Source organism: Streptomyces sp. enrichment culture (assembly GCF_964272855.1).
Classification (GTDB): Bacteria; Actinomycetota; Actinomycetes; order Streptomycetales; family Streptomycetaceae; genus Streptomyces.
Genome location: NZ_OZ186847.1, coordinates 6,769,354 through 6,824,662, shown reverse-complemented (window position 1 = coordinate 6,824,662; position 55,309 = coordinate 6,769,354). Strand labels below are relative to the sequence as shown.

At 72.2% G+C, this 55,309-nt stretch carries 53 protein-coding genes and 1 tRNA gene (2 of these 54 running past the window's edge); 28 read left to right on the top strand and 26 right to left on the bottom strand.

The features are described from left to right. The 3 genes from ACSU6L_RS30225 to metH form a co-directional block, all read right to left on the bottom strand. On the bottom strand, window positions 1-530 hold the start of the coding sequence (locus ACSU6L_RS30225) for an ABC transporter substrate-binding protein (protein WP_437061883.1). 1,075 nt of this gene lie to the left of the window's left edge; only the first 530 of its 1,605 coding nucleotides appear in the window; the start codon lies at window positions 528-530; its stop codon lies off the left edge, out of view. Between the two features lie 423 nt (window positions 531-953). Further along, window positions 954-1,655 carry an HAD family hydrolase gene (locus ACSU6L_RS30220; RefSeq protein ID WP_437061881.1) on the bottom strand — a complete coding sequence of 234 codons (702 nt, stop codon included), beginning with the start codon at window positions 1,653-1,655 and terminating at the stop codon, window positions 954-956. Between the two features lie 198 nt (window positions 1,656-1,853). After that, a complete protein-coding gene (gene metH / locus ACSU6L_RS30215) occupies window positions 1,854-5,366 on the bottom strand; it encodes a methionine synthase (protein WP_437061879.1) in 3,513 nt (1,170 codons plus the stop codon). A gap of 326 nt (window positions 5,367-5,692) precedes the next feature. Here metH and ACSU6L_RS30210 point away from each other — a divergent pair, with 326 nt between their 5' ends. From ACSU6L_RS30210 to ACSU6L_RS30190, 5 genes are all read left to right on the top strand, one after another. After that, on the top strand, window positions 5,693-6,457 hold the full coding sequence (locus tag ACSU6L_RS30210; RefSeq protein WP_073942419.1) for an IclR family transcriptional regulator: 765 nt from the start codon (window positions 5,693-5,695) through the stop codon (window positions 6,455-6,457). A gap of 367 nt (window positions 6,458-6,824) precedes the next feature. Further along, window positions 6,825-7,613 carry an MIP/aquaporin family protein gene (locus tag ACSU6L_RS30205; RefSeq protein WP_437061877.1) on the top strand — a complete coding sequence of 263 codons (789 nt, stop codon included), beginning with the start codon at window positions 6,825-6,827 and terminating at the stop codon, window positions 7,611-7,613. Between the two features lie 61 nt (window positions 7,614-7,674). Beyond that, window positions 7,675-9,216: a glycerol kinase GlpK gene (gene glpK / locus ACSU6L_RS30200; RefSeq protein ID WP_437061875.1), complete on the top strand. Its 1,542-nt coding sequence runs from the start codon at window positions 7,675-7,677 to the stop codon at window positions 9,214-9,216. Window positions 9,217-9,295: 79 nt separating this feature from the next. Beyond that, entirely contained in the window at window positions 9,296-10,912 is a 1,617-nt protein-coding gene (locus ACSU6L_RS30195) for an FAD-dependent oxidoreductase (protein WP_437061873.1), read from the top strand. A 321-nt stretch (window positions 10,913-11,233) separates the two neighbouring features. Then, window positions 11,234-12,157 (top strand): PAC2 family protein, encoded by a 924-nt coding sequence (locus ACSU6L_RS30190; protein ID WP_073942078.1) that lies wholly within the window; start codon window positions 11,234-11,236, stop codon window positions 12,155-12,157. A 55-nt stretch (window positions 12,158-12,212) separates the two neighbouring features. Here ACSU6L_RS30190 and ACSU6L_RS30185 read toward each other — a convergent pair whose 3' ends face one another. From ACSU6L_RS30185 to ACSU6L_RS30165, 5 genes are all read right to left on the bottom strand, one after another. Beyond that, on the bottom strand, window positions 12,213-13,172 hold the full coding sequence (locus tag ACSU6L_RS30185) for an SMP-30/gluconolactonase/LRE family protein (protein ID WP_437061871.1): 960 nt from the start codon (window positions 13,170-13,172) through the stop codon (window positions 12,213-12,215). Between the two features lie 185 nt (window positions 13,173-13,357). After that, a complete protein-coding gene (gene mshC / locus ACSU6L_RS30180) occupies window positions 13,358-14,587 on the bottom strand; it encodes a cysteine--1-D-myo-inosityl 2-amino-2-deoxy-alpha-D-glucopyranoside ligase (protein WP_437061869.1) in 1,230 nt (409 codons plus the stop codon). 121 nt (window positions 14,588-14,708) lie between these two features. Next, the gene (locus ACSU6L_RS30175) at window positions 14,709-15,494 is read right to left on the bottom strand and encodes an SCO1664 family protein (RefSeq protein ID WP_437061867.1); all 786 of its coding nucleotides are present in this window, start codon (window positions 15,492-15,494) and stop codon (window positions 14,709-14,711) included. Next, window positions 15,491-16,081, bottom strand: coding sequence for a DUF3090 domain-containing protein (locus tag ACSU6L_RS30170; protein WP_437061865.1), 591 nt, complete (start codon window positions 16,079-16,081; stop codon window positions 15,491-15,493). Before ACSU6L_RS30170 ends, ACSU6L_RS30175 begins: the two co-directional genes overlap by 4 nt. Window positions 16,082-16,166: 85 nt before the next feature. After that, window positions 16,167-16,853 carry a histidine phosphatase family protein gene (locus ACSU6L_RS30165; RefSeq protein ID WP_073942083.1) on the bottom strand — a complete coding sequence of 229 codons (687 nt, stop codon included), beginning with the start codon at window positions 16,851-16,853 and terminating at the stop codon, window positions 16,167-16,169. Between the two features lie 62 nt (window positions 16,854-16,915). Between ACSU6L_RS30165 and corA the strand changes: the two genes are divergently transcribed. After that, window positions 16,916-17,911: a magnesium/cobalt transporter CorA gene (gene corA / locus ACSU6L_RS30160; RefSeq protein ID WP_437065119.1), complete on the top strand. Its 996-nt coding sequence runs from the start codon at window positions 16,916-16,918 to the stop codon at window positions 17,909-17,911. A gap of 10 nt (window positions 17,912-17,921) precedes the next feature. Here corA and ACSU6L_RS30155 read toward each other — a convergent pair whose 3' ends face one another. Both ACSU6L_RS30155 and ACSU6L_RS30150 read right to left on the bottom strand, forming a co-directional pair. Continuing rightward, the gene (locus ACSU6L_RS30155; protein WP_437061863.1) at window positions 17,922-18,710 is read right to left on the bottom strand and encodes a ferritin-like domain-containing protein; all 789 of its coding nucleotides are present in this window, start codon (window positions 18,708-18,710) and stop codon (window positions 17,922-17,924) included. Between the two features lie 241 nt (window positions 18,711-18,951). Further along, entirely contained in the window at window positions 18,952-20,007 is a 1,056-nt protein-coding gene (locus ACSU6L_RS30150; protein ID WP_437061861.1) for an LLM class F420-dependent oxidoreductase, read from the bottom strand. A 173-nt stretch (window positions 20,008-20,180) separates the two neighbouring features. Here ACSU6L_RS30150 and ACSU6L_RS30145 point away from each other — a divergent pair, with 173 nt between their 5' ends. After that, the gene (locus ACSU6L_RS30145) at window positions 20,181-21,164 is read left to right on the top strand and encodes an aldo/keto reductase (protein WP_437061859.1); all 984 of its coding nucleotides are present in this window, start codon (window positions 20,181-20,183) and stop codon (window positions 21,162-21,164) included. Next, complete coding sequence (locus ACSU6L_RS30140) at window positions 21,161-23,614, top strand: helix-hairpin-helix domain-containing protein (RefSeq protein ID WP_437061857.1); 2,454 nt, start codon at window positions 21,161-21,163, stop codon at window positions 23,612-23,614. Before ACSU6L_RS30145 ends, ACSU6L_RS30140 begins: the two co-directional genes overlap by 4 nt. A 106-nt stretch (window positions 23,615-23,720) precedes the next feature. Here ACSU6L_RS30140 and ACSU6L_RS30135 read toward each other — a convergent pair whose 3' ends face one another. After that, on the bottom strand, window positions 23,721-24,488 hold the full coding sequence (locus ACSU6L_RS30135) for a hypothetical protein (protein ID WP_437061855.1): 768 nt from the start codon (window positions 24,486-24,488) through the stop codon (window positions 23,721-23,723). 47 nt (window positions 24,489-24,535) lie between these two features. Between ACSU6L_RS30135 and ACSU6L_RS30130 the strand changes: the two genes are divergently transcribed. Continuing rightward, complete coding sequence (locus ACSU6L_RS30130; RefSeq protein WP_073942088.1) at window positions 24,536-24,724, top strand: DUF5703 family protein; 189 nt, start codon at window positions 24,536-24,538, stop codon at window positions 24,722-24,724. Window positions 24,725-24,790: 66 nt separating this feature from the next. On the opposite strand, the gene ACSU6L_RS30125 is transcribed toward ACSU6L_RS30130, so the two are convergent. From ACSU6L_RS30125 to ACSU6L_RS30115, 3 genes are all read right to left on the bottom strand, one after another. Continuing rightward, window positions 24,791-25,630 (bottom strand): chaplin, encoded by an 840-nt coding sequence (locus ACSU6L_RS30125; RefSeq protein ID WP_437061853.1) that lies wholly within the window; start codon window positions 25,628-25,630, stop codon window positions 24,791-24,793. 144 nt (window positions 25,631-25,774) lie between these two features. Continuing rightward, window positions 25,775-26,008 carry a chaplin ChpH gene (gene chpH / locus ACSU6L_RS30120; RefSeq protein WP_073942090.1) on the bottom strand — a complete coding sequence of 78 codons (234 nt, stop codon included), beginning with the start codon at window positions 26,006-26,008 and terminating at the stop codon, window positions 25,775-25,777. Window positions 26,009-26,164: 156 nt separating this feature from the next. After that, on the bottom strand, window positions 26,165-27,490 hold the full coding sequence (locus ACSU6L_RS30115) for a M20/M25/M40 family metallo-hydrolase (RefSeq protein ID WP_365516663.1): 1,326 nt from the start codon (window positions 27,488-27,490) through the stop codon (window positions 26,165-26,167). Between the two features lie 188 nt (window positions 27,491-27,678). On the opposite strand from ACSU6L_RS30115, the gene ACSU6L_RS30110 reads away from it, so the two are divergent. Together ACSU6L_RS30110 and ACSU6L_RS30105 are read left to right on the top strand one after the other, a co-directional pair. Beyond that, window positions 27,679-27,766, top strand: a tRNA-Leu gene (locus ACSU6L_RS30110). 161 nt (window positions 27,767-27,927) lie between these two features. After that, window positions 27,928-28,353: a YchJ family protein gene (locus ACSU6L_RS30105; RefSeq protein ID WP_437061850.1), complete on the top strand. Its 426-nt coding sequence runs from the start codon at window positions 27,928-27,930 to the stop codon at window positions 28,351-28,353. Window positions 28,354-28,356: 3 nt separating this feature from the next. Here ACSU6L_RS30105 and ACSU6L_RS30100 read toward each other — a convergent pair whose 3' ends face one another. Next, entirely contained in the window at window positions 28,357-29,058 is a 702-nt protein-coding gene (locus ACSU6L_RS30100; protein ID WP_437061848.1) for a FadR/GntR family transcriptional regulator, read from the bottom strand. A 130-nt stretch (window positions 29,059-29,188) separates the two neighbouring features. Here ACSU6L_RS30100 and ACSU6L_RS30095 point away from each other — a divergent pair, with 130 nt between their 5' ends. The 3 genes from ACSU6L_RS30095 (at window position 29,189) to ACSU6L_RS30085 (ending at window position 31,791) form a co-directional block, all read left to right on the top strand. Further along, entirely contained in the window at window positions 29,189-29,707 is a 519-nt protein-coding gene (locus ACSU6L_RS30095) for a gluconokinase (protein ID WP_437061846.1), read from the top strand. 144 nt (window positions 29,708-29,851) lie between these two features. After that, window positions 29,852-31,249, top strand: a complete 1,398-nt coding sequence (locus tag ACSU6L_RS30090) for a gluconate:H+ symporter (protein WP_437061844.1) — start codon at window positions 29,852-29,854, stop codon at window positions 31,247-31,249. A 116-nt stretch (window positions 31,250-31,365) separates the two neighbouring features. Then, window positions 31,366-31,791 (top strand): hypothetical protein, encoded by a 426-nt coding sequence (locus ACSU6L_RS30085; RefSeq protein WP_437061842.1) that lies wholly within the window; start codon window positions 31,366-31,368, stop codon window positions 31,789-31,791. A gap of 12 nt (window positions 31,792-31,803) precedes the next feature. Here the strand turns inward: ACSU6L_RS30085 and ACSU6L_RS30080 are convergent, their stop codons facing one another. The 3 genes from ACSU6L_RS30080 to ACSU6L_RS30070 all read right to left on the bottom strand — a co-directional run bounded on the left by ACSU6L_RS30080 (window position 31,804) and on the right by ACSU6L_RS30070 (window position 34,180). Then, complete coding sequence (locus ACSU6L_RS30080) at window positions 31,804-32,427, bottom strand: cytochrome b/b6 domain-containing protein (protein WP_437061840.1); 624 nt, start codon at window positions 32,425-32,427, stop codon at window positions 31,804-31,806. Further along, window positions 32,411-33,136: a molybdopterin-dependent oxidoreductase gene (locus tag ACSU6L_RS30075; RefSeq protein WP_437061838.1), complete on the bottom strand. Its 726-nt coding sequence runs from the start codon at window positions 33,134-33,136 to the stop codon at window positions 32,411-32,413. The genes ACSU6L_RS30080 and ACSU6L_RS30075 overlap by 17 nt, the downstream gene beginning before the upstream one ends. Window positions 33,137-33,241: 105 nt before the next feature. Continuing rightward, window positions 33,242-34,180, bottom strand: a complete 939-nt coding sequence (locus ACSU6L_RS30070; RefSeq protein WP_437061836.1) for a hypothetical protein — start codon at window positions 34,178-34,180, stop codon at window positions 33,242-33,244. Window positions 34,181-34,468: 288 nt separating this feature from the next. On the opposite strand from ACSU6L_RS30070, the gene ACSU6L_RS30065 reads away from it, so the two are divergent. From ACSU6L_RS30065 to ACSU6L_RS30035, 7 genes are all read left to right on the top strand, one after another. Next, the gene (locus tag ACSU6L_RS30065; protein WP_437061834.1) at window positions 34,469-35,362 is read left to right on the top strand and encodes a DMT family transporter; all 894 of its coding nucleotides are present in this window, start codon (window positions 34,469-34,471) and stop codon (window positions 35,360-35,362) included. Window positions 35,363-35,445: 83 nt separating this feature from the next. Further along, on the top strand, window positions 35,446-35,961 hold the full coding sequence (locus ACSU6L_RS30060; protein ID WP_437061832.1) for an NUDIX hydrolase: 516 nt from the start codon (window positions 35,446-35,448) through the stop codon (window positions 35,959-35,961). A 37-nt stretch (window positions 35,962-35,998) separates the two neighbouring features. Continuing rightward, window positions 35,999-36,391, top strand: coding sequence for a YidH family protein (locus tag ACSU6L_RS30055; RefSeq protein WP_073942102.1), 393 nt, complete (start codon window positions 35,999-36,001; stop codon window positions 36,389-36,391). Continuing rightward, a complete protein-coding gene (locus tag ACSU6L_RS30050) occupies window positions 36,388-36,708 on the top strand; it encodes a DUF202 domain-containing protein (RefSeq protein WP_073942103.1) in 321 nt (106 codons plus the stop codon). Before ACSU6L_RS30055 ends, ACSU6L_RS30050 begins: the two co-directional genes overlap by 4 nt. A 337-nt stretch (window positions 36,709-37,045) precedes the next feature. Further along, complete coding sequence (locus ACSU6L_RS30045) at window positions 37,046-37,342, top strand: hypothetical protein (protein ID WP_437061830.1); 297 nt, start codon at window positions 37,046-37,048, stop codon at window positions 37,340-37,342. A 154-nt stretch (window positions 37,343-37,496) separates the two neighbouring features. Beyond that, entirely contained in the window at window positions 37,497-38,519 is a 1,023-nt protein-coding gene (locus ACSU6L_RS30040; protein ID WP_437061828.1) for a phosphotransferase family protein, read from the top strand. 4 nt (window positions 38,520-38,523) lie between these two features. Then, window positions 38,524-39,738, top strand: coding sequence for an acyl-CoA dehydrogenase family protein (locus ACSU6L_RS30035; protein WP_437061826.1), 1,215 nt, complete (start codon window positions 38,524-38,526; stop codon window positions 39,736-39,738). 70 nt (window positions 39,739-39,808) lie between these two features. Here the strand turns inward: ACSU6L_RS30035 and ACSU6L_RS30030 are convergent, their stop codons facing one another. From ACSU6L_RS30030 to ACSU6L_RS30020, 3 genes are read right to left on the bottom strand one after another with little or no spacing between them, the layout of a single operon-like run. After that, window positions 39,809-40,402: a TetR/AcrR family transcriptional regulator gene (locus ACSU6L_RS30030; protein WP_073942107.1), complete on the bottom strand. Its 594-nt coding sequence runs from the start codon at window positions 40,400-40,402 to the stop codon at window positions 39,809-39,811. Window positions 40,403-40,428: 26 nt separating this feature from the next. After that, window positions 40,429-42,120, bottom strand: coding sequence for a class I adenylate-forming enzyme family protein (locus ACSU6L_RS30025; RefSeq protein ID WP_437061824.1), 1,692 nt, complete (start codon window positions 42,118-42,120; stop codon window positions 40,429-40,431). Further along, window positions 42,117-42,881: an SDR family oxidoreductase gene (locus tag ACSU6L_RS30020; RefSeq protein WP_073942108.1), complete on the bottom strand. Its 765-nt coding sequence runs from the start codon at window positions 42,879-42,881 to the stop codon at window positions 42,117-42,119. The genes ACSU6L_RS30025 and ACSU6L_RS30020 overlap by 4 nt, the downstream gene beginning before the upstream one ends. A gap of 190 nt (window positions 42,882-43,071) precedes the next feature. Between ACSU6L_RS30020 and ACSU6L_RS30015 the strand changes: the two genes are divergently transcribed. Together ACSU6L_RS30015 and ACSU6L_RS30010 are read left to right on the top strand one after the other, a co-directional pair. Further along, on the top strand, window positions 43,072-44,304 hold the full coding sequence (locus ACSU6L_RS30015; protein ID WP_437061821.1) for an exo-beta-N-acetylmuramidase NamZ family protein: 1,233 nt from the start codon (window positions 43,072-43,074) through the stop codon (window positions 44,302-44,304). An 83-nt stretch (window positions 44,305-44,387) separates the two neighbouring features. Beyond that, the gene (locus ACSU6L_RS30010) at window positions 44,388-45,695 is read left to right on the top strand and encodes a serine-threonine protein kinase (protein WP_437061819.1); all 1,308 of its coding nucleotides are present in this window, start codon (window positions 44,388-44,390) and stop codon (window positions 45,693-45,695) included. Between the two features lie 58 nt (window positions 45,696-45,753). Here ACSU6L_RS30010 and ACSU6L_RS30005 read toward each other — a convergent pair whose 3' ends face one another. Then, window positions 45,754-48,552, bottom strand: a complete 2,799-nt coding sequence (locus tag ACSU6L_RS30005) for a penicillin acylase family protein (protein ID WP_437061817.1) — start codon at window positions 48,550-48,552, stop codon at window positions 45,754-45,756. Window positions 48,553-48,783: 231 nt separating this feature from the next. Between ACSU6L_RS30005 and ACSU6L_RS30000 the strand changes: the two genes are divergently transcribed. Further along, a complete protein-coding gene (locus ACSU6L_RS30000; protein ID WP_437061815.1) occupies window positions 48,784-49,386 on the top strand; it encodes a hypothetical protein in 603 nt (200 codons plus the stop codon). A 114-nt stretch (window positions 49,387-49,500) separates the two neighbouring features. Here ACSU6L_RS30000 and soxR read toward each other — a convergent pair whose 3' ends face one another. Then, window positions 49,501-49,992: a redox-sensitive transcriptional activator SoxR gene (soxR, locus tag ACSU6L_RS29995; RefSeq protein WP_437061813.1), complete on the bottom strand. Its 492-nt coding sequence runs from the start codon at window positions 49,990-49,992 to the stop codon at window positions 49,501-49,503. Window positions 49,993-50,121: 129 nt separating this feature from the next. Here soxR and ACSU6L_RS29990 point away from each other — a divergent pair, with 129 nt between their 5' ends. Further along, on the top strand, window positions 50,122-50,583 hold the full coding sequence (locus ACSU6L_RS29990) for a MaoC family dehydratase (RefSeq protein WP_437061811.1): 462 nt from the start codon (window positions 50,122-50,124) through the stop codon (window positions 50,581-50,583). A gap of 54 nt (window positions 50,584-50,637) precedes the next feature. Here the strand turns inward: ACSU6L_RS29990 and ACSU6L_RS29985 are convergent, their stop codons facing one another. Further along, entirely contained in the window at window positions 50,638-51,261 is a 624-nt protein-coding gene (locus tag ACSU6L_RS29985) for a TetR/AcrR family transcriptional regulator (protein ID WP_437061809.1), read from the bottom strand. Between the two features lie 159 nt (window positions 51,262-51,420). Beyond that, window positions 51,421-52,572 carry an acyl-CoA dehydrogenase family protein gene (locus ACSU6L_RS29980; protein WP_437061807.1) on the bottom strand — a complete coding sequence of 384 codons (1,152 nt, stop codon included), beginning with the start codon at window positions 52,570-52,572 and terminating at the stop codon, window positions 51,421-51,423. 91 nt (window positions 52,573-52,663) lie between these two features. On the opposite strand from ACSU6L_RS29980, the gene ACSU6L_RS29975 reads away from it, so the two are divergent. From ACSU6L_RS29975 to ACSU6L_RS29965, 3 genes are read left to right on the top strand one after another with little or no spacing between them, the layout of a single operon-like run. Beyond that, window positions 52,664-53,305 (top strand): TetR/AcrR family transcriptional regulator, encoded by a 642-nt coding sequence (locus ACSU6L_RS29975; RefSeq protein ID WP_437061805.1) that lies wholly within the window; start codon window positions 52,664-52,666, stop codon window positions 53,303-53,305. 45 nt (window positions 53,306-53,350) lie between these two features. Then, window positions 53,351-54,061: an ArsR/SmtB family transcription factor gene (locus tag ACSU6L_RS29970; protein WP_437061803.1), complete on the top strand. Its 711-nt coding sequence runs from the start codon at window positions 53,351-53,353 to the stop codon at window positions 54,059-54,061. Between the two features lie 56 nt (window positions 54,062-54,117). Continuing rightward, window positions 54,118-55,074, top strand: coding sequence for a DMT family transporter (locus tag ACSU6L_RS29965; RefSeq protein ID WP_437061801.1), 957 nt, complete (start codon window positions 54,118-54,120; stop codon window positions 55,072-55,074). Here ACSU6L_RS29965 and ACSU6L_RS29960 read toward each other — a convergent pair. Beyond that, on the bottom strand, window positions 55,066-55,309 hold the 3' end of the coding sequence (locus ACSU6L_RS29960) for an MFS transporter (protein WP_437061799.1). 1,013 nt of this gene lie beyond the right edge of the window; only the last 244 of its 1,257 coding nucleotides appear in the window; its start codon lies beyond the right edge, outside the window; its stop codon occupies window positions 55,066-55,068. The two genes, ACSU6L_RS29965 and ACSU6L_RS29960, sit on opposite strands and share 9 nt — an antisense overlap.

The following is a 55,309-nucleotide window of genomic DNA, read 5'->3' as shown; positions in this document are numbered from 1 at the left end:
GCGACCGGGGTGGACAGCTTGAACGGGAAGGTCGCGTCGGCGGTCTTGAGGTGGAAGACGACCTCGCGGTCGCCCTGCGTCTCGACGGTGTCGATCGTGGACAGCAGGGCGAAGACGCCGCTGTCGGCCTTGATGGAGCGGGCGCGGTCGATGGAGTACTTCACGTCGGCCGCGGTGATGGGATCACCGTTCGCGAAGGTCAGGTCGTCGCGGAGCCGGCAGACGTAGCGTTCGTTGCCCGTGTCGGTGAAACCGCAGCTCTCGGCGGCCTCGGGGATCGGTTCGCCCTCGCCGCGGGGCTGGATCATCAGGGTCTGCACGGTCTGGCGCAGGACGTTCCAGGTGCCGACGTCGTAGGCGTAGGCGGGGTCGAGGGGTGCGGGGGCGTCCTTCGAGGCTATGAACCGGTCGGTGGTGCCGACGACGATGGCGTCCCCGCCGTCGCTCCCGCTGTCGGATCCGCCGCAGGCGGCCAGCGCGGGTGCGAGCAGACCGACCACGGCCGGCAGCACCAAAGTCTTGCGGTTCATGCTCGAGTTTCTCCAGAGCTGTCGAGTCCGTGTATCCGGCATGCGGGGGTGTCGCAGCGGATCACGGGAGCAGGGGGGTGATGTTCTCGCGACGAGATTAGTGCGCGCCCGCACGGGGGTTGACAGCCACTGGAGTTGAACGTCCATCACGGAGCGAAACCGGGCGTGGACGCACCGAAAACCCGACAGGGGAAGGATTCGTGCAGCGTCTCACCAATCGGGACACAAGGGCACGGCGGAATCCGCAGGAAGGGGGCAAGGAGCAGCCCTTGGGCAGGCTGTCGAGACCCACCGGCGTGACGAACGTCACACCCCCGACGGGGAGGGGACGCACTGGAATTCGGCCACGGGGAGTGATTCGAATTCCCTTGTGGGTGCGTCGGTGAATTCGAGGGCTATCGCCGCTGCACGGTGGGTGAAGACCTAGGGCATTTCCGTCATCAGGCCGCGCAGAAAAGCGAGGTCGACCTCTTCGAGAGAGGTCACCACGGTGCGCCGGGCGGCGGGGGCGATGGGCGCGACGGACGGCACCGCGACCACCCGGCAGCCGGCGGCCTCGGCCGCGGCCACACCGGTCGCCGTGTCCTCGACGACCGCGCACCTGGACGGTTCGGCGCCGAGTCCGGCGGCGGCCAGCAGATACGGGTCGGGGTGCGGCTTGGTGCGCGGCACCTCGTCACCGGCGACGGTCAGGGTGAAGTGCTGGGGGCCGAGGGTGGTGAGCACCCGGTCGATGATGCGCCGGTGGGAGGCGGAGACCAGGGCCGTGGGGATCTCGTGCGCGGCCAGTTCGGTGAGCAGCCGGGTGGCTCCCGGCATCAGCGGCAGCGCCCGGTCGATGCGGTCCTCGAACCCCTGATTGAGCAGGACGGTCAGTTCGGCGAGGGTGATGTCCGCGCCGGTCGCCTCGATGAGGAACCCCGCGCTGCGGCTCATGGGGCCACCGACGACGACATGGCGCCAGGAGTCGTCGAGGGCGTGCCCGAGGCCGGCGAAGACCTCGACCTCGACGTCCCACCAGAAGCCCTCGGTGTCCACCAGGGTGCCGTCCATGTCGAGGAGCACGGCCTGCAGGGCGGAGCCTTCGGCCGTACGGGTGCCGAGCGCGGGGACGGTGGTCGTCATCCGGCGTACCTCCTTGAGGGACGACCAGGCCGGTTCCCGCGCGGGGAACCGGCCTGCAGTGGACCGACCAGTGTACGACTCCGGCAGGGGAATCGCCTCGTTTGAACGTCGGACGGCGGGGCACTCCGCGAGGACCGCCGGGGGTCGGTGTCCCGTGCGGTCCTCGCGGGGTGTGCCGGGTGAGGCCCGGCGCCGTGCTCAGCGGGCGTTGAAGTACTTGGCCTCGGGGTGGTGGATGACGATCGCGTCCGTGGACTGCTCGGGGTGGAGCTGGAACTCCTCGGACAGCTGGACGCCGATGCGCTCCGGCTGGAGCAGGTCCGCGATCTTGCCGCGGTCCTCCAGGTTCGGGCAGGCGCCGTAGCCGAGGGAGAAGCGGGCGCCGCGGTACTTCAGGGCGAACATGTCCTCGATGGCGGCCGGGTCCTCACCGGCGAAGCCCAGCTCGGAGCGGACCCGGGCGTGCCAGTACTCGGCGAGCGCCTCGGCCAACTGGACGGACAGGCCGTGCAGTTCGAGGTAGTCGCGGTAGGAGTCGGACGCGAAGAGCTTCGCGGTCTCCTCGCCGATGCGGGAGCCGACGGTGACGACCTGGAGGCCGACGACGTCCGTCTCGCCGGACTCCTCCGGGCGGAAGAAGTCGGCGAGGCACAGCCGGCGGCCGCGGCGCTGGCGCGGGAAGGTGAACCGGGTGCGCTCGTTGCCGGCCTCGTCCAGGATGATCAGGTCGTCGTCCTTGGAGACGCACGGGAAGTAGCCGTAGACGACGGCCGCCTCCAGCAGGTTCTCCGTCTGGAGCCTGTCCAGCAGGCCGCGCAGCCGCGGCCGGCCGTCGGTCTCGACCAGTTCCTCGTACGTCGGTCCCTCGCCGGTGCGGGCCTGCTTCAGGCCCCACTGGCCCTTGAACAGCGCGCCCTCGTCCAGCCAGGAGGCGTACTCCTTGAGCTGGATGCCCTTGACGACGCGGGTGCCCCAGAACGGCGGCGTCGGCACCGGGTTGTCGGTGGCGACGTCGGAGCGGACGTGCCCCTCCTCCGGGCGCTCCTCGACCTCGACGGCGGCGGCCCGCACCCGGCGCTGGCGCAGCTCGGGCAGCTTCGCGCCGGGCACGCCCCGCTTGACGCCGATGAGGGCGTCCATCAGGCGCAGGCCCTCGAACGCGTCGCGGGCGTAGCGGACTTCGCCCTCGTAGATCTCGTGCAGGTCCTGCTCGACGTAGGCGCGGGTGAGGGCGGCGCCGCCGAGGATGACGGGGTAGGAGGCGGCGAGGCCCCTGGAGTTCAGTTCCTCCAGGTTCTCCTTCATGATCACGGTGGACTTGACCAGGAGGCCGGACATGCCGATGACGTCGGCCCGGTGCTCCTCGGCGGCGTCCAGGATCGCGGAAACCGGCTGCTTGATGCCGAGGTTGACGACGTTGTAGCCGTTGTTGGACAGGATGATGTCGACGAGGTTCTTGCCGATGTCGTGGACGTCGCCGCGCACGGTGGCGAGGACGATGGTGCCCTTGCCCGCCTCGTCGGTCTTCTCCATGTGCGGCTCCAGGTGGGCCACGGCGGTCTTCATGACCTCCGCGGACTGGAGCACGAACGGCAGCTGCATCTGGCCGGAGCCGAACAGCTCGCCGACCACCTTCATGCCGTCCAGCAGGGTCTCGTTGACGATGTCGAGGGCGGGGCGTTCCTTCAGCGCCTCGTCGAGGTCGGCTTCGAGGCCGTTGCGCTCGCCGTCGATGATGCGGCGCTTGAGGCGCTCGTCCAGCGGCAGCGCGGCCAGTTCCTCGGCCTTGCCGGCCTTCAGCGACTTGGCGGTGGCGCCCTCGAAGAGCTGCATCAGCTTCTGCAGCGGGTCGTAGCCCTCGCCGCGGCGGTCGTAGATGAGGTCGAGGGCGGTGTTCACCTGCTCCTCGTCGAAGCGGGCGATCGGCAGGATCTTCGACGCGTGGACGATCGCGGAGTCCAGGCCGGCCTTGACGCACTCGTCGAGGAAGACGGAGTTCAGCAGGATGCGGGCGGCCGGGTTCAGGCCGAAGGAGATGTTCGACAGGCCCAGGGTGGTCTGCACCTTGGGGTGGCGGCGCTTGAGTTCGCGGATCGCCTCGATGGTGGCGAGGCCGTCCTTGCGGGACTCCTCCTGGCCGGTACAGATGGTGAAGGTCAGGGTGTCGATGAGGATGTCCTCCTCACGGATGCCCCAGTTGCCGGTCAGGTCGTCGATGAGCCGTTCGGCGATCTCGACCTTCTTCTCCGGCGTGCGGGCCTGGCCTTCCTCGTCGATCGTGAGCGCGATCAGGGCGGCGCCGTGCTCGCGGGCGAGCTGGGTGACGCGCGCGAAACGGGACTCGGGGCCGTCGCCGTCCTCGTAGTTCACGGAGTTGATCACCGCGCGGCCGCCGAGCTTCTCCAGGCCGGCCTGGATGACGTCGACCTCGGTGGAGTCCAGCACGATGGGCAGCGTGGAGGCGGTGGCGAAGCGGCCGGCCAGCTCCTCCATGTCGGCGACGCCGTCCCGGCCGACGTAGTCCACGCACAGGTCGAGCATGTGCGCGCCCTCGCGGATCTGCTCCCGGGCCATCTCCACGCAGTCGTCCCAGCGGGCCTCCAGCATGGCCTCGCGGAACTTCTTGGAGCCGTTGGCGTTGGTGCGCTCGCCGATGGCCAGGTAGGAGGTGTCCTGACGGAACGGCACCGACTGGTAGAGGGAGGCGGCACCCGGCTCGGGGCGGGGGTCGCGCTCGGCCGGGGTGAGGTCCCGGACCCGCTCGACCACCTGGCGCAGGTGTTCCGGGGTCGTGCCGCAGCAGCCGCCGACGAGGGACAGGCCGTAGTCGCGGACGAAGTTCTCCTGGGCGTCGGCCAGCTCGGGCGCGCTCAGCGGGTAGTAGGCCCCGTCCTTGGTCAGCTCCGGCAGGCCCGCGTTGGGCATGGCGGACAGCGGGACGCGGGCGTGCCGGGACAGATGGCGCAGGTGCTCGCTCATCTCGGCGGGACCGGTCGCGCAGTTCAGGCCGATCATGTCGATGCCGAGCGGCTCCAGCGCGGTCAGCGCGGCGCCGATCTCCGAGCCGAGCAGCATGGTGCCGGTGGTCTCGACGGTCACCGAGACGATCAGCGGTACGTCGTACCCGGCGGTCTCCATCGCGCGGCGGGCGGCGATGACCGACGCCTTGGTCTGGAGGAGGTCCTGGGTGGTCTCGACGATCAGGGCGTCGGCGCCGCCGGCGAGCAGGCCCTCGGCGTTCTGCTGGTAGGCGTCGCGGATCGCGCGGAAGGTGGTGTGGCCGAGGGTGGGCAGCTTGGTACCGGGGCCCATGGAGCCGAGCACCCAGCGCTGGCGGCCGTCGCGGGCGGTGTGCTCGTCGGCGGCCTCGCGGGCGATCCGGGCACCCGCCTCGGACAGTTCCAGCACGCGTTCGGGGATGTCGTACTCCGCCATCGCGGTGAGGTTGGCGCCGAAGGTGTTGGTCTCGACGCAGTCGACGCCGGCCGCGAAGTAGGCGTCGTGGACGTGGCGGACGATGTCGGGCCGGGTGACGTTCAGGACCTCGTTGCAGCCCTCGAGGTCCTGGAAGTCCTCGAGGGTGGGTTCCTGGGCCTGGAGCATCGTGCCCATCGCTCCGTCGGCGACCACCACACGTGTGGCGAGCGCCTGTCGGAGCGCGGACGCACGGGTCCGGCTGTCGGCGGAAGGGGTCGGCGGCAACGAGGCCATGTAAGGGCTCCCTGAGATGCGACGGCTGTCGGCTTTGCGTCACCTCGGGCACGGTCGGGGACCGTCCCGGGGCGGGCGCACGTCGTCAGGGTAACCGGCGTCCGGGGCCTAGGGTCAGGGGCGTCCACGAGGCGGACGAAGATGTCGTGCCGGGAAGCCGGCGGGAGCTTTCGCCGATGACTTTCGGCCACCCCCGGTGGACGTGGGACGAACAACTGCCGACCGACCATTAGCGAGAGGTCGGCATCGACCGGTAGTGTTCGACAATGCCGAACGGCGGCAGCGACGTCGGCTGGACGGTCGAGGGAGACGGAGGCAGGACGGCGATGGCACGGAACATCCAGTCGCTCGAGCGGGCGGCCGCGATGCTGCGCCTGCTCGCGGGCGGGGAACGACGGCTCGGCCTGTCGGACATCGCCTCGTCCCTGGGCCTCGCCAAGGGCACCGCGCACGGCATCCTGCGCACCCTCCAGCAGGAGGGCTTCGTCGAGCAGGACGACGCCTCCGGGCGCTATCAGCTGGGCGCGGAGCTGCTGCGGCTGGGCACCACCTATCTGGACGTGCACGAGCTGCGGGCCAGGGCCCTGGTGTGGACCGACGACCTGGCCCGTGCCAGCGGCGAGAGCGTCCATCTGGGTGTGCTGCACCAGCAGGGCGTGCTGATCGTCCACCATGTCTTCCGCCCCGACGACAGCCGGCAGGTGCTGGAGATCGGCGCCATGCAGCCGCTGCACTGCACGGCGCTCGGCAAGGTGCTGTCCGCCTACGACCCGGTCGCCCACAGCGAGGCCGTCGAGGCCGACCGCAAGGCCTTCACCGACCGCACCGTCTGCGATCTGGAGCCCTTCGAGCAGATCCTCGACTTCACGCGGGCGCGCGGCTACGCGGCCGACGTGGAGGAGACGTGGGAGGGCGTGGCCTCCATCGCCGCCCCGATCCACGACCGGCGGCGGATGCCGGTCGGCGCGGTCGGCATCACCGGGGCCGTGGAACGGGTCTGCCGGGACGGCGAGCTGCGTCCCGAGCTGATCGCCGCGGTACGGGACTGCGCCCGCGCGGTGTCGCGGGACCTGGGCGCGGGGCGCTTCTGAGGCGCGCGGCGGCCTGAGGGCCGTACCGACTCGACGTGTGATCACCGGGACGCCGGAGCGGCGTTCCGGTGATCACCGTACCCTGAGACCGGACATTTCCGACAAAACATGCCCAGTGCGGCCCTGAAGATCGATAGCCCATCGCGATCAATAACGATCGTGTTTTCGATAACGGAACCCTTGACGCATGCGTGACGCCGGAGAAAGACTCCCGTCCATCGGTCGGCATTGTCGAACACCTACCGGCAATACGCGCTAGAGTGTGACAACGCCAAGGGCCGGCCATCGCTCTCACCCCCGAGGGCGCGGAACCTCCGTTGGGACACGGGGTTCGGCTTCCCCTGGACGAAGGACAAAGGAGTCGCGGGTGTCCAGCTCCGACATCTTCATCGGCGAGACCATCGGTACCGCCATACTCATCCTGCTCGGCGCCGGCGTTGTGGCCGCCGTCGTGCTCAAGGCCTCCAAGGCCCAGAACGCCGGTTGGCTCGCCATCACCTTCGGGTGGGGCTTCGCCGTCCTCACGGCCGTCTACACCACGGCGCCCCTGTCCGGCGCCCACCTGAACCCGGCCGTGACGCTCGCCATCGCGATCAAGGACGGCGACTGGAGCAACGTTCCGACCTACTGGGCGGGACAGCTGCTGGGCGCCATGATCGGTGCCACGCTCGCCTGGGTCGCTTACTACGGCCAGTTCCGGGCCCACCTCACGGACCCCGAGATCGTCGGGGACCCGGGCACCGAGTCCAGCAAGGCCATCGAGGCGAGAGAGGCCCAGGCGGGCCCCGTCCTCGGCGTCTTCTCCACCGGACCGGAGATCCGGAACGTGGCGCAGAACCTGGCCACCGAGATCATCGGAACGTTCGTGCTCGTCATCGCGGTCCTCACCCAGGGCCTCAACGACAACGGCAACGGCCTCGGCATCCTCGGCGCGCTGATCACCGCGCTCGTCGTGGTCGGCATCGGTCTCTCGCTCGGCGGTCCGACCGGATACGCCATCAACCCGGCGCGTGACCTCGGCCCGCGCATCGTGCACGCGCTGCTTCCCCTGCCCAACAAGGGCGGCTCCGACTGGGGCTACGCCTGGATCCCGGTCGTCGGACCGCTGATCGGCGGCGCACTCGCGGCAGGCCTGTACAAGCTGGCTTTCGCCTAGACCTTCCGCTGACGCAGCAGCACACCTCGAGTCCGTTTCCGTGAAACCTCAGGAGCACACCGTGACCGACGCGCACACCGCCGGCCCGTTCATCGCCGCCATCGACCAAGGCACCACCTCCAGCCGCTGCATCGTCTTCGACCGGGACGGCCGGATCGTCTCCGTCGACCAGAAGGAGCACGAGCAGATCTTCCCCAAGCCGGGCTGGGTCGAGCACGACGCCACCGAGATCTGGACCAACGTCCAGGAAGTCGTCGCCGGGGCCATCGAGAAGGCCGGCATCACCCGCGACGACATCAAGGCCATCGGCATCACCAACCAGCGCGAGACCACCGTGCTGTGGGACAAGAACACCGGTGAGCCCGTCCACAACGCCCTCGTCTGGCAGGACACCCGCACCGACGCGCTCTGCAAGGAGCTCGGCCGCAACGTCGGCCAGGACCGTTTCCGCCGTGAGACGGGCCTGCCGCTCGCGTCCTACTTCTCCGGCCCGAAGGCCCGCTGGCTGCTCGACAACGTCGAGGGGCTGCGGGAGCGCGCCGAGGCCGGCGACATCCTCTTCGGCACCATGGACACCTGGGTCATCTGGAACCTGACCGGCGGTGTCAACGGCGGCAAGCACGTCACCGACGTGACCAACGCGTCCCGCACCATGCTGATGAACCTCCACACCATGGAGTGGGACGAGAAGATCGCCGAGTCCATCGGCGTCCCGCTGGCGATCCTGCCGGAGATCCGCTCCTCCGCCGAGGTCTACGGCGAGGTCACCGGCGGCAGGCTGGGCGACGTGCTCGGCGGCATCCCGGTCGCCTCCGCGCTCGGTGACCAGCAGGCGGCCCTGTTCGGCCAGACCTGCTTCTCCGAGGGCGAGACCAAGTCCACCTACGGCACCGGCACCTTCATGGTGATGAACACCGGTGACAAGATCATCAACTCCTACGCGGGCCTGCTGACCACGGTCGGCTACAAGATCGGCGACCAGCCGACGGTGTACGCGCTGGAGGGCTCGATCGCCGTCACCGGCTCCCTGGTGCAGTGGATGCGCGACCAGATGGGCCTCATCTCCACCGCGGCCGAGATCGAGACGCTCGCGCTCTCGGTCGAGGACAACGGCGGCGCCTACTTCGTACCGGCCTTCTCCGGCCTGTTCGCCCCGCACTGGCGTTCCGACGCCCGCGGTGTGATCGCCGGTCTGACCCGGTACGTCACCAAGGCGCACCTGGCGCGCGCCGTCCTGGAGGCGACCGCCTGGCAGACCCGGGAGATCGCCGACGCCATGGTGAAGGACTCCGGCGACGAGCTGGTGGCCCTGAAGGTCGACGGCGGCATGACCTCCAACAACCTCCTGATGCAGACGCTCTCGGACGTCCTGGACGCACCGGTGGTGCGCCCGATGGTCGCCGAGACCACCTGCCTCGGCGCCGCCTACGCCGCCGGCCTCGCCGTCGGCTTCTGGTCCAGCACCGACGAACTGCGCGCCAACTGGCGCCGGGCCGCCGAATGGACCCCCCACATGGACGCGGAGACCCGTGACCGTGAGTACAAGAACTGGCTCAAGGCCGTCGACCGGACCATGGGCTGGATCGACGACGACGAAAGCTGACCGAAGCCTGCGGGGAGCTCAGCGGCGAGCTCCCCGGCGAGCTCGGCCACATCGTCCCGATGAGGAGTAAGAACCCCAAATGACCAGTCAGACCACCCTGCAGTCCGTGCCTGCCCTCGGGACGCGCCCGGCCTCCGGCTCGAACCCGAGCCGCGCCGAGACCCGGGAGCAGCTCTCCAAGGCGTCGTACGACCTTCTCGTGATCGGCGGCGGCATCCTGGGCATCTCCACCGCCTGGCACGCCGCGCAGGCCGGGCTCAGGGTGGCTCTGGTCGACGCCGGCGACTGGGCCGGCGCCACCTCCTCCGCCTCCTCCAAGCTGCTCCACGGCGGTCTGCGCTACCTGCAGACCGGCGCGGTGAAGCTGGTGGCGGAGAACCACTTCGAGCGCCGTGCGGTGTCCCGTCAGGTGGCCCCCCACCTGGCGAACCCGCTCACGTTCTACCTCCCCGTGTACAAGGGCGGGCCGCACGGCGCGGCGAAGCTCGGCGCGGGAGTGTTCGCGTACTCGATGCTGTCGGCCTTCGGCGACGGTGTCGGTCACCTGCTCTCCCCCGCCAAGGCGCAGGCGGACGTTCCCGAGCTGCGCACCGAGAACCTGAAGGCCGTGGCCGTGTACGGCGACGACCAGATGAACGACGCCCGCATGGCGCTGATGGCGGTCCGCGCGGCCACCGAGGCGGGTGCGGTCGTCCTCAACCACGCCGAGGTCACCGGCCTGCGCTTCACCAAGGGCCGGGTGACCGGTGCCGAGCTGCGCGACCGGCTCTCCGGCGACGAGTTCGGCGTCAGCGCCCGGCTCGTGCTGAACGCGACCGGCCCGTGGGTCGACCACCTGCGCCGTATGGAGGACCCGAATGCCGCGCCGTCGATCCGTCTGTCAAAGGGCGCGCATCTGGTCCTGAAGCGCACCTCCCCGTGGAAGGCGGCGCTGGCCACCCCGATCGACAAGTACCGCATCACCTTCGCCCTCCCCTGGGAGGACATGCTGCTGCTGGGCACCACGGACGAGGAGTTCGAGGGCGATCCGGCGGATGTCGCGGTCAACGACAAGGACATAGCGCAGATCCTCGACGAGGCCGCGTTCTCCATCCGCGACCAGCAGCTGGACCGGAGCCTCATCACCTACGCGTTCGCCGGTCTGCGGGTGCTGCCGGGCGGCCCCGGCGACACCGCGAAGGCCAAGCGCGAGACGGTGGTCACCGAGGGCAAGGGCGGCATGCTGTCCGTCGCGGGCGGCAAGTGGACGACCTTCCGCCACATCGGCCGTACGGTGATGCAGAAGCTGGAGTCGCTGCCGGGCCACCCGCTGGGCGAGGACTTCGAGCCGATCTCGTCGCTGCCGAAGAAGCTGCCGCTGCCGGGTGTCGCCAACCCGCGCGCGGTCGCCCACCGGCTGCTGACCGACGGCCCGGCGCCGGGCCCGCGGATGGCGGCGGACACCGCCAAGCACCTGGCCACCCACTACGGTTCGCTGGCCTTCGACATCGCCCGCATCGCCAACGAGAGCCCCGAGCTGGCCGAGCGTGTCCACCCCGACGCCCCGGAGATCTGGGCGCAGGTGGTGTGGGCCCGTGACCACGAGTGGGCCGAGACGGCGGACGACGTGCTGCGCCGCCGCACCACGCTGACGATCCGCGGCCTGGCCACGGACGAGGTCCGGACGAAGGTCCAGGACCTGCTCGACGAGAAGTAGGCGTCGAGGAAGCAGATCTCGCGCGCCGGCACTTCCCTGACCGCCCGCCGGCAGCCGCGGAACGGCCCCCTCCGCACAAGGGGGCCGGGCACAGGAAGGGGGTGGCTCCCCGCCGACGGAGCCGCCCCCTTCGCCATGCCCGCACCGTCGCCGTGCCTTCGTCGTCCGGGTCGCGCGGCGCGGCGGGGATCGCGGGGTGTTCCATGTCGGCGAACGGGGCAGTGATCCGTTCACTCCCCCGTGCAAGGGGGCTGCGGGCGCCCCCGCCGAACGCCGTAAGGTTGGGACGTCAAGCGAGGGCACGTCGGAAGGAGGCACTGGGTGATCGAGCTCGAGGGGGTTCCCGAGCTGATCGACCCGGTCATGGTGGCCGCGTTCGAGGGCTGGAACGATGCCGGCGACGCCGCCTCCACCGCGGTCGCGCATCTCGAGAGGGAATGGAAGGGCGAGGTCTTCGCGGCGCTGGACGCCGAGGACTACTACGACTTCCAGGTCAACCGCCCCACGGTCTTCATGGACGGCGGCGTGCGGAAGATCACATGGCCGACGACCCGGTTGTCGGTGGTGCGGGTCGGCGGCGACAAGCCGCGTGACCTGGTGCTGGTCCGGGGCATCGAACCGTCCATGCGCTGGCGCTCGTTCTGCAACGAACTGCTGGGCTTCGCGCACGAACTGGGTGTGGAACTGGTGGTCATCCTGGGCGCTCTGCTCGGCGACACCCCGCACACCCGTCCGGTGCCGATCAGCGGGACCACGTCCGACCCGGACCTGGCCCGCCGGATGGACCTGGAGGAGACCAAGTACGAGGGCCCGACGGGCATCGTCGGTGTCCTCCAGGAGGCGTGCACGCACGCGGGCGTACCGGCGGTGTCGCTGTGGGCCGCCGTACCGCACTACGTGTCGCAGCCGCCGAACCCGAAGGCGACGCTGGCGCTGCTGAACCGGCTGGAGGACCTGATCGACGTGCGCATCCCGCTGGGCGAGCTGCCCGAGGACGCGCGCGCCTGGCAGGTCGGCGTGGACCAGCTGGCCGCCGAGGACAGCGAGGTCGCGGAGTACGTGCAGACGCTGGAGGAGGCCCGGGACACCGCCGAGCTGCCGGAGGCGTCGGGTGAGGCGATCGCCCGCGAGTTCGAGCGGTATCTGCGGCGCCGGGACGGCGGCCGGGACAATCCGGGGGACCGGACGCGCCCGCCGATGCCGCCGAAGCCGGGCACGGACGACGGGGAGTCGTCGGAGGACTGAGCCCTGTGCGGTGGGGCGGTGCGAGGCGTGGTCGTGCGCCCCGCACCGCCCTTCCTCACACTCGGGGCACGGCCACCGTGTCGTAGTCGGTGTCGGGGGCCGGCGGGTCGATGTCGAACCGCGCGTTGGGCAGGTAGATCCGGTCGCCCCAGGCGGCGGCCGTCGTCGGGATGCGGAACCGGTCCGGGTCCGTGACGCGGGTGATCAGGGAGCCGCGGGTGCCGGACGAGTTCAGCCGGAAGACGTCGATGGCGTTCTGCCACTGCTGGACGACGTAGAGGGTGCGGCCGAGCAGCAGCAGGCCGTCGCCGTTCGGCAGGAGCGCGCCGCCGAGGTCGACGGCGCTCGCGCTGCCGGTGCGCGGGTCGACCCGCATGAGGCCGCCGCCGCCCGCGAAGGCGTTCACCACGAGCAGGGCGCTGCCGTCGGGGGTGCGTTCGATGCCGTTGGCGGTGAAGTCGGGGCCCTGCTCCCAGTCGCCGCTCAGCGGCACGGTCTCCACGCCCTGCGGAGCGCCGTCACGGCCGAGGTCGAGCCGGTAGAGCCGGGGCAGGAAGGAGTCGGTGAACCAGGCGGCGCGCGGGGTGAGGACGACGTCGTTGACGAAGGCGCCGCCGACCTCGTGCACCTGCTCGATCTCACCGGTGCGGGCGTCGACGGTGCGCAGATCGCCGCCGGCGCCGCCGGAGAGGAAGAGCCGGCCGTGCCGGTCGGTCTTCAGGCCCACGACGGGACGGTCCGGGCCGAGTCCGCGGTGGACGACGCGGCCGCGGCCGGTGGCGAGGCTCGCCCGGTAGACGTCGCCGTTGGCGAGCGAGCCGAACCAGGCGTACGGCTCCGAGCCGATGGCGATGCCCTCCGGCTGGAAGCCGTCGGGCAGCGGGAAGCGGGTGGGCCAGGTCGCCTGCCGGGCGTCGGCCGCGTGTGCGGTGCCGCCGAGCAGTGCCGCCCCGGTGAGGGCGGCGGTCGTGGTGAGCAGTCTGCGCCGTGCTAAGGAACGCTCCGTGGATGTCACTGCGTATGTCCTTCTGCGAGGGCCGACGCGAACGGCCGGCCGGACGGTGTTGGTTCCAGACGTGTCGCGTGTCGTTCCAGACGCGCCGCGTGCTGTCTCCGGACGTGTGGCGTGCTGTTTTCCGGACGTGTCGGTCCGGGGCACCGCCTCCGGGTGGAGGGGGCGCCCCGGACCGTACGCGGCTGCTACAGGGCCACGCCGAGCAGGGCGTCGACCGCGCGGGTGACGACGCCGGGGGCGCCGGTGTCCTCGCCGCCCTGCTCGTGCTGGAGGGTGGCCCAGCGGTCGACGGCGGCCAGCGCGGCCGGGGCGTCGAGATCGTTGGCCAGGGCCTCGCGGATCTCCTCGACGAGGGCGTCGGCGCCCGGCCCGTCGGGCCGGGAGACGGCGGACCGCCAGAGCTCCAGCCGGGCCTCGGCGTCCCGCAGGACCTGGTCGGTCCACTCCCAGTCGGCGCGGTAGTGGTGGGCGAGCAGGGCGAGCCGGATGGCGGCCGGGTCGACGCCGTCGCGGCGCAGCCGGGAGACGAAGACCAGGTTGCCCTTGGACTTGGACATCTTCTCGCCGTGCAGGGCGACCATGCCGGCGTGGACGTACGCCTTGGCCATGGGGAACTCGCCGGTCAGCACCTGTGCGTGGGAGGCGCCCATCTCGTGGTGCGGGAAGGCGAGGTCGGAGCCGCCGCCCTGGACGTCGAAGCCCATGCCGAGGTGGTCGAGGGCGATGGCGACGCACTCGATGTGCCAGCCGGGGCGGCCGCGGCCCAGCGAGCCGCCGTCCCAGCTCGGCTCGCCCTCGCGGGCGGCCATCCACAGCATCGGGTCGAGCGGGTTCTTCTTGCCCGGCCGGTCCGGGTCGCCCCCGCGCTCGGCGGAGAGCAGCCGCATCGCGGCGGCGTCCAGGTTCGAGACCTGGCCGAAGTGCGGGTCGGCCTCGACGGAGAAGTAGATGTCACCGTCCAGCTCGTAGGCGGCGCCCAGTTCGCGCAGGCGCTCCACCAGCGGCACGATGCCGGGTATCGCCTCGACCGCGCCGATGTAGTGCCGCGGCGGCAGCATCCGCAGGGCGGTCATGTCCTCGCGGAACAGGGCGGTCTCCCGCTCGGCGAGCGCCACCCAGTCGAGGTCGTCGCGCTGCGCCCGCTCCAGCAGCGGATCGTCGACGTCGGTGACGTTCTGGACGTAGTGGACCTGCCGCTTGGTGTCCAGCCACACGCGCTGGACGAGGTCGAACGCGTTGTAGGTCGCCGCGTGACCCATGTGGGTCGCGTCGTACGGGGTGATGCCGCAGACGTAGATACGGGCGACGGGACCGGGATCGAGGGTGACCAGAGCGCCGGTCGCGGTGTCGTGGATCCTCAGGTCGCGGCCCTGACCAGGCAGGGCGGGGACCTCGGAAGCGGGCCAGGCATGCATGCCTTGAGCCTAACCGGACTGGAGTTCCGAATCCGAACCGGACCAGGCCATATGGCCGGGAAGGCGCTCTTGCGCGTTCCCGGCCGATGTGCCTCGCGGCCGCTGCCTCACGCGGCGCCGCTCACACCGGTGGCCACGGGATGGCGGGCCACTCCCCGCCCGGCTCCGGGTGGACCCCCGAGGTGAGCAGGGCGTCGACCCGGGCGCGGGTGGCGTCCAGCTCGGCGGGGGTGATCAGCCCGGCCAGGCGTTCGGCGAGCGCCCCGCCCTCCCGCAGCCGCTCCTTCAGGCCCCCGAGGACCGTCACGGCCTCCTCGGTGAGGGATTCGCCGGCCCAGCCCCACAGCAGGGTGCGCAGCTTGTCGTCGACGTTGAAGGTGACCCCGTGGTCGATGCCGTAGAGCCGGCCGTCCCCGGCGGGGAGGAGGTGGCCGCCCTTGCGGTCGGCGTTGTTGATCACCGCGTCGAGTACGGCGAGCCGCCGCAGCCGCTCGTCGTCGGCGTGCACCAGCAGCGCGGTGCGGCCCTCCCCCACGTCGGCGAGGCCGATCGCCTTCCAGCCCGGCGCCGGTTCCTCCTCCTCTACGAGGGCCAGCAGCTCGGCGCCGGGGACGGCCTCGATCCACAGCTGGACCATGCCCTCGCCGTACGGCCCGTCGCGCAGCACGGTCGACGGCACCAGGTCCCACCCGGTCGCCTCGGAGACCAGGTAGGCGGCCACCTCGCGGGCGGCGAGCGTCCCGTCCGGGAAGTCCCACAGCGGGCGCTCCCCGGCGACGGGCTTGTAGACGCAGGCCGTCTCCCGGTCCTCGTACGTCACCGTGCAGTACAGCGCCGCGTTGGAGGCGTCCCGGATTTGTCCGCGGACGGTCAGCTCGCCCTCGGCGAGCAGTTCCGCCGGGGTCATGCTCCGCGGCGGTATCCGTTCTGGCGCGGACATACGTGTCCTTCCGGGTCGAGCGGCAGGCTGCACAGCGGGCAGGGCGGCCGGCCGGCGTTGACGACGTCGAGGGCGCGCTTGGCGAAGGCTCTGGCCTGGGCGCCGGTGAGGCGGACCCGAAGCATCGGCGGGCCGTTCTCCTCGTCCTGGAGCAGCCGCTCCTCGGCCTCGGCCAGGTCCTCGTCGGAGTCGGCCTCGAGCTCCACGAGGGCCTGCGCCTCGACGACCATGCGCTGCTCCTCGCCGTCCCAGGCGAGGGCCATCGTGCCGACCCGGAACTCCTCCTCCACGGGGGTGTCCAGCGGGGCGGTGTCGGTGATCTCGGCGGGGGCCACGGCGGGGACGGCGGCACTGCCGCCGCTGCGCCGTACGACCTCGTCGAGGAGTTCGTCCATGCGCTCGGCGAGCGCGGCGACCTGCGTCTTCTCCAGGGCCACGCTGGTCACCCGGGAGCCGGCGGAGGCCTGGAGGAAGAACGTACGGCGCCCGGGCAGTCCGACCGTGCCGGCCACGAAGCGGTCCGGTGGGTCGTAGAGGAACACCTGACGGGACACGTCCTGTCTCCTGGAATCGTCTGGACTTGTGGATCGGCATCGACTTCGGGACCGACTGACCGCTTCACCCTACTGCGGCCGACGATCACGGTGCGCCCGCACCGCCCCCGACGGGTGCGTCCTCGGCCGGGGGCTCCTCGCGCGGCACCAGGGAGGTGAAGTCGCCCGTGTCGCCGAGGCGGACGAGGAACGGGCGCAGACGGGTGTAGCGGATCGCGGTGATGGAACACGGTTCCACAGCGATCCGCTGGAAGAGGTCGAGATGAAGTCCGAGGGCGTCCGCGACGAGCGACTTGATGATGTCGCCGTGCGAACACATCAAGTACACCGCGTCGGGCCCGTGATCGCGCTCCACGCGCGCGTTCCACTCGCGTACGGCCTCGGCCGCGCGGGTGGCCATCGCGCGCATCGACTCACCGCCCGGGAAGGCGGCGGCCGACGGGTGGGCCTGGACGACCTCCATCAGCGGCTCGTCCTTGAGTTCGGCGAGCTTGCGGCCGGACCAGTCGCCGTAGTGGCACTCCCCGATCCGTTCGTCGGTGTGCGCGGTCAGTGCGGGGCGGGCGTCGAGCAGCGGCCGGATCGTCTCCTGGCAGCGCTGGAGCGGGCTGGTGACGATCTCGGCGAGCGGGAGTTCGGCGAGGCGGGCGGGCAGGGCCGCGGCCTGGGCGGTGCCGCGTTCGTCGAGGCGCACGCCGGGCGTCCAGCCGGCGAGCAGTCCCTCGGTGTTGGCGGTGGAACGTCCGTGCCGGACGAGGATCAGCGTGGGCATGCGGCCCAGCGTAGGCGTACGCCGGAGGGCGTGTGTGAGGTGTGGAAGGGAGAATGCGCTTCGTGATCGTCGACTGCGGCATCTACCGGGAGGGGCATCGTGTGGAGGGTCCTTCGGACCTCTCCGACGCGCTGGACGAGGCGCGGGCCGCGGGCGGCTTCGTGTGGATCGGGCTGCACGAGCCGAGCCCGGAGGAGTTCGAGCTGGTCACCGAGGAGTTCCGGCTGCATCCGCTGGCCGTGGAGGACGCCTTGAAGGCCCACCAGCGGCCCAAGCTGGAGGTGTACGACGACTCGCTGTTCCTCGTCCTGAAACCGGTGGTGTACGAGCCGGAGAGCGACGCGGTGTCCTCCGGCGAGGTCATGATCTTCCTCGGTGACGCCTTCGTGGTGACCGTCCGGCACGGCGAGGGCGCACCGCTGGCCGCTGTACGCAAACGGCTGGAGCGGGAGCCGGAGATGCTGGGCAAGGGCCCGACGGCCGTGCTCTACGCCATCGCCGACGCCACCGTCGACCACTATCTGGAAGTCGCGGGCGAGCTGCAGAACGACCTGGAGGAGCTGGAGACGGAGGTGTTCTCGCCGGACGTGGCCGGCTCGCGGCACACCGCGTCGCGGATCTACACCTTCAAGCGGCAGATCCTGGAGTTCCGCCGGGCCAGCGGGCCGCTGGCCCTGCCGCTGACCCGGCTGGCCGGGAACGGTCCGTTCGGCGCGGCGCCGCCGTTCGTGAACGACAAGGCGCGGCCCTTCTTCCGGGACGTGCACGACCATCTGACCCGGGTCAACGAGTCGGTGGACGGGCTGGACCGGCTGGTGTCGGACGTGCTGTCGGCGCATCTGGCGCAGATGAGCGTCCGGCAGAACGACGACATGCGGAAGATCTCCGCGTGGGCGGCCATGGCCGCGGTCCCCACGATGCTCGCGGGGATCTACGGCATGAACTTCGAGCACATGCCGGAGCTGCGCTGGGTGTGGTCGTATCCGGCGGTGATCGGTGTCATGGTCGTCCTGGAGGTGCTGCTCTACCGGTTGTTCAAGAGGCGCGGGTGGATGTGAGGGGGGTGCCTCACGCGAATTCCGGGGCCGACTCCGCGGGGCCGCCCAGGGCGTTGCGGCGTTCCGGCGTCCTGAGGGAGACCATGCGCCGCCAGCCGCCGAGGCGTTCGTAGGCGTAGACCGCGTGGATGCCCGCCGCGAGCACCGCGGACTTGGCCTTCGGCCAGTGCAGGATGCGGCCCATGTGGGCCATGACGGAGAGGCTGACGTCGCGGTAGACGCGGATCTCGGCGAGGGCGCACTCGCGCAGGGTGCGCCGGATGGTCCGGCCGTGGCCGGCGCGGGCGAGGCGCAGCAGTTCCTCGTGGCAGTAGGCGAGGTGGGCGTCCTCGTCCCTGGAGATCATCCTCACCGCCCGGCCGAGGTCGGGGTGGTCGGCGAAGTGCCTGCGCAGCAGCTCCATCTGCTCGGAGGCGCGCTGCTCGGTGACGCGGCTGTGGGCGAGGTAGACGACGACGTCCCGGACGGTGAGGGGTTCGTCGCGCTCGAGCCTGTCGTGGGCGAGGCCGATGCCGGCGCGTTCCAGCAGCATCGTGTAGTCGGTCCCGGGCGGGACCGGGACGGGGTCGAGGCCGCGCTTCCTCATCAGGGCGTTGAAGATGCGCCCGTGCTTGTCCTCGTCGGCGCCGTGGCGGGTGATCTTGGGGGCGAGTTCGCGCTCGCTCGCGGGGACGAGCGCGGCGATGCGGGCGTTCTCCCAGCCGCCCTGGTCCTCACCGCCGGCGGCGATGGAGCAGAACAGGGCGAAGGACTCGTCGTTGTCGAGGATCTCCTGGAACAGGCTTTTGGCCGAAAGCATCTGGGGCACCTCTCTGCAGGGTTCCGCAGGCCGCAAGGAACGAGTCAAATGCGGGACGAGGTGGGCGGCAACAGGTGTGCCGGACAACTCCGCCGAAAGAAGGACCGCCGGGGTGTGCCGGGGGCGTAACCGCGTACGGGGAAGGCGCGTTGTTCCGCGTGACGGCCGTGGCGGGGTAGACCCCCGAGCCCCCACCACGGCCGCGGAAATCCTCCGGCGGCGCAACCCGGGATCCCGTGTGTCAGGCGAGCCCGGCGCGCTCCAGGGCCTCGGTGCCGGCGCGGAGCGAGGCGATCCGCTCGTCGAGGGTGAAGCCCGCGGGGGCCAGGGTGAGGGTGGTGACGCCGGCCGCGGCGTACGCCTTCATCCGGTCGGCGATGCGGTCGACGGAGCCGAGCAGGGTCGTCTTGTCGATGAGGTCGTGCGGTACGGCGGCCGCGGCGCCCTGCTTGTCGCCGGCGAGGTACTTCTCCTGGACCTCGTCGGCCGCCTGCTCGTAACCCATGCGCCGGGCCAGCTGGTTGTAGAAGTTCTGCTTGCGGCTGCCCATGCCGCCGACGTACAGGGCGGTGTAGGGGCGGAAGGTGTCGGCGAGGGCGGAGACGTCCTTGTCGTCGCCGACGGCGATCGGGAGGGTCGGGCAGACGTCGAAGCCGTCGAGGGTCTTGCCGGCCTTCTCGCGGCCCGCGCGCAGGTGCTGGACCGCCGTCTCCTCGAGGTGCTCGGCGGCCGGGAAGATCAGCAGGGCGCCGTCGGCGATCTCGCCGGTCTGCTCGAGGTTCTTCGGGCCGATCGCGGCGATGTACAGCGGGATGTGCTCGCGCTGCGGGTGGACGGTGAGCTTGATGGGCTTGCCTGGGCCGCCGGGGAGGGGGAGGGTCCAGTGCTCGCCGTCGTGGGTGAGGCGTTCCCGGCTCATCGCCTTGCGGACGATCTCGACGTACTCGCGGGTGCGGGACAGCGGCTTGTCGAACTTGACGCCGTACCAGCCCTCGGAGACCTGGGGACCGGAGACGCCGAGGCCGAGGCGGAAGCGGCCGCCGGACAGCGAGTCGAGGGTGGCTGCGGTCATCGCGGTCATCGCGGGCTGGCGGGCGGGGATCTGGAAGATGGCCGAGCCGACGTCGATGCGGGTGGTCTGGGCGGCGACCCAGGTGAGCACGGTGGCGGCGTCCGAGCCGTAGGCCTCGGCGGCCCAGCAGACCGCGTAGCCGAGGCGGTCGGCCTCCTGGGCGACGGCGAGGTTGTCCGCGTCCATTCCGGCGCCCCAGTAGCCGAGGTTGATGCCGAGCTGCATGGCCTTCCCCTTACTGATCAGTAACGTCCCTTTGTGGGGGTGACCCTACCGGGTGGGTGACCACGGGACGTAGACCTCCCTCAGCGCCGCGCGAACGGTGGGGAACGCGGTCGGGAAATCGGTTGTCCACAGGCAACCCACGGCACCAGTTCCGGCCAGTAATCTCGGCGGACATGGAGCAGAGGCATCTCGGCCGTACCGGCCTGCGCGTGTCCCGTATCGGCCTTGGCACCCTGACGTGGGGCCGGGACACCGACGAGCACGACGCCGCGGACCTCTTGAAGACGTTCTGGGAAGCCGGCGGCACGCTGATCGACACGGCGGACGTGTACGGGAACGGGGAGGCCGAGTATCTGCTAGGACGGCTCATAGACGGGCTGGTGCCGCGCCGGGACCTGGTGATCTCGACCAAGGCCGGGAGCGTGCCGGACCCCGACCGGCGGTTCGACGGGTCACGGGGGCACCTGCTGGCCGCGCTGGACGCCTCGCTGGCCCGGCTGGGCACGGACTACGTCGACGTGTGGCACATCCACGCGTACGACCCCCGGACACCGCTCGAGGAGACGCTGCAGGCGCTGGACCTGGCGGTGAGCAGCGGCCGGGTGCGGTACGCGGGGGTGTCCAATTTCTGCGGGTGGCAGCTCGCCAAGGCGGCGACCTGGCAGCTGGCCGCGCCGGGCACGCGCACCCGGCTGGCCAGTACGCAGATGGAGTACTCGCTGCTGCAGCGCGGGGTCGAGCGGGAGGTGCTGCCCGCCGCGCTGGACCTGGGCATCGGGCTGCTGCCCTCGTCGCCGCTGGGGCGCGGGGTACTGACGGGGAAGTACCGCAACGCCATGCCGCCGGACTCGCGCGGCGCGTCCGAGCATCTGGCGCCGTTCGTGGAGCCGTACCTCGACGACATGGCCGGCCGCATCGTCGACGCCGTGACGACCGCGGCGGACGGGCTCGCCGTGACCCCGTTGCAGGTCGCGCTCGCCTGGGTGCGGGACCGGCCCGGCGTGGCCGCGCCGATCGTCGGCGCGCGCACCGCGCAGCAGCTCACGGCGGCGTTGTCAGTGGAGGCACTTAGTCTTCCTGACGAGATCTGCCGGGCGCTCGACGATGTGTCGGCGCCTGTGCACCGCTATCCCGATCACGACTGGAGCACGCTGTGAGCACGGAGCCGGAGACCACCGAGGACGCCGAGCAGAACACGCCGGCCCCCGAGGCGGAGGGCGGCGTCCCCGACACCGAGGAGGGGACCGGGGGCGAGCGGCACGGCGGGGCTGAGGGGGCCGAGGGGGCGCGGGGCGCTGGGGCTCAGGGGGCTGGCGAGGCGCGGGGCGCCGAGGCTCAGGAGGCCGGCGGGGCGCGGGGCGCCGGGGTTGCGGGAGCCGAGTCGGCGCCGGGCACCGAGGCCGAGGGGGTCGGCGAGGGACAGGGCACCGAGGCCGAAGGGACCGGCGAGGGACAGGGCACCGAGGCCGAAGGGACCGGCGAGGGACAGGGCACCGAGGCCGAAGGGACCGGCGAGGGACAGGGCACCGAGGCCGAAGGGACCGGCGAGGGACAGGGCACCGAGGCCGAAGGGACCGGCGAGGGACAGGGCACCGAGGCTGAGGGGGCCAGCGAGGGGCAGGTTTCCGAAGCGGAGGCGGAGCTTGCGGCTCAGCGGGTCGAGCGGGAGCGGATCGAGCGGCGCAAGGCGGAGAAGCAGGGGCCCATCGAGAGCGGGGCCAAGCTGAGCGGCAAGGCCGCCGACCTGCTCGCCGCCGTGCGGGCCGTGGAGAGCGGGGCGAAGCCCTCGGCCACGGTGTTCGCCGAGCCCGAGGCGACGGTGCGGCGACCGGCCCCGGAGCCGGTGCGGCGGACCCAGCCGGTGGCCCCGCCCGTCGCCGCCACGCCCGCGACGGGGACCGTCGAGGGCGTCCGGCGGGTGCTGGCCGAGGGCGGTGCTCCCGAGGCGTTGGCGCCGCAGGCGGCGACCGTGCTCGGGGAGGGCGCCGAGGACCGGCTGCGGTCCGACCCCTGGCTGCTGCTGCGGGTCGGCGGGGTGCGGCCCGAGCAGGCCGACGGGTTCGCGCGGGCGCTGCTCGGCGCGCAGTGCGGCCCCGACGACGAGCGGCGGCTGCGCGCGGTCGTCGTCTGGCTGCTGGAGCAGGCGGCGCTGGCCGGGCACACCGCACTCGAGCTGCCGGCGCTGACCGCCGCCCTGGCCCAGCGAGGCGTGCCCGATCCGGACGCGGCCGTCCAGGACGCCCTCGCCGAGGGCGAGGTGCTGGCCTTCCAGGACGGGCTGGAGGAGTCGGAACCCGCCGAGCCGGAGTCCTCCGGGGAGGGCGAGGAGCGGGCCCCGGTGCGGGTGCTGGTCGGTCTGGAGCGGTACGCACTCGCCGAGGAGAGCCTCGCAGACGGCCTCGGGCGGCTGATCAACTCGGTGCCGAAGGAGGACGGTTCGGGCGCGGCGTGGGAGCGGGCCGGGTCCGCGGCCCAGGGCTCCGCCGCCGAGCTGATCCGGGCGGTCGCCGGGCACGGCCTGGTGCTGCACACCGGCGGTGAGGCGTCCCGCGCCGAGGCCGCGCAGCTGCTGGGCGTCGCGCGGGAACTGGGGCTGCGGGCCTGGGCCGCCGTGCACAGTCCGCTGGGGCGCGCCGGGTTCCCGGAGCGGGAGACGGTCGCGACGGTCGCGGGACTGCTGTCCGGCGCCGAGGGGCCGGGCCGGGACGCGGACGGCGCGCTGGACCTGGATCTGCTGGTCGTGCTCGACGCGCCGCAACTGGACGTGGAGACCGGTGCGTTGCTCGTGGAGTCGCTGCCGGACGGGGCCCGGCTGGTGCTGTCCGGGGACCCGGCGGTGCTGTGGTCGGCGGGGCCCGGGCGGGTGTTCGCGGATCTGCTCGCGGCGCGCAGGGTGCCGCAGGTCGCCTCCCGTCGGCCCGATCCCGGACCGCTCGGCGAGCTGGTGTCGGGGATCGGCGTCGGCGAGCTGAACCAGGTCGCCGCGCCCGGCAAGGAGATCGTGATCGTGCCGGTTCGGGACGCGGGCGAGGCCGTGCACCGCACGGTGCAGCTCGTCGCGGACTCGGTGCCGCGGGCGATCGGCGTGCCCGCCGAGGAGACGGTGGTCATCACGCCGGGGCACGGCGGCGCGGCCGGCACGCGCGTGCTCAACGCCGCGCTGAAGGAGCGGCTCAACCCCGGGCCCGGGCGCTTCGGCGGCTTCGACCCCGGCGACCGGATCGCCTACTCCCCCGCGCCCGGCCGTACGCTGCCGGGGCGGGTGGTCACGGCCGACGCCGACGGGCTGCATCTGTCGTGCGCCGGTGAGGCCGTCGTCGTACCGCGCGAGCGGGTGGAGCAGTGGGTGCGGCACGGGTGGGCGCTGACCGCGCACCAGGCGGTCGGCGGACGCTGGCCCGCGGTGGTCGTGGTCCTGCCGGGCGACGCCGCCCAGAGCCTGACCCGGCCCTGGGTCTACACCGCCTTCGGCCGCGCCGAGCGTCATCTGTCCGTCGTGCACGGGGTGGAGCAGGCCCTGCCGAGAGCGGTCGCGGAGGGCATGGCCAAGCCGCGCACCACGCGCCTGCCCGACCTGCTGCGCCCCGAGGCACCCACCGCGGAGTAGCCGCGCGGACACGGAACGGCGGCCACCGGGGCTTCCCCGTGGCCGCCGGGGTCACCGCCGCCGCGTCACGGCCGCGTCACCGCCGTCTCGTCTCCGGCGGGACGCCTCAGCGCTCCGCGTCCAGAGGTTCGAGATCCTCGTCTTCGTCTTCGTCTTCGTCTTCATCCGCGACCTCGTCCTCGTCGAGGTCCAGCTCGTCGTCCTCCAGCTCGTCGGAGTCGGGATCGGCGTCGTCGGGACCGTCATCGGGGTCGTCGTCGGCACCGTCGTCCAGGTCCTCGTCGAAGACCGCGCTGACGTCGAAGCGGCAGACCACCCGCTGGGGGTCGACCGCGTCGAACGGGGCCGCGAGCCATTCGCCGGGTTCCGGGGGCTCGTCGGTGGCGATCACCCACAGCGTGGAGTCGCCCTCCTCCAGACCGAACTCCTTGTGCCGGGTGGCGATCTCGTCCGGTTCGAACTCGCCGAACAGGATGCCGAGCGCCCCGTTGACCGTCTCCCCGCCGTCCGCGTCCGCGCTCGCGTCCGCCGCCTCGACCCGCTGGGCCTGCGCCAGCAGCCGCTGCGGCTCCGCCACCGCGTAGTCGCGGCGGATCAGCACACTCAGCGCGCTCGGTTCCTCGGGCCCGGTGTACGGCGGGAGCGAGTCGTCCGCGCCGGGGATCTCGAAGGGCGTGACCTCGTCGTAGCGGTCGTAGAGCAGTTCGTCGTACGCCTCTGCGGCCGCGGCCAGCTGGTTGAACGCCTCGTAGACGGCCGGGTCGTCCTCCCCCGACCGGCGTTCGACCGCGGCGAGATGGCGGTCGAGCGCGGTCTTGACCGCCTCGGCGGCGGCGCGTACCTCGGCAGCGGTGGGCTGCGCAGCATCAGACATACTGCAGACGCTATCCGTACCGGGCCCCAGCCCGCACAATAGATGCGATGCCGGAATACGAATTTGTCGACGTGTACGTACCGCGCGGGGTCTCCCGCAAGGACGCGACGCGTCTGCTGACGGACCATGCAGAGTACGGAAACTGGGAGTTGCACCGCCTGAGCCTGCTGCGTGACGGCAGCCGCAAGGTGCGGTTGCGTCGACGGATCATCCGCCAGGTGCGAGCCACGTGGTGAGGTGAGAGGCGAAACGGAGCGGGCCCCGCCGGTTGGCGGGGCCCGCTCCGTTCTCCGGTGTGGGCGTCACGCCGAGGCACGTGCCCTGCGGTACAGGACCGCGCCCGCCAGCAGCGCGCCCGCGCCCAGGGAGGCCGCGGCGCCCACCGGCAGACCGCTGCCGGTCTCCGCGAGCTGTTCCCTGCCCTGGGGCTGGGTGACGGACTGGGCGCCGGGCTGGTTGCCGGCCCCCGGTCCGTCGTCGCCGGGCGTCGAGTCGTCCGTGGCGGGCGGTGTGCCCGGATTGGCGGGTTCCTCGGGGTTGCCCGGGGTGCCGGGCTGCTCGGGCGTACCGGGCGGGGTCGTCCCGGGCGGGTTCGTCCCCGGAGGCGTGGTCCCGGGAGGCGTCGTTCCCGGCGGGTTCGTCCCCGGCGGGTTCGTCTCCGGAGGCGTGGTCCCGCCGTCTCCCGGCGGGGTGGTGTGCCCGCCGCCGGAGCCGCCGCCATCGTTGGCGCAGTCGTTGCCCACCGCGGCGTTGCCGACGCCGATGATGTCGACGGTGTTGCCGCAGACGTTCACCGGGGCGTGGATCGGCGCCTGAACGTGGTTGCCCGAGCCGACGCCGGGCGAGTCGGAGGCGTGTCCGCCGGCGTGCGCGCCGCCGGAGCCGCCGTGGCCGCCGTGGCTGTCGTTGCCGCAGGAATTGCCTGCCGCCGGGTTGAGGAGCCCGACGACGTTGACGGTGTTGCCGCAGACGTTGACCGGCACGTGCACCGGCGCCTGCACGGTGTTGCCGGAGAGCACTCCGGGCGAGCCGGACGCGGCGCCGGCCGCACCCGAGTGCGCCTGGGCCTGACCGCTCGCGACGGCGATCACTCCCGTCGCGGCCGCCACGGTCATCAGTCCCTTGCGGGTGGCCTGTCGCATTGCTGAATCCCCCTACTACGTCGTGACAGAACCGGATCGATCGCGAACCGGCTCCTGGAAATCCGGGAGAGCGCTCGGCCCCGGAGCGCATGGCGCGTGCTCCGGGGCCGAAGGGCTCAGAACTTCATGAGGTGAGGCCCGACGTCACTTGTTGACGCAGTAGTTGCCGAAGGCGGGGTTCAGCACGCCGATCACCGAGACCGTGTTGCCGCAGGCGTTCACCGGGATGTGCACGGGAACCTGAACAACGTTGCCGGAGACGACACCCGGGGAGTGCACGGCGGCACCCTGGGCACCGGAGTCGGCGACGGCCATGCCGGCACCGGCGAGAACCAGACCACCGGTGGCAGCGGCGGCAGCGACGACCTTCTTGATCATTATTCCTCCTCGTTGGCAAGGCGATCCCAAGCCGCGGATCGCATCACCAGTAACGAGGAGGGAGTAATAGGGCTACGACCTGATGAGCGCATTCACTCTTCCCAGTCCGCCTCGTACGCGCGGCCGAAAAGTGCAGTCACGTTTCAGCGGGACGAATCAGGACGCGTCGAGGAACCGGTCGAGCACCCGCACCCCGAACTTCAGCCCGTCGACCGGTACCCGCTCGTCGACCCCGTGGAACATCCCGGCGAAGTCCAGCTCCGGCGGCAGCTGGAGCGGGGCGAAGCCGAAGCAGCGGATGCCGAGGTCGTCGAAGGACTTGGCGTCGGTGCCGCCGGAGAGCATGTACGGCACGGCGCGGGCGATCGGGTCCTCGGCGCTCAGCGCGCTCTGCATGGCGTCCACGAGCCGGCCGTCGAAGTCGGTCTCCAGCGCCTTGTCGGCGTGCACGTCCTCGCGCCGCACGCGCGGGCCGAGGATCCGGTCGAGGTCGGCCAGGAACTCCTCCTCGTAGCCGGGCAGGAAGCGGCCGTCGACGTGCGCGGTGGCCTGGCCGGGGATGACGTTGACCTTGTAGCCGGCGCCGAGCATGGTGGGCGCCGCCGAGTTGCGCAGGGTGGTGCCGATCATCTTGGCGATGCCGCCGAGCTTGGCGAGGGTCTCGTCCATGTTCTCGGGGTCGAGTTCGGTGCCGAGCGCGTCGGACAGCTCGTCGAGGAAGGACCGTACGGTCTTGGTGACCCGGACCGGCCACTTGTGCCGGCCGAGCCGGGCGACCGCGTCGCACAGCTCGGTGATCGCGTTGTCGTCGTTGGTCATCGAGCCGTGGCCGGCCGTGCCCTCGACGGTCAGCCGCATCCAGTGCATGCCCTTCTCGGCGGTCTCGACGAGGTAGAGCCGCAGTTTCTCGTTGACGGTGAAGGAGAAGCCGCCGACCTCGCCGATCGCCTCGGTGACGCCCTCGAAGAGGTCCGGGTGCCGGTCGACCAGGTAGCGGGCCCCGTAGGTGCCGCCCGCCTCCTCGTCGGCGAGGAAGGCCACGACGACGTCGCGCGGGGGCTTGCGGCCGCTGCGCAGCCGGTCGCGGACGACCGCGAGGGTCATCGCGTCCATGTCCTTCATGTCGACGGCGCCCCGGCCCCACACGCATCCGTCCGCGATCTCGCCGGAGAAGGGGTGGTGGGTCCAGTCGGCCGCGTTGGCCGGTACGACGTCGAGATGGCCGTGCAGGAGCAGGGCGGGCCGGGACGGGTCCTCCCCCTCGATCCGGGCCACGGTGGAGGCGCGGCCGGTGTGGGATTCGAAGATCTGCGGCTCCAGGCCCACCTCGGCCAGCTTCTCGGCGACGTACTCGGCCGCCTTGCGCTCGCCGGGGCCGGAGTGGTCGCCGTAGTTGCTGGTGTCGATCCGGATCAGCTCGCGGCAGAGGTCGACGACCTCGTCCTCGCCGGTGACGCCCTGGCCGGTGCCCGTCTGGCTCACGCTGGTTCCTCCCGCTGTCGCCGCTGGTGGTTCCCCCACATCCTGCTCCTTGTGTCTGCGGGGTCCAAGACCGGACCCGGCCCGTCACACGCCGTTCACGTCAGCGGGGGGTGATCAGCCACCCCCGAAAGCCTGGTAATGTTTACGACGTCGCCGCGGGGGAAACCGCCCCGCACGACAGACACCTTGTCCGGGTGGCGGAATGGCAGACGCGCTAGCTTGAGGTGCTAGTGCCCTTTATCGGGCGTGGGGGTTCAAGTCCCCCCTCGGACACCAGCCGGATCCCCCGGTCGCTCAGGCGGCCGGGGGATCCGTCGTTTCCGGGGCCGGGCGGCGCAGGAGCGGCGGTCGGCCCCGGTCGCATCGCCGCCGCCACCTTCTCGATGGCCTCCTTCCGCACCTCGGGGCACAGGCGATGGTGCAGCAGAATGGAGGGCATGTCCCGACGTGGCTCGCATCTCCGGCGTCGTACCGCCGCCACCCCCGCCGACCGGCCCTCATGCCCTTGCGGTCTTGCAGAGACCTACGAGGAGTGCTGTGGGCGATTCCACCGGGGTGCGGGGGCTGCGCCGACCGCCGAGCGGCTGATGCGGTCGCGCTACAGCGCCTTCGTGCGGCGGGACGAGGCGTATCTGCTGCGCACCTGGCACCCCCGGACGCGGCCGCCGGGTGTCGACTTCGACCCGGGTATGCGGTGGACCGGCCTGGAGATCCTGGACACCACCGACGGCACCGCGTTCCACACGACCGGCACGGTGACCTTCCGGGCCTCGTACCGGGGCGGCGTGCTGCACGAGCGCAGCCGGTTCGAGCGGGTCGACGGGGCGTGGGTGTACGTCGACGGGGACTTCCCGGAAGGCTGAGCGTCAGGGCGCCAGGATGTCCAGCTCCTGCAGCGCGCCCACGGCGATCTCCCGGGTGAGCTGCTCCGCGCGGTCCGCGTCACCGGCGCGGACCGCCTCCGCGACCCGGACGTGCAGGGTGACGGCGGCCGGGTCGGGGTCCTCGAACATCACGTCGTGCTGGGTACGGCCGGTCAGCACCTCGGCGACGACATCGCCGAGCCGGGCGAACATCTCGTTGCCGGAGGCGGTGAGGATGACCCGGTGGAAGGCGATGTCGTGGAACAGATAGCCCTCCAGCTGGTGGCCGCGCGAGTGCGCGACCATGCCGAGCGCGCACTCGGTCAGCTGCGCGCACTGCTCGGCGGTGGCGTGCTGGGCGGTCAGTCGCGCGGCCACCGGTTCGATGGCGGAGCGCAGCACGGTGAGCGAGCGCAGCTGGTGCGGCCGGTCGGCGCCGGCCAGACGCCAGCGGATGACCTGCGGGTCGTACACGTTCCACTCCGCCTTGGGGCGGACCGTGACGCCGACCCGGCGGCGGGACTCGACCAGATGCATCGACTCCAGGACGCGGACGGCCTCGCGCATCACCGAGCGTGACACGTCGAAGCGCTGCGCCAGCTCGTCGGTGCGCAGGACGCTGCCCGGAGGGTACTCGCCCGCGGTGATCTCGGGGCCAAGGGTGTCCAGTACATGGCCGTGCAGCCCTCGGCCCGTTGTGCTCATGCACTCAGAGTACGGGGCGGGTCACGCGATCAAAAAGTCAGACTTATTCATCACACCCTCTTGAATTCGTCGTACCTAATGCGTTTCAGTATGCCGACATCACCGTGTCGACGAAGACAGCGAGGCAGCGATGAACACCCCCCATGTCGTCGTGGTCATGGGCGTCGCGGGCACCGGGAAGACCACCATCGGTCCCCTGCTCGCCGCCCGGCTCGGCGTCCCTTACGCCGAGGGCGACGACTTCCACCCCGAGTCCAACATCGCCAAGATGTCGGCCGGCACCCCGCTCACCGACGAGGACCGCCTCCCCTGGCTCGACGCCATCGGCGGCTGGGCGGACGGCCGGGCCGGACTCGGCGGGGTGGTCAGCTGCTCGGCGCTGAAGCGGTCGTACCGGGACCGGCTGCGGGCCGCCGCACCGGGACTGGTCTTCGTACACCTCACCGGCGACCGCGCCCTCATCGAGGACCGCATGTCGCACCGGCAGGGGCACTTCATGCCCACCGCGCTGCTCGACTCCCAGTTCGCCACGCTCGAGCCGCTCGGTGCGGACGAGGCGGGCGTCTGCGTGGACGTCTCCGGCGGCCCCGAGGAGATCACGCGGCGGGCGGCCGAGGCGCTGGGCGAGCTGCCCGAGCCGGCCCGGTGACCCCGTAGCCCCTTGTCACACCCCTTGTTATCCCCGTCCTTGTTATCCCCCCGCGCGCTGACCCCCTGCGCGTCATCCCTCTGCGCCCGGCGCTGCCGGGCGCGCCCCCCTCCCCCATCCCCGTCACCTGTTAAGGGAACCCCCGTGACCAGACTCAGCGTCGAGATGCTGGCAGCGGACACCGTCGAGCCCATCACCTCGGCCGGTCATGCCCAGCTGGGCATCGCCGTGCTGGCGGGCATCGCCGTCATCGTCCTGCTCATCACCAAGTTCAAGCTCCACGCCTTCCTGGCCCTGACCATCGGTTCGCTGGCGCTCGGAGCGTTCGCCGGGGCGCCGCTCGACAAGGCCATCGCCAGCTTCACCACCGGTCTCGGCGCCACCGTCGCGGGCGTCGGCGTGCTGATCGCGCTCGGCGCCATCCTCGGCAAGATGCTCGCCGACTCCGGCGGCGCCGACGAGATCGTCGACACCATCCTCGCCAAGGCGGGCGGCCGTTCGATGCCGTGGGCGATGGTCCTGATCGCCTCCGTGATCGGTCTGCCGCTGTTCTTCGAGGTCGGCGTCGTCCTGCTGATCCCGGTCGTGCTCATGGTCGCCAAGCGCGGCAACTACTCCCTGATGCGCATCGGCATCCCCGCGCTCGCGGGTCTGTCGGTGATGCACGGTCTGGTCCCGCCGCACCCCGGTCCGCTGGTCGCGATCGACGCCGTGGGCGCCAACCTCGGTGTCACGCTGGCGCTGGGCGTCCTGGTCGCCATCCCCACGGTGGTCATCGCCGGTCCGCTCTTCGCCCGCTACGCCGCCCGCTGGGTGGACGTGCCGGCGCCGGACCGGATGATCCCGCAGCGCGCCTCCGACGAGCTGGACAAGCGCCCGAGCTTCGGCGCCACCCTGGTGACGATCCTGCTGCCGGTCGTGCTGATGCTGGCCAAGGCGCTGGTGGACATCGTCGTCGACGACCCCCAGAACACCGTGCAGCGCGTCTTCGACGTCGTCGGCTCCCCGCTGATCGCCCTGCTCGCCGCCGTCCTGCTGGGCATCTTCACGCTGGCCCGCCCCGCCGGGTTCTCCAAGGAGCGCGTCTCCGCGATGGTCGAGAAGGGTCTCGCTCCCATAGCGGGCATCCTGCTGATCGTCGGCGCGGGCGGCGGCTTCAAGCAGACGCTGATCGACTCCGGCGTCGGCCAGATGGTCCTGGAGATCTCCGAGGACTGGTCGATCCCGGCCCTGCTGCTGGCCTGGCTGATCGCCGTGGCGATCCGGCTCGCGACCGGTTCGGCGACGGTGGCGACCGTCTCGGCGGCGGGCCTCGTCGCCCCGCTGGCCGCCGACATGTCGACCACCCACGCCGCCCTCCTGGTCCTCGCCATCGGCGCCGGCTCGCTGTTCTTCAGCCATGTCAACGACGCCGGCTTCTGGCTGGTGAAGGAGTACTTCGGGTTGAACGTCGGCCAGACGATCAAGACCTGGTCGGTGATGGAGACGATCATCTCGGTGGTCGCGGGGGCGTTCGTGCTCCTGCTGTCGCTGATCATCTAGCCGCGGTCCGTACGCCGCTCAGGGCCCGCCCCCTCGGGGGTGGGCCCACCGCGTTTCTTTCTCCTCTGCCGCCCCAACCTGGGCGGAACGGCTTCCCGGAGCACATCGGCGGCCCGATGATGCCGCATCGGCGGCGGATCTGGGTGCCGGCCCTGCTGGTGGCGCTGGTGGCCCTGTTCTGGGCGGTGTACGCCTACGCGGGGATCGTGGGGCGGGGCCGGGCCGCCCTGACGACGGCGACGGTCGCCTCAGAGTTCCCGGCCGTGGTGGTGTTCAGCGAGCGTGACCTGCTGATCCGGGGCGGCGGGAGCTGTGTCGCGGCGGTCGACGAGAAGGGCAGCCCGTACCGCTTCCGGTACGCCGGACTGCGGCTGTTCCACGTCTCCGGGGACCGGCTGTTCCTCGTCCCGAGGCGCTGGGCGCCGTCGGACGGCACGCTGTACGTGCTGCGCGAGGACGAGGCGAAGGTGCGGGTGGAGTACGTGAGCGGCGGCGTCGAATACCGCGAGCGGGAGTGCGACGGGGCGCTGACGACTCCTTGAGCCGGTGCCAGGCTACGGCCGCCACAGCGAGTGCTCCCGCTCCGCCCACTCCCGGCTCACCGTCCCGGTCCGCATGCCCCGGCGGGCCTCCGGATCCGCGAGGGCCATGCCGATGTGTCCGGCGAGGACGATGCCGACGGTGAGGGCCAGCCAGTCGTGGACGAAGGTCGCGCTGGTGCGCCACATCAGCGGGGTGAGTTGGGTGAACCACATCATCAGGCCCGTGCCGAGCATCACCAGGGTGGCTCCGGCGATCCAGGCGGCGTAGATCTTCTGCCCGGCGTTGAACTTGCCCGCGGGCCGGGAGCCGGGCCGCCGGTCACGGCGTACGGCGGCGCGCAGCCAGCGGCCGTCGTGCGGGCCGAAGCGGTTGAGCAGGCGCAGGTCGGCGCGGAAGGCCCGGGAGGCCAGGGCCGCCAGGACCGGCGCCGGCAGGGCGAGCCCGGCCCACTCGTGCAGGGTGACCACGAGCGCGCGGCGGCCTACGAGCTGGGCGAGTTCGGGGATGTACAGGCAGGCCGCGGTCAGCACGCACACGCCCGTCAGCGCGGCCGTGGTGCGGTGCGTCCACCGCTCGGCGCGGGTGAAGCGCCGGACTCGGACGGTGGCCGGCGGGGTCTCAACTCGTGGGCTCATCGTCCCGCCCGTTCGACCGGCCGACCCAGGCGTCGACGTCGTAGCCGCGCTCCTCCCAGTAGCCGGGCCGCACGTCCTCGGTGACGGTGATGCCGGAGAGCCATTTGGCGGACTTGTAGAAGTACATGGGCGCCATGTAGAGGCGGACGGGGCCGCCGTGGGCGTGGCCGAGGTCCTCGTCCCGCATGCGCAGGGCGACCAGGACGTCCGCGCGGCGGGCCTGGGCGAGGGTCAGGCTCTCGGAGTAGGTGCCGTCGAAGCAGGTGAAGCGTACGGCCGTGCCCTTCGCGCGCACTCCGGCGGCGTCCAGCAGCCGGGACAGCCGCACCCCTTCGAACGGCGTGTCCGGCACCCGCCAGCCGGTCACGCACTGCACGTCCCGGACCAGGCGGGTCTGCGGCATCGACCGGAGGTCGGCGAGGGTGTAGGAGGCGGGGCGGTCGACCAGGCCGTCGACGGTGAGGCGGTAGTTCTCCGCGTTCTTGCGGGGCACGGAGGAGGCGACCGAGTAGTACCGGAAGCCGCCGCCGTTCGGCAGCAGGCCGGTCAGGCCGGTGGGGTCCTTGTCGGCGGCGCCGCCGAGGAAGGACTCCAGGCCGCGTTGCAGGGTGGGCGCGGAGATCACGCCGAGGGCGCCCAGGCCGAGGGTGCCGAGGAAGACCCGGCGGCCGATCGGGCGGCCCTCCTCCTCGGGCTGTCCGGTGTTCACCCTGCCATTCGAGCACTCGCGCCCCCGGCCGGGCCAGGGCTGGCGGGTTTTCGTCCTCGCCGGTGTTCCGCCCGCGCAAGGAATCCCAGGGGGACGCGTGGCCGGTCAGACCGTGCCGAGCGCTCGGGTGCGGGCGGCGTGGAAGGCGGCGAGCGGGTCACGGTCCGGGTAGGACCACGGCTCCGGGGTCGCGTGGCCGCCGATGCGGTGGAACAGGGCGGCGGCCTCGGCGCCCCGGCCCTCGCAGTGCTTGGCGTGGGCGAGGAAGTTGAGGTCGAGCAGGCGGCGGGGATGGTCGTCGTGCTCCCATTCCAGCCACCAGTCGAAGGCGGCCTTCATCACCTGCCGGGCCCGGCGTCCGGACCAGTGCCCGGAGCCGGCCGGGTCGGCGGGTTCGAACCCGGCGGCGGCCAGCACGCGGTAGCGCTCGGCGTGCGCGACCACGGGGAGGATCGCCAGCGGCGAGTCGGCCGGGGCCTGCTCGGCGGCCCAGTCGGCGAAGTCGTACACCTCGTGCAGCGGGTCGGGGCCGGAGCCGGCTCGGCGTTCGGCGAGCCGGGCGACCATCAGGTGGTGCGCGTGGTGGTGGTCTGCGTACCGGGCCCGTACCTGCTCGAAGGTCCGTACGACCTCCTCCTGGCTGCCGAGGTGCCGCTCCAGCAGGAGCAGACCGAGCCAGGGGGTGGGGTCGGCGGGGTACCGCTCCGCGGCGCTCCGGCAGGCCTCGCGGGCCAGGTCCGGCTCGTCCTTGCCGCGCAGCGCCCGCCAGACCCGGGCCAGGGCGAGCAGGACGGCGGCGTCGGCGGAGTCGGGCTCGGCGAGCAGCCACGCCCGGGTCCAGGCGGCGCTGTAGGTCTCGCGCGCGAGGACGACGGCGCGGTGTCCGCGCCGGTCCCAGTCGTCGCCGGTGCGGGCCAGCAGGGAGCGGGCCGCCTGCCAGCGGCCCTGGGACAGCGCGGCGCGCGCGGCGGTGAGGTCGGTGTCGTCGAGAGCCGAGTCGAAGGCCCGGTCCGCGCTCCCCCGGTTTCTCGGCTTCGCTCGCACAGGGAGGGGACCTCTGGGCTGACTCGGACTGCCATCGGGTGATCACGCACAGCAAACCTCCAGCCAAGGGTCTCCGTCAAGCGCCGCCGGTACATGGCACACGTCAACCGGCCATGACGGCACGGGACTTGTACAGCCCGGCCGGCCCGCCTGTCCCCCGGGACCGTTCCGGCGTGACGTGCGCCATAGCGCGACCCCGCCGCGCCCCTCAGCATGGCGGGACGCACCCCATTTGTCCCGGGTCCGCCGATCATCCCGGCCGGTCCGAACGATCATCCAGGGAGCAGCTTGTCCGTCTCGGTTCTGGTGCTCGCCATGAGCGCCGCATGCTGCCTGGGCTTCGGCTTCGTCCTCCAGCAGAACGCGGCCCAGCGCGCACCCCTCAACGACTTCCTCTCCCCGCGCCTGCTGCTGGACCTGGCGAGGATGCCCGGCTGGCTCGGCGGCATCGGCCTGATGGTCGCCGGCACGGCCCTCGGCGCGGTGGCGCTCGGCCAGGGCGAGATCTCCGTCGTGGAGCCGCTGCTCGCCACGAACCTGCTCTTCGCCCTCGCTCTGTCCCGGCACCGCACCCGGCAGCCACTGGGCCGCCAGGGCTGGCTGGGGCTCGCGCTGCTCGCGGGCGGGGTGACGGTGTTCCTGGTGGCCGGCGAGCCGCGCGGCGGCGGCGCGGTCCCCGGTCCGCTGCGGCACTGGCTGATCATCGGCGTGATGGTGGGCTCGGCCCTGCTGCTGACCGCGTACGCCCGCCGCACCCGCGCCGGCGCCGGCCCGGTGCTGCTGGCGGTGGCCGCGGGCCTGCTGTACGGCGTGCAGGACGCGCTGACCCGGCAGAGCGGGCAGCGGTTCGCCTCCGGCGGCGCGGCCGAGCTGCTGACCGGCTGGCAGCCGTACGCCGTCCTGCTGCTCGGCGTGACCGGGCTGCTCCTGGTGCAGAGCGCCTTCGAGGCCGCCCCGCTGCGCAAGTCGCTGCCCGCGCTGACCGCCGCCCAGCCGCTCGCCGGCATCGTCTGCGGCGTCGGCTTCCTCGGCGACCGGCTGCACACCGACGCCGGCGCGCTGGCGTGGGCGGCGACGGGGCTCGCGGCCGTGGTGGGCGGCATCGTGCTCCTGGGCCTGCATCCGGCGCTGCCGCAGGGCACCGTCGCCCCGGCGGGCGCGCCCGCCCTCCAGCCCGGCTGACCGGGCCTCGCCCGGCCGGCCACGTCCGGCCCAGGTGTCCGGGTCCGGCCCGGCCGACCGGGCGGGCCTGCTTGGATGGGCCCATGAGCGCTGCGGACGAGATCCTGGACATCGTCGACGAGCACGACCGCGTGATCGGGCGGTACCCGCGCGGTGAGGCGTACGCCAAGGGCCTGCGGCACCGGTGCGTGTTCGTCCAGGCGCGCGACGCCGAGGGCCGGATCTTCGTGCATCGCCGCACCCCGACCAAGCTGGTCTTCCCCTCGCTGTACGACATGTTCGTCGGCGGGGTGGTGGGCGCGGGCGAGTCGTACGACGAGGCCGCGCTGCGGGAGGCCGAGGAGGAGCTGGGCGTCAGCGGACTGCCGCGGCCCCGGTTCCTGTTCAAGTTCCTCTACGACGACGGCTCCGGGCAGTCCTGGTGGTCGGCCGTCTACGAGGTCCGCTGCGACCTGCCGGTCCGCCCGCAGGCCGAGGAGGTCGCCTGGCACGCCTTCCTGCCGGAGCCGGAACTGCGGGAGCGGCTGCACGAGTGGGAGTGGGTGCCGGACGGCATGGCGGCGTACGAACGCCTGCGGGCGCACCGCTCGACGGGCTGACCTGCCCGTTCGAACCCCTCCCGGTACTGTCGGACGCGTGATCGAACTCCTGCGGAACGTCCGCCTGTGGTTCGCCCCCGTACGCATACGCGAAGAGGGCGGCACCCCCGACTACCGGTTCTCGCTGGCGAACGAGCGGACCTTCCTGGCCTGGCTGCGGACCGCCCTCGCGTTGATCGGCGGCGGTTTCGCGGTGGACCAGTTCCTGCCGGACCTGCGCTGGGGCTGGCGGGTCGGCCTGGCGCTCGCGCTGCTGGCGGCGGGCGTGCTGTGCTCGCTGCGCGCGGTCAACCACTGGATCCGCTGCGAGCGGGCCATGCGGCGGGGCGAGGATCTGCCGGTGTCCCGGTTCCCGGCGCTGCTGAGCGTCGTCGTCGCGGTGGTGGCCGTGGCGATGGTCGTCGTCGTGCTGCTCGGCTGGGAAGGATGAGCGGGGCCGCCCCGGAGCGCGACCCGGGGCTCCAGCCCGAGCGGACCCGGCTGGCCTGGCGGCGCACCACCCTCTCCGGCACGGTCGCCGCGGTGCTCGCGATGCGGACCGCGCTGACCGACGGCCCCACCGCCGCGGGCGCCGTGGTCTGCGCCCTGTGCTTCACCCTCTGGCTGGCCTTCCTGCTCCTCGCCCACCACCGCATCCGCACCCTCATGACGACCCCCCGCCCCGCCCCCCTGACCCCGCGCCACGCCACAGCGGCCACCCTCTGCACGGCGACTCTGGCGGTGTGCGCGGCGGCACTGATCCTCTAGGGGGTGTCTCGCCGATCATGCCGGGCTCGCGGCGCCTGGCACCGCGCCTCGCCGCGCTGTCGTCACTCGCCGATTCCCCCAAGCTCTCGGCTCCGCTCGAGCAGGGGGCACCCCCATCGCATCGGCTCCCTTCTCCGCCTTGCGACGCACGGCACCAGACGCCGCTCCCTGATCCGGCCTGATCGACGAGACACCCCCTAGAGCCACCCGGCAGGCCTTGAAGGGTCAGGCCCTGGAGCCTGTCGCAGACCCTGCGGGGTACGCGAACCCCATGCAACCCTTATCTCCGGAAATGCCCCTTCCCCCTTCTCCCTCGACAGCTTCCGGAAGTGAACCCATGACGAGTCCCCACATGGAACACGCCGCCCACACGCACACCCACGGCCCGGACTGCGGACACACCGAGGTCCCGCACGGCAGCCACGTCGACTACGCCCACAACGGGCACCTGCACCGCGAGCACGGCGGCCACTGGGACGAGTGCGAGCCCGCCGAGCACACCACCCACACGGACCACGACCACCGGCACGGCGAGGACTGCGGCCACCCCACGGTCCTGCACGGCGACCACATCGACTACCTCCACGACGGCCACCGGCACGCCGAGCACGACGGCCACTGGGACGACCACTGAGCCCGCCGGAACCCGCCATGCGACGGCTCCCCGCGACGCGCGCGGAGCCGTCGTCCTATCGTGGCCCTGATCACGTTCGCTCCGCCTACTGGACGGCATACCGACCGGTCGGCATCATGAATCGGGTCCCGTTAACCCGTCCGTAGGAGCGACGATGAGTTCCGACCACCCGCCAGGCCTCGATCCGGACCGGCTGCGCGCCCTGCTCGACCGCGAGCGCCCCGGTCTCGTGCAGGGCCCGCTGACCGGCCGGCTGATCGAGGGCGGACGGTCGAACCTCACCTACGCCGTCACCGACGGCACCTCCAAGTGGGTCGTACGGCGCCCCCCGCTCGGCCATGTGCTGGCCACCGCGCACGACATGAAGCGCGAGCACCGGGTGATCAGCGCCCTGCACCCGACGAAGGTACCGGTGCCGCGGCCGGTGCTGCTGTGCGAGGACGAGGAGGTGCTCGGGGCGCCCTTCTACGTCATGGAGTTCGTCGACGGCACCCCGTACCGCACCGCCGACCAGCTCGCCCCGCTCGGCCCCGAGCGCACCCGGAACGTGGCGCTGGGCCTGGTGGACACCCTCGTCGAGCTGCACGCCGTGGACCCCGCCGAGCTGGGGCTCGGCGACTTCGGCCGCCCCGAGGGCTTCCTGGACCGGCAGCTGCGCCGCTGGGGCAAGCAGCTGGACGCCTCCCGCAACCGCGAACTGGCCGGCATCGACGAGCTGCACGCGGCCCTCGGCCGCGACCTGCCGCGCTCCCCCGCCCCGGCCGTGGTGCACGGCGACTACCGCCTGGACAACGTCCTGATCGGCGCCGACGACCGGATCAAGGCGATCCTCGACTGGGAGATGTCCACCCTCGGCGACCCGCTGACCGACCTGGGCCTGCTGGTGATGTACAGCATGCCGCTGGGCATGCCCGACTCCCCGGTCTCCACGACCGCCGAGGCCCCCGGGCACCCGGCCCCGGCCGAACTGATCGAGCGCTACGCCGCCCGCTCCGGGCGCGACGTCTCCCAGGTCTCCTGGTACACGGCCTTCGCCTGGTTCAAGCTCGCCGTGATCCTGGAGGGCATCCACTACCGCTACACGCTGGGCCAGACGGTCGGGCGCGGCTTCGACCGCATCGGCGACCTGGTCCCGGTCTTCATCGCCCACGGTCTGACCACTCTGCAGGAAGGCTGACGCCATGGACTTCGCGTTCGACGCACGCACCGAGGAGCTGCGTGCCAAGCTGCTCGCCTTCATGGACGAGTACGTCTACCCGGCCGAGGCCGTCGCCGAGGAACAGCGGGCCCTGCTGGCCTCGCCGTGGGACACCCCGGCCGTGGTCGAGGAGCTGAAGGCGGAGGCGAAGCGGCAGGGCCTGTGGAACCTCTTCCTGCCCGACGCGGAGCACGGCGCCGGCCTCACCAACCTCCAGTACGCGCCGCTCGCCGAGATCACCGGCCGCAGCCCGCAGCTGGCGCCGACCGCGACGAACTGCGCGGCGCCGGACACCGGGAACATGGAGGTCCTCGCCCAGTTCGGCGACGAGGCGCAGCAGAAGCAGTGGCTGGAGCCGCTGCTGGCGGGCGAGATCCGCTCCGCGTTCGCGATGACGGAGCCCGACGTGGCCTCGTCCGACGCCACCAACATCACCACGCACATCGAGCGGGACGGCGACGAGTACGTCATCACCGGCCGCAAGTGGTACATCTCCGGGGCGATGAACCCGGACTGCAAGATCTTCATCGTGATGGGCAAGACCGACCCGGACGGTGCGGACATCCGCCGCCAGCAGTCGATGGTCCTGGTCCCCCGCGACACCCCGGGCGTCACGGTCCGGCGCGCGATGCAGGTCTTCGGCTACGAGGACCACTACCACGGCGGCCACGCCGAGGTGATCTTCGACCAGGCACGCGTGCCGGTCTCGAACCTGATCGGCGAGGAGGGCGGCGGCTTCGCCATCGCCCAGGCCCGGCTCGGCCCCGGCCGGATCCACCACTGCATGCGGCTGATCGGCATGGCCGAGCGGGCGATCGAGCTGATGTGCAAGCGCGCGGTCTCGCGTACGGCCTTCGGCAAGCCGCTGGCCGCCCAGGGCGTGGTCCACAACTGGATCGCCGACGCGCGGGTCACCGTCGAGCAGCTGCGCCTGCTGGTGCTGAAGACGGCCTGGCTGATGGACACCGTCGGCAACAAGGGCGCCCACACCGAGATCCAGGCCATCAAGATCGCCACGCCCCGCGCGGTCGTCGACATCCTCGACAAGGCGATCCAGCTGCACGGCGCGGGCGGCGTCAGCCAGGACTTCCCGCTGGCCGAGCTGTACGCCGGCGCGCGGACCCTGATGATCGCCGACGGTCCCGACGAGGTGCACCAGCGGTCGCTGGCGCGGCGGGAGCTGAAGAAGTACGCGTGAGGCACGTGTAAGGGGCGGCTGCCCTTGCAGCCGCCCCTTACACGTCGTACGCGTCGTACTCGTGGCGCCGTTACGGCCGCAGCGCCCGCAGCAGCAGGTCGGCCAGGTGGTCGGCGACCTGCTGCGGGGTGAGGGGGCCGTCCGGGCGGTACCAGGTCGACAGGTGGTGCACGGACCCGAAGTGGTAGTCGACCACCAGGTCCGCCGGGGTCGCCTTGGAGAAGACGCCCGCCTCCTGGCCCTCCTCGATCAGCGCGCGGAAGCGCTCGTGGTAGCGCCGGCGCTCCGCGCGCACCTGCTTGTTCTTCTCCGGGCTCAGATGGTGCATGGAGCGGAAGAAGATGGACGCGTCGTCCAGGTTGTCGATCGTGGTGACCACGACGTCCGCCGCCGCGTCCCGCACCCGCTTCTCCACCGGCTCGTCGGCGCCCGCGAAGGTGTCCAGCCGCTCCTGCTGGAGCCGCAGCACGCGCGCGTACACCTCGTGCAGCAGATCGTCCTTGGAGCCGAAGTAGTGGTACAGCGCCCCCTTGGTGACGCCGGCCGCCTCGACGATCTCCTGCACCGAGGTGCGGTCGTAACCCTGCTCGGCGAAGAGCCGGGTGGCGGCGGCCAGCAGCCGCTGCGGCACAGGAGTCCCGTCTCCGTCCGTCGTCCTGGGCACTGCCGCCACCTGCCTTCCTCGTCGCCTTACCGATTGTCCTGCGCTGCGTCCCGCGCCTCGTCCTGTGCGCGGGAACGCAACTCCCGCCGGAGGATCTTCCCACTCGCCGTCTTCGGCAAGTCGGGCAGGATCTCGACCTGACGCGGGTACTTGTAGGCGGCCAGTCTCTCCTTGCAGTGCGCCGCCAGCGCGTCCGGGTCCGTCTCGGCGCCCGGGCGGAGCGATATGTACGCTTTGACGGTCTCCCCGCGGTACCCGTCGGGCACCCCGACGACGGCCGCCTCACGCACCGCCGGATGCGCGTAGAGCACGTCCTCGACCTCGCGCGGCCACACCTTGAAGCCGGACGCGTTGATCATGTCCTTCTTGCGGTCGACGACGTACAGCCAGCCGCGCTCGTCCATGAACCCGATGTCCCCGGTGCGCAGCTCGCCGTCCGGGAACGTGTCCGCCGTGGCGTCGGGCCGCCGCCAGTAGCCGGGCACGACCTGCGGGCCCCGGACGACGATCTCGCCCTGTTCCCCGAACGGCACCTCGGCGCCCTCGTCGTCGACGATCCGCACGACCGTGTCGGGCCCGGGCACGCCGACGGCCAGCGTGCCGGAGGCCGGGTCGACGGGGGCCTCCAGATGCGGTGGGACGGAGGCGCAGGGCGCGGTGCACTCCGTCAGTCCGTAGCCGTTGCGGATGTACGGTCCGAAGCCGGCCCGGAACTTCTCCACCAGGGCGGGCGGCAGCGGTGCGCCGCCGGAGGAGATCACCCGGAAGGACGAGAAGTGGTCCGGGGTGACGGAGGGGTGCGCGGCCAGCGCCATGAAGGCCGTGGACGGGCCGACCGTGTAGTGCGGCCGGTGCTCGGCGAACGCGTCCAGCACGACGCCCGCCTCGAACCGGTAGGCCAGGACCAGCGTGCCCGCGCTGTTCAGACAGGCCCCGAACTGGCAGACCATGCCGGTGATGTGGAACAGCGGCGCCATCGCGAAGTACACCGGCGCCTCGGGCAGCGCGAGCCCGGTCCGCTGCCGCTCGGCGTTGTACATGATGTTGCCGTGCGTGTTGGTGGCGCCCTTGGGTGCGCCGCTGGTGCCGGAGGTGTAGCTGATCAGCGCGAGATCGCCGGGCCCTGGCTCGCGTCCCTCGGGCGCCTGGTGTCCGGCGCGGGCCACGGCCGTGAGGTCGTCGGCGTCGGCGGCCCGCGGCAGCCGCTCGAAGGTCAGCACGCGCGTGTCCCCGCGCGTCTGGAAGTCCAGTTCGCACCCGGTGAGCACGATCCGCACCGGCGAGTCCTGCGCGGTGTCGCGCAGATACGACTCCCAGGCCCGGTCGGAGCAGATCAGCGCCGCCACCTCGCCGTCCCGCAGCACGTGGGCCACCTCGCCCGACTTGTACATCGGGTTCACCGGCACCACGACCGCGCCCGCCTTCCAGGCGCCCAGCACGGCGAGCACGAACTGCGGGGAGTTCTGCAGCAGCACGGCGACGCGGTCCCCGCGCTCCAGGCCGCGGGCGGCGAGGTGCCCGGCGACCGAGTCGCTCAGCTCGTCGGCCTCCCGGTAGCTCAGTCGCCCGTCGAAGTAGGCGAGGAAGGTGCGGTCCGGGGCCTCGGCGACCGCGCGCCGCAGCGCGTGCACCAGCGAGTCCGCCGGGCTTACGGGCGCCTTCTGGGCCTCGCCGAGCAGCGCCAGCCAGGGCTTGTCTGCGTAACGGGCGCCGGTCACCGGGTCGCCTCCCACTTCTGCTGGAGGTGGTTCATGCCGCTCAGCCAGCGGTCGGGTTCGGCGGCCCGCGCCTGGTAGTACCCGGCGACCTCGGGGTGCGGCAGGATCAGGAACCGGTCCTCCTCGATCCCGGCGAACAGGGCGTCCGCGACCGCCTCCGGCTCGATCGCGGTCGGCGCGAGCACCAGGTCGCCGGCGCTGCCGGTCCCGGACAGCATGTCGGTGCGCACGCCCTGCGGGCAGATCGCGTGCACCTTGACGCCCCGGTGCCGGTACGTCAGCGACAGCCACTCGGCGAAGGCGTACGCCCCGTGCTTGGTGACGCTGTAGGGCGCGGCCCCGATCATGGTGAGCAGCCCGGCGGCCGACACGGTGGACACGAACCGCCCGGCGCCGCGCTCCAGCCAGTCCGGCAGCAGGACGTGCGCCGCCCGGACGTGGGCCATGACGTTGACGTCCCAGGCGAGCGCCCACACGTCCTCGCCGGCCGCCTCGGAACCCCCGGAGGCGACCCCGGCGTTGGCGCAGTAGACGTCGACGACGCCACCGAGCGCGTCCCGCGCCTGGTCCACGATCGCGGAGGCGTCCCCGGGCACGGCGATCCCGCCGACCTCCTCGGCGACGGCCTTCGCCTTCTCGGCGTCCAGGTCGTTGACGACGACCCGGGCCCCCTCGGCGGCGAACCGACGGGCCAACGCGGCCCCGATCCCGCCACCGGCCCCGGTGACGACGACTCCCGCACCCTGCACGGCTTCCACCATCGGTCTCCTTCGACGCGACGCGACACGGCTCTCCCCCGGTCAAACGTCAGACTAACCGGTCGGTATGTCACAAGGAAGGGGAACGGCGACGCCGGGAAGGGGGCGCTGGGAACCGCGCGACCGGCTCCACCGGCCCGCACCCCTGCGACACTCCCTGCGGGAGCACTCCACACACCCCGGAGGTAACCGCATGAAGCTGTCCAGACGCACCCTCCTGGCGACCACCGCAGCCCTCACCGCGACGACGACGGCCACGGCAGGCGCGGCCCCACAGGGCCGTACCCTCCGCACCGGCTTCGAACGCCTCGCGCAGGACGGGTACGCGATCCTCCACGGCGAGCGCGTCGGCATCGTCACCAACCCCACCGGCGTCACCAAGGACACCCGCCACATCGTCGACGTCATGCACGCCGACGACCGGGTGAACCTCACCGCCGTCTTCGGGCCCGAGCACGGATTCCGGGGCACCGCCCAGGCCGGCGGCTCCGAGGGCCGCCACGACGACCCGGCCACCGGTCTCCCCGTCTACGACACGTACCTCAAGAGCGGCCAGGCCCTCGCCGACATCTTCACCGCCTCCGGCGTGGACACCGTCGTCTTCGACATCCAGGACGTCGGCGCCCGCTTCTACACGTACATCTGGACCCTCTACGACTGCATGGCGGCGGCCGCCCTCGCCGGCAAGCGCTTCGTGGTCCTGGACCGCCCGAACCCGGTCACCGGCCGCTCCGCGCAGGGTCCCGTGCTGCACAAGGAGTTCGCCACCTTCGTCGGCCGGGAGCCGATCTCGCAGGCGCACGGGATGACGGTCGGGGAGCTGGCCCGGCTGTTCGACGGGGAGTTCCTGACGACGCCCGTGCCGCTGGACGTCGTACGGATGACCGGCTGGAAGCGGTCGGCGTTCCACGACACGACCGGGCTGCCGTGGGTGCCGCCGAGCCCGAACATGCCGACGCCGGACACCGCGCTGGTGTACGCCGGGACGTGTCTCTTCGAGGGCACGAACCTCTCCGAGGGCCGGGGCACCACCCGCCCCTTCGAACTGCTGGGCGCGGAGGGGATCGACGGGCGCTGGGCCGCCGCGGCGAACGAGCTGTCCCTGCCCGGTGTGCGCTTCCGGGAGGCGTACTTCGCGCCCACGTTCTCCAAGTTCCAGGGGAAGACAGTCGGTGGCGTCCAGATCCACGTCCACGACAGGGCCGCCTACGACCCCGTCCGCACCGGCATCGCGCTGCTGGTGACCGCCCGGCGGGTCTGGCCGGGCTTCGCCTGGCGGTCCGACAACTGGATCGACAAGCTGACCGGCTCCACCCGGGTCCGCACGCTGATCGACGCCGGGGCGGACACGGACGACGTGGTCGCGGACTGGCAGGCGGAGCTGGCGGCCTTCCGGGCGGTCCGCAAGGAATACCTGCTGTACTGACCGGCCGTGACATATGGCCAACCTCCCCCGTTGGCAGGACGATGCGCCCACGGCGCGTACCTGTGGGGACGGAGGGGCTGGCGATGGCGGATCCGGGCATGAGCGTGACTCCCTATGCGGAGCTGACCTTCGACGCGGACGGAGACGCCGACGGGCGCCGGCGGGACCGGCTCGTCGACCGGGTCGCGGACGGCGGCGTCCGCGACCTGGTCGTCTTCGCCCACGGCTGGAACAGCGACCGCTCGGCCGCCACCCGGCTCTACAGCGCCTTCCTCGCGCCGTTCCCCCGGCTCGCGCCGCGGGCGCGGATCGCGTACGCGGGGGTGGTGTGGCCGTCGATGCGGTTCTCGGACGAGCCGATCCCGGACTTCCCGCGCTCCGTGGCGGCCGACGACCCCCCGCCCCGCCCGGCGCTCGACAAGGTCACCCGGCACGCGCTGCTGGAGACCTTCCCCGGGCGGGCGACGGTGGTCGACCGGCTCGCCCGGCTGCTGGACCAGCACCCGCCGCAGGAGGCGGCGCTGGAGGAGTTCGGGCGGCTGGTCCGGCTGCTGGTGGAGGTGGTGCCGCCGGGCCCGCAGGGGCTGTTCGCGGCGGACACCCTGGCCGAGGGGGTGCCGCAGGACGGGCCGCGGATGTTCTCCGCGCCGGTGGCGGAGGTCTGCGAGGAGTTCGCCCGCGCACGGGCCGGCGAGCGGGCGGATGGGCTGCGGCTGCCCAACCCGTGGGAGGGCGCCCAGGAGCTGCTGCGGCAGGCGACGTACTACGCGATGAAGCGCCGCGCGGGGACCGTGGGCGAGCGGGGGCTCGGGCCGGTGATCGGGCGGCTCGCGGCGGCCGCGCCGGGGCTGCGGGTGCATCTGGTGGGGCACAGCTTCGGGGCGCGGCTCGTGTCGTTCGCGCTGCGCGGGATGCCGGAGGGCGTGCGGGCGGTGAAGTCGGTGACGCTGCTCCAAGGGGCCTTCTCGCACTACGCGTTCGCCGCGCGGCTGCCGCACGACGCCCGCGCGGGAGGCGTGCTGCAGGGGCAGCAGAACCGGATCGACGGCCCGCTGGTGTGCTGTCACTCCCGGCACGACGCGGCGCTCGGCACGTTCTACCCGCTGGCCTCGCGGATGGCGGGCGACGACCAGGGGCTCGTCGGGCTCGATCCGGCCCGTGCCCTGCGCGACCGGTGGGGCGCGCTGGGGTACGGCGGGCTGCGGGCGGTGCCCGGCACGCGGTTCCTGACGCTCGCCGAAGCGCTGTCGGAGCCGCTGCCCGGCTCCGGGTGCGTGAACGTGGACGCGGCGGCCGTGGTCCGGCGCGGCGGGCCGCCCGCCGGCGCGCACGGCGACATCCTGCACCCGGAGCTGGCGCGGCTGGTGGTGGCGGCGGGCCGCGTCCGCTGACCCGCCGCCGCCCCTCAGGGCTCATCTGGTGCCTCGACCGGGTGTCTCACCGGGTGTCTCACCGGTGCGACGTGAACTCCACGACCTGCTGGTACGTCGGCCGGTTCTGCCAGCCGACGGTGCGGTGGCCGATGCCGCCCAGGGCCCGGTGAACGATCGCATCGGCGCACCACTGGTCGCCGGCCGCGCAGTGCTCGTCGCCGGGGTAGACCTGGGCGGCGGTCTTCCCGGCCGCCTCCTTCAGCGTGCCGATCAGGGTGTCCCGGCAGGCGGCGAGGCCGCCGTCGCCGCAGTAGGTGTCGGCGAGCGGGCCCCGCACCTGCTCACCGAGGACCGTGCGGATGTCCTTGTCGACATAGCTCCACCAGCCGTACTGGAAGGCGCTCCCGGCGTGCGCGCCGGTCGGGCCGTGCGCGGCGGACGGGGACTCGTCGACGGGCAGGTTGGCGGTGACGGCGGTGTACAGGCCGCCGCCCAGGCCGGGTTCGAACTCGGCCTTCACCAGCAGCGGCCACCAGGCGTCCAGGACGCGGATCGCCTCAGCGTGCGCGTAAGTCCGTGAACCGGCCGACGTCTCCGTCCGCTTGGCCCCGGCCGCCGCCCATGCCCGCAGCTTGCTCACGGCCGCCGCGGCCGCCGGGTCGGTGACCGGGGCGCTGTCGATCACCTTCAGCAGGTTCGGCAGCACCTGCTCGGCCCGCAGGTCGGTGAGGCCGGCACCGGCCATCGCCTTCACCAGTGACGCCCGGGTCACCCCGCCCGCCTCGACCAGCCTCGCCACCCGGTCGTCGAGCAGGTCGCCGCGGTGGACGCGGCCGTTACCCCAGGGCGCGGACGGGTAGTCGCGGGCCGGTTTGTTGTTCCAGGAGACGTAGTAGTCCTGGTCGATCGAGTTCGGGTGCCGGTCGGGCGGGGTGTAGTCGGGGGTGTTGGTCGCCGGGTCCCAGTTCCGCCACTCGTACGCGGGCCGCGCCCACACCGGGAACTCGGCGTCGACGCTGCTCGCGCGCACCGGGTTGTCGCCGCTGTTGTAGTACGCGGTGTGCTCGGAGTCGGCGTAGAACCAGTTGAAGGTGTAGTTGATGTGCTGCGCCGCCCGCTGGAAGCTCTCCGGGCCCGTGACGTAGCCGGGGTCGTTCAGCATCTGGAAGCCGATGATCGAGTCGGCCTCGTGCAGGTACGAGGTCCGCAGGGTGGTGTAGGCGACCTTCTTGCCGCCGACGGTCGCGCGGTGGGTGACCGGGCCGTACTTCGTCCGCCAGACCCGCATCGTGTACGAGCCGGCCGCGGTGCCGTCGGCGACGGTCGGCTTCCAGGCGTTCTTCTGCTCCACCTTCTCCATCGGGACGCAGGTGCCGCGGTGCAGGTAGTGGTGGTCGTCCTGGCACAGCTCGACGGCGTAGGTGTCGACGACGTCCTGGCCGGAGGTGGTGGCGCTCCACGCGTAGTCCTGGCCGCGGCCGAGTTCGACGTAGAAGCTGAGGCCCGCGAAGGAGGCGCCGCGGGCGCTGATGCCGGGGCCCTGGATCTCCTGGAGCATCAGCAGCTGCGGCGCGAAGTAGCCGGTCTGCGGGCCGAAGACGGCGACGGGGTGGCCGCTCGCGGTGTGCTCGCCGCTGACGACGAGGGCGTTGGACATGCCCCGCCTGGCGGAGGTGACGGCGTTCGCCGCCGCGCCGGCGGAGGCGTCGGCGGCACTCGGTCCGGTGGCGCTGCCCGTGCGCTCGTGCACCAGTGGTTCCGGTGTCACCGAGCCCGCGTCGGGCAGTGCAAGGCCCTGCGGGTCGTCGGGTCTGACGGCGTAGGGGAAGCTGCCGTCGTGGACGGTGAGGGCGGCCTCGGGGTCGTTGCGCATCCGGAAGGACTCCCAGACCCGGGTGCCCTCGGCCACGCCGTACCGGGACTGGGCGGCCAGCAGGGACAGCGCGTTGTTCACCTCGCCGCCGCCTCCGGAGCCGAACAGGGCGCCGACGACGGAGGCCAGGGCGACCAGGTCGGTGGGCTTGAAGTGCTCGATGGTGCCGGCGTTGGTGACGGAGTCCTTGTGGCCGGTCAGGACGTACTCGCCGGGGAAGTAGCGGCCGCCGTCGGAGGCGTCGATGTAGGCGTTGATGCCGTCCACGTAGGCGTTCACGTCGGCGAGGGCCTGCCGGCCGCGCTCGCCGTGCCGGGCCGCCGCGCCGTCGATCTGGGCCTGGAGGTCGGCCTCGGTGTAGGGGGCGTTGCGCCAGAACTCCTGCTCCAGGCCCTGGTTGGCGGCGGCGCCGCCGGCGAACGGCGTCAGCCGGCCGCGGCCGACGTGCCGGAAGACGTCCATCAGCCACAGCCGGTCCTGGGCGGCCGCGTAGCCGGCGCCGAACTCGGTGCCGTAGCGAGTGGTTCCGGTGATGTGCGGCACACCCGTCTTCTTGTCGCGGACGATCGTCACGTCGGTGCGTCCCGCGGGGCGGACGGTGGAGGCGACCTGGTCGGCGGGGACTCCGAAGGAGGCGTCGTTGAAGAAGCCGCCGAGGGTGGCGTCGGTGAGGTTCTGGTGGCCGCCGGCCAGGTCGGCGTAGGGCCCGAGCTGGTCGTCGGTGTGCGCGGGGCGGGTGCCGAAGGCCTGGTGGAGGAGGATCTGGGCGAGGGTGGCGTTGCCGTTCTGGCCGGGCGGCAGGATGTCGGAGCACCGGCCGCCGCAGTGGTCGTCCGCCGCCGCGGCCGGGGCGGCCGGCGCCTCGGGGACCGCCGCCGCCGGGGAAAGCGGGGACAAAAGGCCGGCAACGAGGACGCATAGGGACGCGGCCTTCAGGAACCCGGGGAATCCGCGGGGAGTTCTCAGTCTGTCGAGCGCGTTGTGTGGGGTGCGCCGTGGCATGGCAGTTCCTCCCGACAGGGGTGGGCCGGTGGTTACCGCCGGTATCCCCGAGTTCGAAGCTGAACATGCGTCACTTTCGGGTGGCACAGGGTCCGTTGATGGCGCCCATCGCACATCGGATGGCCACGGAAGGGAGCCGAATCGCGTGTCGATACGTCTATTCGGCGACGTCCGTACGACGACGCCGCAGTGACCGAAGTACAGGTGCAGGTGTGACGGAGGTGCAGGGCGATGGCCGGTTTCCGGAGTCTGGCGAGACAGGTACGAGACCCCCGGTGCGATCTGGCGCTACGGCGCTACTCGCTGCGCAAGTGCCTAGAACGGTTCGCCCCCTACGGGCATCGGGCGACCTGGGACCATCTGTGCTCCCGGGCCGGATTCGGTCCCGAGGACCGATCCCCCGACCCGGCGCGGCTCGTGGCCGCGCTGGACGAGCTGGAGGAGGCGCGGGCGGTGTGGCTCGCCTACGAGGTCGAGTTCGCCGAGCGCCGCAGGAAGGAGAAGCACGACGGACTGCGCAGGCCGGGCAGTGTGGACGACTGGCACCGGCTGACCTGGGGCGGCTTCGGCGTCGCCTGGTGCGACGACCCCCGGGTCCACCCCGACGAGCCACTGGCCGAGGTGCTGCGCAAGCTGATCGCCGCCCTGGAGCGCGAACCGGGTTCGGGCTGCCCGGTGTGCGGCGGGGAGCGCCTGTTCTGGAAGTACGACCTGGACCACGAACCCTCGTCCGGCCCGGTCTGCGCGGACTGCGGGATCCTCGTACCGCGGCCCGTGCTCACACCGGAGGCGCTGGCGTACGCCCGGCGCACACGGGTGCTGGTGTCGGCGTGAGGGAGTAGCCAGGGGGGTGCGCTGGGGGATGCCGCACCCCCGTTCGTCAGGGGAGTTCCGGCAACGGGGGCATCGCGTTGGGCGACGGGGGCATCGCGTTCGGCGACGGGGGCATCAGGACGAACGCGTTCCGCCGGACCGCCGGGCGCCCGGGCGCTCCGCCAGCAGGCGGGAGCCGGTGAGGCGTTCACCGAAGACGTCGCCGGGGTTGGACAGCACACAGGTGTCCAGTGAGAGACAGCCGCAGCCGATGCAGTCGGAGAGATGGTCGCGCAGCCGGTTGAGCTGCTTGATGCGCTCGTCCAGTTCGGAGCGCCAGGCCTCCGACAGCCGGGCCCAGTCCTCATGGGTCGGCGTGCGCTCCTCGGGGAGCTGGGCCAGCGCCTCGCGGATGGTGGCCAGCGGGATGCCGACGCGCTGGGCGGCGCGGATGAAGGCGACCCGGCGCAGGGTGTCACGGCTGTAGCGGCGCTGGTTGCCGCTGGTGCGGCGGCTGCCGATCAACCCCTTGGACTCGTAGAAGTGCAGGGCCGAGACGGCGGCGCCGCTGCGCGCGGAGAGCTGGCCGACGGTGAGCTCGTGGATCTTCTCTGGAATCTGGGGCACTCCTCGAACCCTACCGATCGCGTCACACGGACGGTCCGTTGACAGGTCCCTTCGGGCCCACCATGCTAAGCAGTTGCTTAGGCATGCGAGGACGCATGTGACCGAGTGGTGCGAGCGAGAGGCCGGGACATGGCAGAGCCGAGGATCTTCACGTCCGTCGACGAGCTGAAGGCGGCGGTGGGCGAGCAGCTGGGGTACAGCGACTGGCTCGAGATCGACCAGAAGCGGATCGACCTGTTCGCGGAGGCCACCGGCGACCACCAGTGGATCCACGTCGACCCGGAGAAGGCCGCGGCCGGGCCGTTCAAGACGACCATCGCCCACGGCTACCTCACGCTCTCGCTGCTCCCGCTCTTCGGGCCGCAGCTGATCGCCGTCGAGGGCGTGAAGATGGGTGTCAACTACGGCAGCAACAAGGTGCGCTTCCCCTCCCCCGTGCCGGTCGGCTCGCGGGTGCGCGCCACGGCCGCCATCACCGGCGTCGAGGACGTCAAGGGCGGCGTCCAGGTCACGGTCGCCTTCACGGTGGAGCGCGAGGGCGGAGACAAGCCGGTGTGCGTGGCCGAGGCGGTGTCCCGGTACTACCTCTGAGGTCCGGCACTGTCTCTGAGGCCCGGTGCTACCCCGGGAGTTCCCGGTCCGGGGTCACTTGACCCCCACCATCCTCAGCACGAGGTCGGCGTAGAGCGCGCCGACCTCGTCGGGGGTCCAGGGGCCGTTCACGTTGAACCAGCGGGCCACGTCGATGCAGAGGGACAGCACGGCGAGGGTGGTCCCCCTGACGTCCAGCACGTCGAACTCGCCGGACGCGACACCGTCCTCGATGATCCCGCGCACCTCGTCGTCGCACTGGCGGCGCAGAGCCAGGATCTCGGCGCGGGCGTCCTCGCCGAGCGAGTCCAGCTCGTACTGGACGACCCGGGCGGTGGTGCGTCCGCCGGCGTGCCAGCGGACGAAGGAGCCGACCGCGTCGGCGAGCCGCTCCCGCGCGCTGCCCTCACGGCGGGCCGCCGTGCGCAGGATGTCCAAGGCCTTCTCGTGGCCGATCCGGCTGATGCGGTGGAGCAGCTCTTCCTTGGTCTTGTAGTGGATGTAGAGCGCGGCCGGGCTCATGCCGGCGCGGCCCGCGATGTCACGGGTCGTGGTGGCGTGGTAGCCGCGCTCGGCGAAGGCCTCCACGGCGGCGATCAGCAGCCGCCGGGCCGCGTCCGGGGTGACCTCGCCCCACGGCTGACTCTCGCCGCCGGCCGTCTCCTCCGCCGTACTCATCGCTCGTTCGCCCCTCTCGCCGACAGGGGCACCACCATACCGCCGAACCTGAGCGCCCGCTTAGACGCCCCGCTCGGAGCGGGTCGGGCACCGCGCGCCGTCCCGCCGGTCGCGGATCACCTTGGCGAGGGTGAAGGCGGAGGTGACGAGATAACGTACTCAGAACGCCGAGACCCCGGTGAGCGCCCGGCCGATGAGGAGCTTCTGGATCTGGCTGGTGCCCTCGTAGAGGGTCATCACGCGGGCGTCCCGCAGCAGCTTGCCCGCCGGGTACTCGTCGATGTAGCCGTAGCCGCCGAAGACCTGGAGGGCGTTGTTGGCGGCGCGGACGGCGGCCTCGGAGGCGAAGAGCTTGGCCTTGGAGGCCTCGGTGGCGAAGGGCAGCCCGCGATCGACGAGGTCGGCGACCCGCCAGGTCAGCAGCCGTGCGGCGTCGACGTCGACCGCGATGTCGCTGATCAGCTCCTGGACGAGCTGGTGGTGGGCGATGGTCCTGCCGAACTGCTCGCGCTCCCCCGCGTGGCGCACGGCCGCATCGAGGGCGGCCTGGGCGATGCCGACACAGCCCGCCGCCACCGACATCCGGCCCTTGGCCAGGGCGGACATGGCGACGGAGAAGCCCTTCCCCTCCTCGCCCAGCATCGCGCTCGCGGGGACGCGCACGTCCTCCAGGACGAGTTCCGCCGTGGCCTGCCCGCGCAGTCCGAGCTTGCCGTGGACGGTGCGGCGGGTCAGGCCGGGGGTGTCGGTGGGCACCAGGAAGGCGCTGACGCCCTTGTGGCCGGGCGCGTCGGTGGAGCGGGCGAAGAGCAGCACGACGTCGGCCCAGGTGCCGTTGGTGATGAACATCTTGGTGCCGTTGACGACGTAGTCGTCGCCGTCGCGCACCGCGCGGGTGGCGAGGCTGCCCGCGTCGGAGCCGGTGCCGGGCTCGGTGAGGCCGAAGCAGCCGACGTACGCGCCGGAGGTGAGGCCGGGCAGCCACCGCCGCTTCTGCTCCTCGCTGCCCCAGGCGGCGATGGTCTTGGCGACCAGGCCGAGGGAGACGGAGACGATGCCGCGCACGGACGAGTCGCCGCGGCCCAGCTCCTCGGTCACCAGGCAGTACGCCAGGTGGTCGCCGCCGGAGCCGCCGTACTCCTCGTCGACGGTGAGCCCGAGGAAGCCGACCTCGCCGAGCTTCTTCACGATGCCCCGGTCGACCTCCTCGGCGCGGTCCCAGGCGACCACGTGGGGGGCTATCTCGCGCTCCACGAAGTCCCGGGCGAGCTGCCGTACGGCGGTCTGTTCCTCGCTGAGCTCCAGGTTCATGGCGCGTCACCCCACACGTAGGTCACAGATTGAAAGTCGCACATTTAAATTAGCACTGCTAGTTTCCAGTCGCAGCCCTACTATGTGCGCCATGGCCCGACCGCGCAAGCCCCTGCTCAGCACCGACCGGATCGTCGAGACGGCCCGGGAACTCGTGGACGCGGAGGGCCTGTCGGCCGTCTCCACCCGGCGGCTGGCCGCCGAACTCGGGGTGAGCGGGCCCTCGCTCTACAACCACTTCCGCACCAAGGACGAGATCCTCGAGGCAGTCGCCGACTCCGTGAGCGGCCAGGTCGACCTGTCGATGTTCGAGGACGGCCGGGACTGGCGGACCGCGCTGCACGACTGGGCGGTCTCCTACCGCGCCGCCCTGCGCGACCACCCGAACATCGTCCCGGTCCTCGCCCGCGGCCCCGGCCGCCGCCCCGCCGCGCTGCGGCTCGCCGACGCGGTGTACGGGGCGATGGTCGACGCCGGGTGGCCGCCCGCGCAGGCCACCTCCATCGGCGCGCTGATGCGGTACTTCATCATGGGCTCCGCGCTCGGCTCGTTCGCCGGCGGCTTCGTGGACGACGCCCTCGCCTACGACCCCGCCGACTATCCCCACCTGGGGCAGGCGCACCGCCTCGCCGAGCAGCAGGAGAAGATCGACGAGCGGGCCTTCGAAACCGGGCTCACCGCCCTGCTGGACGGGCTGGCGCAGCAGTTCGCGCTGGTCGGGCGCCCGGCGTAGCACGGTTCGGCAGGGACCGAATCATGCGTGCCGCATGCTGGGGGCATGACCACCAGGGACACCCGGGCGGCCGGGCTCGCCGCCCTCGCCGGCCTGATCGCCGACACCACCCGGGCCGCGTGCCTGCTGGCACTGCTCGACGGCCGGGCGTGGACCGCCGGTGAACTGGCCCGGCACGCGGGCGTCGCCCCCTCGACGCTGAGCGAGCACCTGGGCAAGCTCGTCGCGGGCGGGCTGCTCGCCGAGGAACGGCAGGGGCGGCACCGTTACGTCCGGCTGGCCGACGCCCGCGTCGCGCAGCTGCTGGAGGACCTGGCGGCCCAGGTGACACCGGGGGCGCCGGACCGTCCGCGGAGCCTGCGCGAGGCCGGCGCCGGTTCGGCCATGGCCCGCGGCCGCACCTGTTACGACCATCTCGCCGGGCGCCTCGGCATCGCGGTCACCGACGCGCTGGGCGCGCTCGGGCTGCTGCGCCGGGACACGGGGTTCGCGCTCACCGACGCGGGGCTCGCCTGGTTCGCCGACGCCGGTATCGACCTGGACCGCGCCGGCCGCCGTCCGCTGGCGCGGGCCTGCCTCGACTGGACCGAGCGCCGCCCGCACCTCGCCGGCGTGGCGGGCGCCGCCCTGTGCCGGCACGCGCTCGACGCGGGCTGGTGCGTGCGCATCGGCTCGGAGCGCGCGGTGAAGGTGACGCCGACGGGCGAGCGGGCCCTGTCCGAAGCGCTGGGCATTCCGGCGGGATCGCTGCGCTGACGCCCGGTCCGAAATCCGCGAGCTCTCCCCCTCTGCCTCTCCTAGCCTCGGGAAACATGATGCCGTCACCCTCTCGCCCCGCCTTCCTGGCCGCCGGTGCGGCCCTGGTCACCGTCGTGCTGTGGGCCTCCGCGTTCGTGTCGATCCGCAGCGCCGGGGAGGTGTACTCGCCGGGCGCGCTGGCGCTCGGGCGGCTACTGGCGGGCAGCGTGGCGCTCGGGGCGCTGTGCCTCATACGGCGGGAGGGGTGGCCGCCGAGAGCGGCATGGCCCGGGATCGCGGTGTCCGGAGTGCTGTGGTTCGGCGTCTACATGGTGGTCCTCAACTGGGGGGAGCAGCAGGTGGACGCGGGGACGGCGGCGCTGGTCGTGAACATCGGCCCGATCCTGATCGCGCTGCTCGGCGCCCGGCTGCTCGGCGACCCGATGCCGCCCCGGCTGCTGGCGGGGATGGCGGTGTCGTTCGCCGGTGCGGTGATCGTGGGTCTGTCGATGTCCGGCGGCGGTTCGTCGTCCGCCCTCGGTGTGCTGCTGTGCCTGCTGGCGGCGGTCGCCTACGCGGGCGGCGTGGTCGCGCAGAAGCCCGCGCTCGCGCGGGCCGGCGCCCTCCAGGTGACGACCTTCGGGTGTCTCGTCGGGGCGGTGCTCTGTCTGCCGTTCGCGGGGCAGCTGGTGAGCGAGGCCGCCGAAGCGCCCCTGCCGGCCACCCTCAACATGGTCTACCTGGGCCTCTTCCCGACCGCCCTGGCCTTCACCACCTGGGCCTACGCGCTGGCCCGGACGACCGCCGGCCGGATGGGCGCGACCACGTACGCGGTGCCCGCGCTGGTGGTGCTGATGTCGTGGCTGGTGCTCGGCGAGGTGCCGGGGCCGCTCACGCTGGCGGGCGGGACGCTGTGCCTGGCTGGGGTGGCGGTGTCCCGGTCGCGGGGGCGGGCGGCCCGGGTCGTGGCGGCCTCGCCGCGACCCGAACCCGCCCGCGAGCGGTCCGGCGGGGCCGCCGGGTCAGCGTGACCGTGCCCGGTCCGCCAGCACCTTGATGGAGACGAGGGCGATGACCGACAGGCCGATGACATAGCCGGACACCGCCATCGAGGTGCCGGTCGCCTCCAGCAGCAGCACCATCACGAACGGCGCCAGTCCGCCGCCGCACACCGCGGCGATCTGGTAGCCGAGGGAGGCCCCGGTGTAGCGCATCTCCGGTGTGAACAGCTCGGCGAACAGCGCGGCCTGGGGGCCGTACATGATG

What these genes read in the sequence shown, in the direction of transcription:
- ACSU6L_RS30220 (WP_437061881.1), bottom strand. Translation starts at nt 1,655, where the DNA reads ATGACGACCACCGTCCCCGCGCTCGGCACCCGTACGGCCGAAGGCTCC.
- metH (WP_437061879.1), bottom strand. Translation starts at nt 5,366, where the DNA reads ATGGCCTCGTTGCCGCCGACCCCTTCCGCCGACAGCCGGACCCGTGCG.
- ACSU6L_RS30210 (WP_073942419.1), top strand. Translation starts at nt 5,693, where the DNA reads ATGGCACGGAACATCCAGTCGCTCGAGCGGGCGGCCGCGATGCTGCGC.
- ACSU6L_RS30195 (WP_437061873.1), top strand. Translation starts at nt 9,296, where the DNA reads ATGACCAGTCAGACCACCCTGCAGTCCGTGCCTGCCCTCGGGACGCGC.
- mshC (WP_437061869.1), bottom strand. Translation starts at nt 14,587, where the DNA reads ATGCATGCCTGGCCCGCTTCCGAGGTCCCCGCCCTGCCTGGTCAGGGC.
- ACSU6L_RS30175 (WP_437061867.1), bottom strand. Translation starts at nt 15,494, where the DNA reads ATGACCCCGGCGGAACTGCTCGCCGAGGGCGAGCTGACCGTCCGCGGA.
- ACSU6L_RS30165 (WP_073942083.1), bottom strand. Translation starts at nt 16,853, where the DNA reads ATGCCCACGCTGATCCTCGTCCGGCACGGACGTTCCACCGCCAACACC.
- ACSU6L_RS30155 (WP_437061863.1), bottom strand. Translation starts at nt 18,710, where the DNA reads ATGCTTTCGGCCAAAAGCCTGTTCCAGGAGATCCTCGACAACGACGAG.
- ACSU6L_RS30150 (WP_437061861.1), bottom strand. Translation starts at nt 20,007, where the DNA reads ATGCAGCTCGGCATCAACCTCGGCTACTGGGGCGCCGGAATGGACGCG.
- ACSU6L_RS30145 (WP_437061859.1), top strand. Translation starts at nt 20,181, where the DNA reads ATGGAGCAGAGGCATCTCGGCCGTACCGGCCTGCGCGTGTCCCGTATC.
- ACSU6L_RS30135 (WP_437061855.1), bottom strand. Translation starts at nt 24,488, where the DNA reads ATGTCTGATGCTGCGCAGCCCACCGCTGCCGAGGTACGCGCCGCCGCC.
- ACSU6L_RS30130 (WP_073942088.1), top strand. Translation starts at nt 24,536, where the DNA reads ATGCCGGAATACGAATTTGTCGACGTGTACGTACCGCGCGGGGTCTCC.
- ACSU6L_RS30125 (WP_437061853.1), bottom strand. Translation starts at nt 25,630, where the DNA reads ATGCGACAGGCCACCCGCAAGGGACTGATGACCGTGGCGGCCGCGACG.
- chpH (WP_073942090.1), bottom strand. Translation starts at nt 26,008, where the DNA reads ATGATCAAGAAGGTCGTCGCTGCCGCCGCTGCCACCGGTGGTCTGGTT.
- ACSU6L_RS30105 (WP_437061850.1), top strand. Translation starts at nt 27,928, where the DNA reads ATGTCCCGACGTGGCTCGCATCTCCGGCGTCGTACCGCCGCCACCCCC.
- ACSU6L_RS30100 (WP_437061848.1), bottom strand. Translation starts at nt 29,058, where the DNA reads ATGAGCACAACGGGCCGAGGGCTGCACGGCCATGTACTGGACACCCTT.
- ACSU6L_RS30095 (WP_437061846.1), top strand. Translation starts at nt 29,189, where the DNA reads ATGAACACCCCCCATGTCGTCGTGGTCATGGGCGTCGCGGGCACCGGG.
- ACSU6L_RS30085 (WP_437061842.1), top strand. Translation starts at nt 31,366, where the DNA reads ATGATGCCGCATCGGCGGCGGATCTGGGTGCCGGCCCTGCTGGTGGCG.
- ACSU6L_RS30080 (WP_437061840.1), bottom strand. Translation starts at nt 32,427, where the DNA reads ATGAGCCCACGAGTTGAGACCCCGCCGGCCACCGTCCGAGTCCGGCGC.
- ACSU6L_RS30060 (WP_437061832.1), top strand. Translation starts at nt 35,446, where the DNA reads ATGAGCGCTGCGGACGAGATCCTGGACATCGTCGACGAGCACGACCGC.
- ACSU6L_RS30050 (WP_073942103.1), top strand. Translation starts at nt 36,388, where the DNA reads ATGAGCGGGGCCGCCCCGGAGCGCGACCCGGGGCTCCAGCCCGAGCGG.
- ACSU6L_RS30045 (WP_437061830.1), top strand. Translation starts at nt 37,046, where the DNA reads ATGACGAGTCCCCACATGGAACACGCCGCCCACACGCACACCCACGGC.
- ACSU6L_RS30040 (WP_437061828.1), top strand. Translation starts at nt 37,497, where the DNA reads ATGAGTTCCGACCACCCGCCAGGCCTCGATCCGGACCGGCTGCGCGCC.
- ACSU6L_RS30035 (WP_437061826.1), top strand. Translation starts at nt 38,524, where the DNA reads ATGGACTTCGCGTTCGACGCACGCACCGAGGAGCTGCGTGCCAAGCTG.
- ACSU6L_RS30020 (WP_073942108.1), bottom strand. Translation starts at nt 42,881, where the DNA reads ATGGTGGAAGCCGTGCAGGGTGCGGGAGTCGTCGTCACCGGGGCCGGT.
- ACSU6L_RS30015 (WP_437061821.1), top strand. Translation starts at nt 43,072, where the DNA reads ATGAAGCTGTCCAGACGCACCCTCCTGGCGACCACCGCAGCCCTCACC.
- ACSU6L_RS30010 (WP_437061819.1), top strand. Translation starts at nt 44,388, where the DNA reads ATGGCGGATCCGGGCATGAGCGTGACTCCCTATGCGGAGCTGACCTTC.
- ACSU6L_RS30005 (WP_437061817.1), bottom strand. Translation starts at nt 48,552, where the DNA reads ATGCCACGGCGCACCCCACACAACGCGCTCGACAGACTGAGAACTCCC.
- ACSU6L_RS30000 (WP_437061815.1), top strand. Translation starts at nt 48,784, where the DNA reads ATGGCCGGTTTCCGGAGTCTGGCGAGACAGGTACGAGACCCCCGGTGC.
- ACSU6L_RS29990 (WP_437061811.1), top strand. Translation starts at nt 50,122, where the DNA reads ATGGCAGAGCCGAGGATCTTCACGTCCGTCGACGAGCTGAAGGCGGCG.
- ACSU6L_RS29985 (WP_437061809.1), bottom strand. Translation starts at nt 51,261, where the DNA reads ATGAGTACGGCGGAGGAGACGGCCGGCGGCGAGAGTCAGCCGTGGGGC.
- ACSU6L_RS29980 (WP_437061807.1), bottom strand. Translation starts at nt 52,572, where the DNA reads ATGAACCTGGAGCTCAGCGAGGAACAGACCGCCGTACGGCAGCTCGCC.
- ACSU6L_RS29975 (WP_437061805.1), top strand. Translation starts at nt 52,664, where the DNA reads ATGGCCCGACCGCGCAAGCCCCTGCTCAGCACCGACCGGATCGTCGAG.
- ACSU6L_RS29970 (WP_437061803.1), top strand. Translation starts at nt 53,351, where the DNA reads ATGACCACCAGGGACACCCGGGCGGCCGGGCTCGCCGCCCTCGCCGGC.
- ACSU6L_RS29965 (WP_437061801.1), top strand. Translation starts at nt 54,118, where the DNA reads ATGATGCCGTCACCCTCTCGCCCCGCCTTCCTGGCCGCCGGTGCGGCC.